General features: G+C 46.4%; 57 protein-coding genes and 2 pseudogenes. 8 read left to right on the forward strand and 51 right to left on the reverse strand.

Translation table 11 applies throughout. The features are described 5' to 3' along the window. Window positions 1-87: 87 nt before the first annotated feature. The 13 genes and pseudogenes from DXA57_RS00005 to DXA57_RS00065 all read right to left on the reverse strand — a co-directional run bounded on the left by DXA57_RS00005 (window position 88) and on the right by DXA57_RS00065 (window position 7,443). Window positions 88-411 carry a hypothetical protein gene (locus tag DXA57_RS00005; RefSeq protein WP_004613237.1) on the reverse strand — a complete coding sequence of 108 codons (324 nt, stop codon included), beginning with the start codon at window positions 409-411 and terminating at the stop codon, window positions 88-90. 56 nt (window positions 412-467) lie between these two features. Then, window positions 468-716, reverse strand: a complete 249-nt coding sequence (locus tag DXA57_RS00010; RefSeq protein WP_003697696.1) for a hypothetical protein — start codon at window positions 714-716, stop codon at window positions 468-470. A 142-nt stretch (window positions 717-858) separates the two neighbouring features. Beyond that, complete coding sequence (locus DXA57_RS00015) at window positions 859-1,203, reverse strand: TnpV protein (RefSeq protein WP_117763897.1); 345 nt, start codon at window positions 1,201-1,203, stop codon at window positions 859-861. Next, a pseudogene (locus tag DXA57_RS00020) lies at window positions 1,200-1,424 on the reverse strand (DNA recombinase); the annotation flags it as partial. The pseudogene DXA57_RS00020 and the gene DXA57_RS00015, both read right to left, overlap by 4 nt. Beyond that, window positions 1,376-1,612, reverse strand: a complete 237-nt coding sequence (locus DXA57_RS00025) for a hypothetical protein (protein WP_117763898.1) — start codon at window positions 1,610-1,612, stop codon at window positions 1,376-1,378. The pseudogene DXA57_RS00020 and the gene DXA57_RS00025, both read right to left, overlap by 49 nt. An 84-nt stretch (window positions 1,613-1,696) precedes the next feature. After that, a complete protein-coding gene (locus DXA57_RS00030) occupies window positions 1,697-2,362 on the reverse strand; it encodes an HNH endonuclease (RefSeq protein WP_117763899.1) in 666 nt (221 codons plus the stop codon). Then, the gene (locus DXA57_RS00035) at window positions 2,359-3,696 is read right to left on the reverse strand and encodes an AAA family ATPase (protein WP_117763900.1); all 1,338 of its coding nucleotides are present in this window, start codon (window positions 3,694-3,696) and stop codon (window positions 2,359-2,361) included. Before DXA57_RS00035 ends, DXA57_RS00030 begins: the two co-directional genes overlap by 4 nt. Window positions 3,697-3,866: 170 nt before the next feature. Further along, window positions 3,867-4,064: a hypothetical protein gene (locus DXA57_RS00040; RefSeq protein WP_117763901.1), complete on the reverse strand. Its 198-nt coding sequence runs from the start codon at window positions 4,062-4,064 to the stop codon at window positions 3,867-3,869. 116 nt (window positions 4,065-4,180) lie between these two features. Continuing rightward, entirely contained in the window at window positions 4,181-4,411 is a 231-nt protein-coding gene (locus DXA57_RS00045) for a hypothetical protein (protein WP_117763902.1), read from the reverse strand. Further along, the gene (locus DXA57_RS00050) at window positions 4,392-4,952 is read right to left on the reverse strand and encodes a DUF3990 domain-containing protein (protein ID WP_117763903.1); all 561 of its coding nucleotides are present in this window, start codon (window positions 4,950-4,952) and stop codon (window positions 4,392-4,394) included. The genes DXA57_RS00045 and DXA57_RS00050 overlap by 20 nt, the downstream gene beginning before the upstream one ends. A gap of 177 nt (window positions 4,953-5,129) precedes the next feature. Further along, on the reverse strand, window positions 5,130-6,458 hold the full coding sequence (locus DXA57_RS00055) for an IS200/IS605 family element transposase accessory protein TnpB (protein ID WP_117763904.1): 1,329 nt from the start codon (window positions 6,456-6,458) through the stop codon (window positions 5,130-5,132). Between the two features lie 51 nt (window positions 6,459-6,509). Beyond that, window positions 6,510-6,953, reverse strand: a complete 444-nt coding sequence (gene tnpA, locus DXA57_RS00060) for an IS200/IS605 family transposase (protein WP_117763905.1) — start codon at window positions 6,951-6,953, stop codon at window positions 6,510-6,512. Between the two features lie 268 nt (window positions 6,954-7,221). Beyond that, the gene (locus tag DXA57_RS00065) at window positions 7,222-7,443 is read right to left on the reverse strand and encodes a DUF3791 domain-containing protein (protein ID WP_117763906.1); all 222 of its coding nucleotides are present in this window, start codon (window positions 7,441-7,443) and stop codon (window positions 7,222-7,224) included. Window positions 7,444-8,019: 576 nt separating this feature from the next. Here DXA57_RS00065 and DXA57_RS00070 point away from each other — a divergent pair. Further along, window positions 8,020-8,619, forward strand: a pseudogene (locus DXA57_RS00070) (peptidoglycan-binding protein); the annotation flags it as partial. A gap of 58 nt (window positions 8,620-8,677) precedes the next feature. Here the strand turns inward: DXA57_RS00070 and DXA57_RS00075 are convergent. From DXA57_RS00075 to DXA57_RS00120, 10 genes are all read right to left on the reverse strand, one after another. Further along, complete coding sequence (locus tag DXA57_RS00075) at window positions 8,678-9,571, reverse strand: phosphotransferase (RefSeq protein ID WP_117763908.1); 894 nt, start codon at window positions 9,569-9,571, stop codon at window positions 8,678-8,680. A 60-nt stretch (window positions 9,572-9,631) separates the two neighbouring features. Next, window positions 9,632-10,156 carry an HdeD family acid-resistance protein gene (locus tag DXA57_RS00080; protein WP_117763909.1) on the reverse strand — a complete coding sequence of 175 codons (525 nt, stop codon included), beginning with the start codon at window positions 10,154-10,156 and terminating at the stop codon, window positions 9,632-9,634. Between the two features lie 63 nt (window positions 10,157-10,219). After that, window positions 10,220-11,254, reverse strand: coding sequence for a M50 family metallopeptidase (locus DXA57_RS00085; protein ID WP_117763910.1), 1,035 nt, complete (start codon window positions 11,252-11,254; stop codon window positions 10,220-10,222). Window position 11,255: 1 nt separating this feature from the next. Then, on the reverse strand, window positions 11,256-12,398 hold the full coding sequence (locus tag DXA57_RS00090) for a 1-deoxy-D-xylulose-5-phosphate reductoisomerase (protein WP_117763911.1): 1,143 nt from the start codon (window positions 12,396-12,398) through the stop codon (window positions 11,256-11,258). A 17-nt stretch (window positions 12,399-12,415) separates the two neighbouring features. Next, window positions 12,416-13,225, reverse strand: coding sequence for a phosphatidate cytidylyltransferase (locus DXA57_RS00095; RefSeq protein ID WP_117763912.1), 810 nt, complete (start codon window positions 13,223-13,225; stop codon window positions 12,416-12,418). Window position 13,226: 1 nt separating this feature from the next. Beyond that, complete coding sequence (locus tag DXA57_RS00100; RefSeq protein ID WP_117763913.1) at window positions 13,227-13,934, reverse strand: isoprenyl transferase; 708 nt, start codon at window positions 13,932-13,934, stop codon at window positions 13,227-13,229. Between the two features lie 56 nt (window positions 13,935-13,990). Further along, window positions 13,991-14,542, reverse strand: a complete 552-nt coding sequence (frr, locus tag DXA57_RS00105) for a ribosome recycling factor (protein WP_117763914.1) — start codon at window positions 14,540-14,542, stop codon at window positions 13,991-13,993. A gap of 20 nt (window positions 14,543-14,562) precedes the next feature. Next, window positions 14,563-15,258, reverse strand: coding sequence for a UMP kinase (gene pyrH / locus DXA57_RS00110; RefSeq protein WP_117763915.1), 696 nt, complete (start codon window positions 15,256-15,258; stop codon window positions 14,563-14,565). A gap of 64 nt (window positions 15,259-15,322) precedes the next feature. Then, complete coding sequence (locus DXA57_RS00115; RefSeq protein WP_117763916.1) at window positions 15,323-17,527, reverse strand: DNA topoisomerase III; 2,205 nt, start codon at window positions 17,525-17,527, stop codon at window positions 15,323-15,325. 36 nt (window positions 17,528-17,563) lie between these two features. Further along, window positions 17,564-17,962 (reverse strand): metal-sensing transcriptional repressor, encoded by a 399-nt coding sequence (locus DXA57_RS00120; protein ID WP_117764372.1) that lies wholly within the window; start codon window positions 17,960-17,962, stop codon window positions 17,564-17,566. A 298-nt stretch (window positions 17,963-18,260) separates the two neighbouring features. Between DXA57_RS00120 and DXA57_RS00125 the strand changes: the two genes are divergently transcribed. Then, entirely contained in the window at window positions 18,261-18,629 is a 369-nt protein-coding gene (locus DXA57_RS00125) for a metal-dependent transcriptional regulator (RefSeq protein ID WP_117763917.1), read from the forward strand. A gap of 49 nt (window positions 18,630-18,678) precedes the next feature. Here DXA57_RS00125 and DXA57_RS00130 read toward each other — a convergent pair whose 3' ends face one another. From DXA57_RS00130 to DXA57_RS00165, 8 genes are all read right to left on the reverse strand, one after another. Continuing rightward, the gene (locus tag DXA57_RS00130) at window positions 18,679-20,565 is read right to left on the reverse strand and encodes a DUF5696 domain-containing protein (RefSeq protein WP_117763918.1); all 1,887 of its coding nucleotides are present in this window, start codon (window positions 20,563-20,565) and stop codon (window positions 18,679-18,681) included. A gap of 22 nt (window positions 20,566-20,587) precedes the next feature. Continuing rightward, window positions 20,588-21,463: a homocysteine S-methyltransferase family protein gene (locus DXA57_RS00135; protein ID WP_117764373.1), complete on the reverse strand. Its 876-nt coding sequence runs from the start codon at window positions 21,461-21,463 to the stop codon at window positions 20,588-20,590. A gap of 178 nt (window positions 21,464-21,641) precedes the next feature. Further along, window positions 21,642-23,732, reverse strand: coding sequence for an efflux RND transporter permease subunit (locus tag DXA57_RS00140; RefSeq protein ID WP_117764374.1), 2,091 nt, complete (start codon window positions 23,730-23,732; stop codon window positions 21,642-21,644). A gap of 133 nt (window positions 23,733-23,865) precedes the next feature. Next, window positions 23,866-24,849: an AraC family transcriptional regulator gene (locus tag DXA57_RS00145; RefSeq protein ID WP_117764375.1), complete on the reverse strand. Its 984-nt coding sequence runs from the start codon at window positions 24,847-24,849 to the stop codon at window positions 23,866-23,868. A gap of 163 nt (window positions 24,850-25,012) precedes the next feature. Then, window positions 25,013-26,269, reverse strand: a complete 1,257-nt coding sequence (locus DXA57_RS00150) for an L-rhamnose isomerase (RefSeq protein ID WP_117763919.1) — start codon at window positions 26,267-26,269, stop codon at window positions 25,013-25,015. A 120-nt stretch (window positions 26,270-26,389) separates the two neighbouring features. After that, the gene (locus DXA57_RS00155; RefSeq protein ID WP_117763920.1) at window positions 26,390-27,376 is read right to left on the reverse strand and encodes a diaminopimelate dehydrogenase; all 987 of its coding nucleotides are present in this window, start codon (window positions 27,374-27,376) and stop codon (window positions 26,390-26,392) included. 107 nt (window positions 27,377-27,483) lie between these two features. Beyond that, window positions 27,484-28,152 (reverse strand): J domain-containing protein, encoded by a 669-nt coding sequence (locus DXA57_RS00160; protein WP_117763921.1) that lies wholly within the window; start codon window positions 28,150-28,152, stop codon window positions 27,484-27,486. Then, window positions 28,149-29,024, reverse strand: coding sequence for a DUF5685 family protein (locus DXA57_RS00165; RefSeq protein ID WP_117763922.1), 876 nt, complete (start codon window positions 29,022-29,024; stop codon window positions 28,149-28,151). The genes DXA57_RS00160 and DXA57_RS00165 overlap by 4 nt, the downstream gene beginning before the upstream one ends. A 325-nt stretch (window positions 29,025-29,349) precedes the next feature. Here DXA57_RS00165 and DXA57_RS00170 point away from each other — a divergent pair, with 325 nt between their 5' ends. The 3 genes from DXA57_RS00170 (at window position 29,350) to aspS (ending at window position 33,229) form a co-directional block, all read left to right on the forward strand. After that, a complete protein-coding gene (locus tag DXA57_RS00170; RefSeq protein ID WP_117763923.1) occupies window positions 29,350-30,375 on the forward strand; it encodes a M42 family metallopeptidase in 1,026 nt (341 codons plus the stop codon). A 71-nt stretch (window positions 30,376-30,446) separates the two neighbouring features. Beyond that, the gene (locus tag DXA57_RS00175; protein WP_117763924.1) at window positions 30,447-31,367 is read left to right on the forward strand and encodes a mechanosensitive ion channel family protein; all 921 of its coding nucleotides are present in this window, start codon (window positions 30,447-30,449) and stop codon (window positions 31,365-31,367) included. Between the two features lie 89 nt (window positions 31,368-31,456). Then, window positions 31,457-33,229, forward strand: a complete 1,773-nt coding sequence (gene aspS, locus DXA57_RS00180; RefSeq protein ID WP_117763925.1) for an aspartate--tRNA ligase — start codon at window positions 31,457-31,459, stop codon at window positions 33,227-33,229. Between the two features lie 46 nt (window positions 33,230-33,275). Here the strand turns inward: aspS and DXA57_RS00185 are convergent, their stop codons facing one another. The 10 genes from DXA57_RS00185 to DXA57_RS00235 all read right to left on the reverse strand — a co-directional run bounded on the left by DXA57_RS00185 (window position 33,276) and on the right by DXA57_RS00235 (window position 42,783). Then, on the reverse strand, window positions 33,276-34,769 hold the full coding sequence (locus DXA57_RS00185) for a M56 family metallopeptidase (RefSeq protein ID WP_117763926.1): 1,494 nt from the start codon (window positions 34,767-34,769) through the stop codon (window positions 33,276-33,278). Between the two features lie 2 nt (window positions 34,770-34,771). Continuing rightward, a complete protein-coding gene (locus DXA57_RS00190) occupies window positions 34,772-35,164 on the reverse strand; it encodes a BlaI/MecI/CopY family transcriptional regulator (protein ID WP_117763927.1) in 393 nt (130 codons plus the stop codon). Window positions 35,165-35,312: 148 nt separating this feature from the next. Further along, on the reverse strand, window positions 35,313-36,164 hold the full coding sequence (locus DXA57_RS00195) for a hypothetical protein (RefSeq protein ID WP_147345638.1): 852 nt from the start codon (window positions 36,162-36,164) through the stop codon (window positions 35,313-35,315). Between the two features lie 138 nt (window positions 36,165-36,302). After that, window positions 36,303-36,749 (reverse strand): hypothetical protein, encoded by a 447-nt coding sequence (locus DXA57_RS00200; RefSeq protein ID WP_117763929.1) that lies wholly within the window; start codon window positions 36,747-36,749, stop codon window positions 36,303-36,305. Between the two features lie 9 nt (window positions 36,750-36,758). Beyond that, the gene (locus DXA57_RS00205; protein WP_117763930.1) at window positions 36,759-37,508 is read right to left on the reverse strand and encodes an ATP-binding protein; all 750 of its coding nucleotides are present in this window, start codon (window positions 37,506-37,508) and stop codon (window positions 36,759-36,761) included. Between the two features lie 82 nt (window positions 37,509-37,590). Beyond that, window positions 37,591-37,785, reverse strand: a complete 195-nt coding sequence (locus tag DXA57_RS00210) for a hypothetical protein (RefSeq protein ID WP_117763931.1) — start codon at window positions 37,783-37,785, stop codon at window positions 37,591-37,593. Between the two features lie 16 nt (window positions 37,786-37,801). Beyond that, window positions 37,802-39,619, reverse strand: coding sequence for a cobaltochelatase CobT-related protein (locus DXA57_RS00215; protein ID WP_117763932.1), 1,818 nt, complete (start codon window positions 39,617-39,619; stop codon window positions 37,802-37,804). A gap of 6 nt (window positions 39,620-39,625) precedes the next feature. Next, a complete protein-coding gene (locus tag DXA57_RS00220) occupies window positions 39,626-40,558 on the reverse strand; it encodes an AAA family ATPase (RefSeq protein WP_117763933.1) in 933 nt (310 codons plus the stop codon). Window positions 40,559-40,643: 85 nt separating this feature from the next. Continuing rightward, on the reverse strand, window positions 40,644-41,414 hold the full coding sequence (locus tag DXA57_RS00225; RefSeq protein ID WP_117763934.1) for an ATP-binding protein: 771 nt from the start codon (window positions 41,412-41,414) through the stop codon (window positions 40,644-40,646). Between the two features lie 742 nt (window positions 41,415-42,156). Further along, window positions 42,157-42,783: a DUF3786 domain-containing protein gene (locus tag DXA57_RS00235; protein ID WP_117763936.1), complete on the reverse strand. Its 627-nt coding sequence runs from the start codon at window positions 42,781-42,783 to the stop codon at window positions 42,157-42,159. 479 nt (window positions 42,784-43,262) lie between these two features. Here DXA57_RS00235 and DXA57_RS00245 point away from each other — a divergent pair, with 479 nt between their 5' ends. Continuing rightward, entirely contained in the window at window positions 43,263-43,733 is a 471-nt protein-coding gene (locus DXA57_RS00245; protein ID WP_117763937.1) for an Rrf2 family transcriptional regulator, read from the forward strand. A gap of 3 nt (window positions 43,734-43,736) precedes the next feature. On the opposite strand, the gene DXA57_RS00250 is transcribed toward DXA57_RS00245, so the two are convergent. The 10 genes from DXA57_RS00250 to DXA57_RS00295 all read right to left on the reverse strand — a co-directional run bounded on the left by DXA57_RS00250 (window position 43,737) and on the right by DXA57_RS00295 (window position 55,964). Continuing rightward, complete coding sequence (locus tag DXA57_RS00250) at window positions 43,737-44,972, reverse strand: 3-isopropylmalate dehydratase large subunit (RefSeq protein WP_117763938.1); 1,236 nt, start codon at window positions 44,970-44,972, stop codon at window positions 43,737-43,739. A gap of 17 nt (window positions 44,973-44,989) precedes the next feature. Next, window positions 44,990-45,484 (reverse strand): LeuD/DmdB family oxidoreductase small subunit, encoded by a 495-nt coding sequence (locus DXA57_RS00255; protein ID WP_117763939.1) that lies wholly within the window; start codon window positions 45,482-45,484, stop codon window positions 44,990-44,992. A 34-nt stretch (window positions 45,485-45,518) separates the two neighbouring features. Beyond that, window positions 45,519-46,772 (reverse strand): 3-isopropylmalate dehydratase large subunit, encoded by a 1,254-nt coding sequence (locus DXA57_RS00260; protein ID WP_117763940.1) that lies wholly within the window; start codon window positions 46,770-46,772, stop codon window positions 45,519-45,521. Then, complete coding sequence (locus tag DXA57_RS00265; protein ID WP_117764376.1) at window positions 46,772-47,257, reverse strand: LeuD/DmdB family oxidoreductase small subunit; 486 nt, start codon at window positions 47,255-47,257, stop codon at window positions 46,772-46,774. The genes DXA57_RS00260 and DXA57_RS00265 overlap by 1 nt, the downstream gene beginning before the upstream one ends. Window positions 47,258-47,371: 114 nt before the next feature. Continuing rightward, window positions 47,372-48,310, reverse strand: a complete 939-nt coding sequence (gene tsf / locus DXA57_RS00270; protein ID WP_117763941.1) for a translation elongation factor Ts — start codon at window positions 48,308-48,310, stop codon at window positions 47,372-47,374. A 27-nt stretch (window positions 48,311-48,337) separates the two neighbouring features. Then, window positions 48,338-49,081: a 30S ribosomal protein S2 gene (rpsB, locus tag DXA57_RS00275; RefSeq protein ID WP_117763942.1), complete on the reverse strand. Its 744-nt coding sequence runs from the start codon at window positions 49,079-49,081 to the stop codon at window positions 48,338-48,340. 243 nt (window positions 49,082-49,324) lie between these two features. Further along, window positions 49,325-50,590 (reverse strand): ABC transporter permease, encoded by a 1,266-nt coding sequence (locus DXA57_RS00280; RefSeq protein WP_117763943.1) that lies wholly within the window; start codon window positions 50,588-50,590, stop codon window positions 49,325-49,327. Between the two features lie 122 nt (window positions 50,591-50,712). Further along, on the reverse strand, window positions 50,713-53,721 hold the full coding sequence (locus tag DXA57_RS00285) for a biotin/lipoyl-binding protein (protein ID WP_117763944.1): 3,009 nt from the start codon (window positions 53,719-53,721) through the stop codon (window positions 50,713-50,715). After that, window positions 53,718-54,407 (reverse strand): ABC transporter ATP-binding protein, encoded by a 690-nt coding sequence (locus DXA57_RS00290; protein WP_117763945.1) that lies wholly within the window; start codon window positions 54,405-54,407, stop codon window positions 53,718-53,720. Before DXA57_RS00290 ends, DXA57_RS00285 begins: the two co-directional genes overlap by 4 nt. Before the next feature lie 3 nt (window positions 54,408-54,410). Then, window positions 54,411-55,964 carry an efflux RND transporter periplasmic adaptor subunit gene (locus DXA57_RS00295; RefSeq protein WP_117763946.1) on the reverse strand — a complete coding sequence of 518 codons (1,554 nt, stop codon included), beginning with the start codon at window positions 55,962-55,964 and terminating at the stop codon, window positions 54,411-54,413. A 280-nt stretch (window positions 55,965-56,244) separates the two neighbouring features. Here DXA57_RS00295 and DXA57_RS00300 point away from each other — a divergent pair, with 280 nt between their 5' ends. Both DXA57_RS00300 and DXA57_RS00305 read left to right on the forward strand, forming a co-directional pair. Next, complete coding sequence (locus DXA57_RS00300; protein WP_330423162.1) at window positions 56,245-56,523, forward strand: DUF1294 domain-containing protein; 279 nt, start codon at window positions 56,245-56,247, stop codon at window positions 56,521-56,523. 21 nt (window positions 56,524-56,544) lie between these two features. Continuing rightward, complete coding sequence (locus DXA57_RS00305) at window positions 56,545-57,612, forward strand: hypothetical protein (protein WP_117763947.1); 1,068 nt, start codon at window positions 56,545-56,547, stop codon at window positions 57,610-57,612. Window positions 57,613-57,671 lie beyond the last annotated feature (59 nt).

Here is a 57,671-nt window from a genome sequence, read left to right on the forward strand (position 1 = left end):
GAAATGTCAAAACTGCTTTTTCGTTTACTCCATCATCGATTCTAACCTAAAGAATTTCTCAGTTTCAAAAACTGGAATTTGACTTGCCTATTTTCTTAAAATCTCATGTGGAGCTTCTATTTCATTTGCCAAGGTATGCTCTGTTAATTCTGACATCAATTTCAATTTTTTATTAATCAATGGTCGCATACAATTAGGAACATGTTCCTGATGCGCTCTGTGGATTGCTACACATTCCTTACAGTTTCCGTGATAACGACAGGCTTTCAGGCAAGGACAGTGATCTTTGTCTTTATACTCCTTACGAAATTCCGCTGCAAATTCTTCTTGCAGTCTCAGTCCCTCGACACGGTTTCCCTTATGAAATTCTACCATTGCATCCAGTTCTTTCTGGTTCCCTTCAATCTTCATGTTATTATAGCGCCTCCATTTCAACTATTCCTCATTTTCTGATAAATTAGAAGTTGTTATTGTAAATCATTTTTTGATATTTCAATCGATGGATAGTGCTCTAAACTTGTTAAGTCAACATCTAATGGAGTAACGTATTCCATATAAAATTTTTCAGGATTTTTATCTTGCAATTTTTTAAGTTTATTCTTAATTTTTTCCTCCTCTGTAGAAACAAAAACCACTGATACTACTCCTACTTTTTCACTTGGATTCATTCTGCTATCTTCAACATTTCCACATAAAATCATTCTAACTGTATTCATAATAATCCTCCTCCACATATAACTCCCGATTTGTTGCTCAATTTTCGTATTCAAATTATACCATAAAACTTGTGAACAATTCTACCGTCATTTTGGAATATATGAGAAAAGTCCGAACAGTTTTCTGCCCGGACTTTCTCGCTCAATCATAAATCAATTCCGCTTTCACAATCTCCTCTGTCTGTGCCTTGCAAGCGTTCATCTGCCGCACCCATTCCATTTGGTTTTCAGCTTTCAGGTGCTCGGTCACGCCGTTTTGCTTTGCCAGCTCTGGCACGATCAGTTCCATGCGGTTTCGTGCCGCTTCGTCAATCTCGGCGCAATGCTCAAAGAGCTTGTCAGATAGTACCAGCTCATTGAACAGTATCGGGCGGTGCATTTCCAAATACGCCTTGCGAAGTCTGCCGTAGTGTCCGAGGGGCTTTGTCTTGCGGATAACGATGTTCGGGATAAGATAATCGCCGTTCTGTGTATAAGTGATATTCATGCTGTTTGTACTCCTTTCATCGGCTCTCTCTGCGGTAAGCTGCTGACCGGGACGAACACTCTCTTTGCAATATCCTCCGCACGAATGGCGGCTTTCTTGGCTTCGATTTTTGCCTTTTTCCGCTTCTTGATTTTGTCCTCGTATCGCTTCTGCGCTCCGCTGGCTTTCCGCTTCAAGTAGTTCTGATGAAGCCTGTCCTTGCGTTCCTCACGTTTGCGGATGCCGTAGCTTCTTCCTCCGACACATGAAATTCCTGCATAACGTTATTAACTGTACTTTTCTCATCAAGGTTAAGTCTTTTACAAGTTCTGACAATTTCTTGAATACCTTTCTGAATACCCTCCTGAACGCCTTCTTGCCTTCCTTTCTGAAAGCCTTCATTTACTAATTCTTCCAATGCATTGCACATATACATCTGACCTCCTTTTTCCCCGGGTTTCAAAGTATGGTCAATCATTTTCTACGATTACTTCAGCAAATCAATATGTACTGTTTATTCAAAATCCTTACAATATTCTTCTTTTGTTCCCTTAAAAGAGGATATCAGCATTTGCCGGACTTCTTTATCATCTTTGAAGACCTCCACCCAGACCGAGAAAAAGCCCGTTGCCAACGCCAGCTGTTCCGTTTGCTTTAAAAAAGCTTTTCGCAGAGAAGAATCCTTTAGTTTTTCCAGAGTCTTTTTATTCTCCAGCGCGCAATTTCTGGCTTCATTTCTTGACCGATACCGCCGATCTTTATCCTTTGGCGTAAGGGGAAAATGATCCAACTGTAAAAGATCAAATAAGCGTTCCGCCTTATCCCGTTCTTCTCTTCCCTTACCTTCCAAATATGCTTCGTTCAATCTCGGCAAATCTTTATCATACAAATATGCATGAAAAGTATCATCCTCATCTGGCCAAAGATACTTTCCTTTTTCCCCTTTCCCTACGCGGGTTCCCTTTCGGGTATTACAATATTTGCAGGAAAGTAACAGATTTTCCCATTCCAGTTCTGCACCGCCCTTGGCCTTGGCTTCTTTATGTTCTACTTCCGGCGCATGATTGATGGTCATTTCACAAAAGGAGCAATAGGCACCTAATCGTGCTTCCAAATCCTTTTCTGCATCTTTATATTGCGTATATTCCTGCGGTGCTTCTCCCTTATCAACAGGTCTCATGATCCTTCTATCTCCGCTCTCTTTTCAAGATATTTCTGCTGCATCCAGGCATTATAAGCAGGATTATCACTGTATTCCGCCGATAAAACATCCAGCTTTTCTTTCAATGCCTGCAATTCTTCCTCTGATGATGCTCCTTTTAATGCTTTAAAATACGCATCTGCTGCCTGATACATTTTTACTTTCTTTTCACTGTACTGTACAATGGGTACATCCATAATATCTTCTGCAATATCTTCAATGCTTTGTCCAGAGTATTCTTCATCGAGAATTGTGTCCAAAGCAATCAGTTCCCCCGGCTCCAATGACTGAATAATGAAGGGAGAATGTGTCGCACAGATAAACTGAACTCTAGGAAACAGCTCTTTCAGGATCCTTACAATCCTTCTCTGCCAGGTCGGATGTAAACTTAAGTCTAACTCATCTATTACAACGATTCCTGGAGTTAATCTCAATGTATCTTTCTCCAGATACGGATTCAAAATACACATTTTGGTCGCTATGTCCGTTACTATTTTAATTACGTTTCGATAACCGTCACTTAAAGCTGAAAAATTTATTACCGTGCCATCTGAATTTTTGACTGCGATTTCACCATATCTTGATGAATACAATACCTGTTGTCCGGGTTCCAATTCCTCTTTCAGACTATATTTCACTGCATCCATAATCACTTCATAGGCAGGTAATGGTTTTCCATCATTCTCTTCAGAAGCAAGATTTCCTAATAATTTTATATACTCGAAAGGAGTCTGATTACCTCTTTTTGGATCCAGGCATCTTTGGTAGGCATCTGTTCTTCCCGGAATCCGATCCATTTCCCCGGTTCTGTTCTCGTTCCATAATCTTGCGGAACTTAAATATAAAACCAGCGGATATATTTGCCCAGCATCTGATCCATCTGCTTCCCTAATAGCTTTTTCCCATCCTTCAACTACTTCACGCATTGGATTTTTTCCGATAAATTTTGTACGACCGCCTGCTTTTTCAAGGCTTCTCACACACTTTTTAAGAGATTTGTCCCATATAAAATGACTGGAAATCTTACAAGGGAACTGTTGCACAGTGGCAGTTACGGCTACATTCTTCACCTGTTTTAATGTTTTTTTCAACACGTCACTATCTGAAATATTATGACCGAATCTGCTCGGTACATATTCTTTAAAGGCAGTTAAATACGCACCTAAAATAACGGTTGCTGCTTCCAATATTGCTGTCTTTCCGGACGCATTTTTTCCTATAATGACATTCATCCGCGGATTGAGCTCATATGTGACATTTTCAAATTTTCTAAAATGAAATAGTTCTATATCTTTTAAGTAAAACTGCTCCATATTTTCCTCCATACTTAAGCAGCCAAAAAATTCTGTTCCTTTTCAGCATCTTCTCTCTTTATATATCATATAGTATACCTGTTTTAGAGGTAAAAGCAACATTTCTTTACTTCACAATATCATAAGAAATAGGATGTAGGTCACTCAAGCAACCTGCATCCCTTCTAGTATTACCAATATTTTTTCACATATGCCGTAGCTTCTTCCTCCGACACAGGAAATTCCTGCATGACATTATTAACTGTACTTTTCTCATCAAGGTTAAGACTCTTACAAGTTCTGACAATTGCCTGGATACCTTCCAGCCTTCCTTTCTGAATACCTGTCTGAACGCCTTCATTTACTAATTCTTTCAATGCATTGCACATATACATCTGACCTCCTTTTTCCTCGGATTTCAAAGTATGGTCGATCAGTTTCTGTGATTCTGTGCGGTATTGATTTTTATAATCCCATTCGTAAATGGGGCATCCTACGCAATCTTTTAGGAAATGCAATAATCATAAAGATTCAAAAGATAGTCTGGGCTTTCTCGCCAAATACCAGTATCATAGTCAAAGAGTGCCTCATATACTTTAGAGCTGGTAAAGCGAAGCAACGCATCTTCATATGAAATACCCTCACGCAAAGAAAGCTCTTCGACAGCATCACGCATAAGACTAACAGCACAACTTTCCTTTTGTGAGTCTGTAAAATTATAGTTTAATGTCTCCATAGCGATCGCTCCTTATAAATTCGAGATGGTCAACGGCATCCTGTGTACGGAAACAGAATTGATCTTTCAAACGATTTGGCAGTAATTTCTCAATAGTAGTTTTGTCAGCTTCCGGAGTTCCGGGAATACCAAAATCAACACCACCAATATAACGCTGTAAGGTACGCGCTGTCTGGTCATCTGCAATTTTACCGCCAATAATGTCAATAGTTCTATATTTTTTCAAAAGCTGTGGAAACAAATCCTTTTTTCGATTTGCTGATACAAAATGGAGCCACTCAACAGTTGCTCCCTGAAAGCAATATGCCAGGATATTTGGATCATAATGGAACTTATAAACAGATATCTGACCATCTGCCGGATTGAAGTCTTCTGAAACGCTACCAAGGCGTATAGCTTTCCTTACAGAAAGCTGAACATAATTGTACGCCTGCTCGTAAGAAGAAGTGAGGTAAAACCCACGGCCAAAATCAAGCCCACCAAAACAGCGATCCAAGTCAATCTCTGGTATACCAATATAGCTACCGTGATATAGAAGCATTCCATCCTGTAGGTGACCCTCACATGACTAAAGTCACGTGCTTCCAGACGCTTTAGGCGTCAGACTAAATATCGGCGGATACGCCTGTAACTTAGGTCTGCGCGGTTATGCGCTTTTTCCATACCGGATACGGCAGGTTCCCACATTGCAGGTAGTCCACTGTATATCTGCCTGCATTTATACTGCCTTTAAGATCTCCATCTGTAGATGAAGTTCTCTCAGATCTGCATAAACACATGAGGTTCTACGCTTTACGGAAGGAACTTTTGCCTCCAGTAAAGACCTTTCCGTTGCCGGAAGGGGTTTTAAAAGTTCACGGATAAAATATCTCGCTCCGATATTATAAGAAGCTGAGAGATCACAGTGATATCTTTTTCCTGTCGAAAAGCTACACAAGCTATGGTTCTTCCCATCACGCAGGACTGCCCCGGACCCGTCATATGCCAGCCGGCTGGTATTCCACGCACAGATCCTGGATACACGCATCCCTTTCCTGTGTGCCTGATGCTCACAGCGTTTCTGGATATCCCGCTTTCTCCACAGATGCAGCTTCTGTTTCTTATTTCCCGCTATCTTTCCCTGCATCTCCAGATACTCGAATACGATAACGTCCGAATGGTGTTCTTCTGCATAAGCGCTGACTGCCCCGGCGATCTTCCTCGCTAATTCTGCGTTCAGGCGGCTGGCATACTCCCATCTCCCTCCTGCCTGTACAGAACTATGCTCCCTCTGGAATCTCCGGATCCGTCCCAGCACACGGTACATCCGGTCTTTTTCACTGGGAAAGTTGATAAACTTCCTCCCCAGGACAGTTCCGTCTGAACGCATGATCGTACAGATCGCATCGGTATTGATCCCCAGATCCACACTGCAGATGATCTGTTCTTCTACTGCTGTTTTCGTAAGTGTTACTTCTTCTGTATAGAAAAAACGCAGAAAATACCGGCGCTGTCTCTTTTCCAGGGTCGGGGCTGACGCTTTCTTCCCCTTCCAGTTTCTCCGAAGATATTCCATATCGGTATGTTTTAAACATACCCGGAACCATTTCCAGTCGTGTCCGTCGTACAGCTTCAGATATGCCTCATCCTTTCCTTCTCCGCCTTCCCGGTACATCACATCCCGGTAAAAGACCGGCATGGCATGGTTTTCGCAGCTGAGTCTCGGCTTTCCGGTCAGCTTTCCGGTTTTCGTCCACTGTTCCAGCCGGGTCTCATACGAAGATATACTTCCAAGTGCATGCTGGATCGCCGCCCTGCGGAGATAAGACGGCATCTTCGGAAAACAAAGGTCAAAATCAAACCGGGCAGTATTTTTCTTCGTCGTGTGTACCATATGCTCTGCAGCATTAAAACGCTTTTTTGTCTCCGGGATCTCCCGCAGTTCTTCCCATACCTGCATGTAGATCTCTGTCAGGTAACTGACTGCCTGACGATAGGTTTTCATTGTCAGACGGAGCGGGATATTCGGTTTTCGTATCTCCGCACCATAACTGGATACTGTCCGCATCTTCTTCCCCCTTTCCCACAAAAACAAACGTTTCTGAACCGGCCCTTCTACTCAGAGTTTTCTCTTTTCTTTTTCCTTCTGGCCTTCGATATAGGCAGATACCTGCTCACGGCTCCGGTCACTGACGGTCACAGCACAATAAGACGGGTTCCACAAGTGTCCTCCCCACAGTTCTTTTTTCAGCTCCGGATGTACAAGGAACATCTGACGTGCAAGATTCCCTTTCATGATCTTGATCATATCTGAAATATAAAACTGCGGCCGGCAATCCACAAGCATATGGATATGATCCGGCATGACTTCCATTGCCAGGATCTGAAATTGATACTCCTCTGCCAGATCCTGCAGCATCTTTTTGCATTCCAGGTCAATCCCGTCTTTTAATACTTTCTTCCTGTATTTCGTACACCAGACCAGATGATACTGCAGAGAATATACATATCCTCTACCATATGAAAGTTGATTTTTATTTATATTAAGTATCTCTTTTTCCATGTCTATATTATACCATATGTGCTTCTTTAAGTAAACATTTGTTCTGGATATTTTGTAACTATTCAGAGCCAGGCAGATTTTCAGCAAAAAGTGTGAGTCATGCTTGCATGAACGAACACTTTTGACTGGAAATCTATTTGACGAGAAGCCACAACGAGAGGAAGCACAGAGGAATCGAGGTGGCTCTGAATAGTTACGATATTTTTATAAAAAATTGCGCGTCTAACTCATCACTGAAGTAACGAGAATGCGACGCGCAGTTATTCAATCATACGGTTACCCCCCGATTCTTCAGCAGTGTCTCCACATCATGAAGTACACAGGAATAACCATTTAAATGAAGAATATCGTAACATTCAGAGATAAACCCAAGAATATCGTACTTTTGGAATAATTTGGCACAGTCACTGGATGACATATTCCATTTTGATTGAGCCATACGGAATACCCAGCACTGCATATCAGCGATATCAAGCTGTCTTTCACTCATAGAACATCCTCTCCTTTTCTTCAAAAAGTCTATGAATATCCACTTTTTTATATTTGCTATCTCACTCCTGTGTTTTCACCATCCGATCTTTGCTATCACTATAGCATATCCCGATAGAAATTTCTACTTCCAGATTTTCTTGTTAATTCAAGATCTTTACAAAAGTGCTGCTCAGTCATCGTTTCCAGAAACTGAACAACACCTGTATTTTAAAAAAGTACTAATTAGCCTCTACGTTAATTCTGTGTAACAGCTTTCCTAACCTGTTCTACAGATAAAAAAGTTGTTTCTGCTATTTTATCCAGATCATGCTCTCCATTCTTCCCATCCGCCAAAAACAGAGTATTTATCTATTGTCTCCATGCACTCTACATTTTTCTCATCTAAATTTAACACCTGCATTTTTTCATCTTCTTTTCTGTATTTTTATTACAAATGTATTGACTACAATTATGCAATAAGATTTTTTAACAAATAGGTCTTATTGATTTCCCCCTTTTCTGGCCTTATATGAGATTTTCCCTACTTTTGTGATGTGCAGCTCATTCAGAATCAGATGTTTGGAATCCCGAATTGCTGTATGTTTCGACGTACCGGAATAAGGGCTATTCCTTCACCATCACCTCCTCCACCGCCTTCGACCACAAGTGGATCCCCAACCGGAATATTTTTGAGAGCATTTCCGAGGTCGTGGATGAAGTGTTTGCAAGCTATCTTTCCCGTCCTAATGTGCGGCAGCCCATCCTGACCCAGTACTGTGACGGGCAGAGAGTCAGCTGCCCCAACTGGCTTTCCCAGTGGGGCTCCAAGTATCTGGGCGATCAGAATTACACGCCAATCGAGATTCTCCGCTATTATTACGGGGAAGATCTTTATATCAACTCTGCCGAGGAGATCTCCGGCATTCCTGTTTCCTGGCCCGGCGAGACCCTGGACATCGGAAGTCGCGGTCAGAAAGTCGAGCAGCTTCAGGAGCAGCTGAATGCCATATCCAACAATTATCCCCTGATCCCGAAGATCCGGGCAGACGGTATCTACGGAGAGGAGACGCAGCGGGCTGTGGAGATCTTTCAGGGTATCTTCGGTCTTCCTGAAACCGGAGAAGTGGATTACCGGACCTGGTATAAAATCCAGGAGATCTATGTCGGTGTAACCAGGATCGCGGAGCTTTACTGATCCCTGTTATATAAAAATGCCGCCCGGTCATCGTTTCCAGTGACCGGGCGGTGTTTTTTTATTGCTTTTCAGCCAGAATCTCTCTGGCAAGCAGTTTCGCATGATCATAATACCATCTGTCATCGTCCTCATCTGCTTCTATAAATTCCACATATTCATTGAGAACGGCCAGTCTGATGTCAAATAAATACTGTTTATAATCGGGTTTTTCGGCTAAATTTTCGTAAACGGTATTCAAAAACAGGCGTTTCTGATCCCCGTTCATAGAAAACGGAAACGTGGCCCGGTCTTCCGTCGCATGGGCAATAAATCTCGCAAGATCCAGAGAATAGGGCATGATGCCGCCAAAACCCCAGTCAATGATGGATACCCGCCCGTTTTTTTGGATCGCATTGAACTCCAGAAAATCACCGTTTGCCAGAGTTCTCGGGCAGGTTTTCTGCCTCTCAAGAAAGAGTCCGTACGCTTCGCCGATCTCCGGTTCGTTCTTTATGCAGGTGAATCTTCGATTGATTCGCTCCAGATAGACCTCAAAGCGTTCCCTGTCCGAATGATTCCAGAAGGAATTCTGAATCTGAACGATGCTCTTCGCAGCCGCTTTTGCCAGCTCATCCGTCATATCTCTCAAATCGCTGCCCTCGATGCTCTCCAGCATGATCCAGGTATCCGTCTCCTCGTTCCAACGTCCATAAAACCGGGGAACACAAAAATCTTTTTGCTTCAGGTATTTTTCATAATTTTCCGCCTCACGCCCGCCAGCCTTCTTGAGGATTCTGTCGCCGTCTGCCGTCTCAAGCTTATAAACGTCATATTCTCTGCATTCTGTCTCTTCTTCTCCATACTGCTCACAGATTCTGTACATTTTCTCAAAAGAAATATCCGGCAGGATCCTCTCCGCGATCTCCCGGATTTTCTGATCATTCACTTCTTTTTCATATCTTCCGATCTTCATTTGACTCTCCTTTAAAAACCAAACGGGACGGAGCCACTTCCACAACTCCGTCCCTGCCGGTTACTCAAACAGTTTTTTCAGTTTATAATACCACCAGAGGTCACAGCAGCCATCCACCAGCAAAGTGAAGCCCAGGAAGCGCATCAGCAGCATGGCGCTTCCAAAGGGATTCAGGACCAGGATCAGGCCAAACACAGCGACCACGATACCCATAGGAAGAAAATACTTCCAGCGGTAATCCAGTTTCCGGAGGTTCAGTGCCTGGTTGATCGTCACCAGACCGTCCATAAGGATGATCAGACCGATGATCACCGGCAGAACGGAAAGCAGAACCTCGGATTTAAAGAGTGCAACAAGACCGATGACGGTCAGGATCACGCCAACGATGAGTTCCAGCTGGAATACACCGCCAATCTTCCGGTCTTTCCAGTATCCCAGGATCTTCCAGATCCCGTAGATAAGGGCACACACACCAAGCACATAGCAGACCGCCTGGGAAAAAGCCACCGGATGGATCAGAAGCAGTATCCCGAGCAGCAGATAAACAAAAGCAAACACTCCCTGATTTGTGAAAAAGCTCTTCACAGCAATCGCCTCCTAAGACAAAATGTTCCGATATTCAGGCCACAGACCCGTGCCCTGAACTGGTTAAAATAACTTCCTTACGTCATTAAACATGATCACAACCATCAGCAGCATCAAAGCCAGAAGACCGATCATATGGACCATGCCTTCTTTTTCCGGATCGATGCGCTTCCTGCGGATGGCTTCCAGAAAAAGAAATACCAGCCGGCCGCCATCCAGTGCCGGAAGCGGCAGAAGGTTCATAACACCTAAGTTCGCCGTCAGGAGAATGGAAATGTTCAGCATATTCAGCCATACATAAAATCCTCCGTCCGACTTGCTCTCTTCATAAGTGCTTCCGATCATGTTGACCACACCAACGGGACCGGACATATCATTGAGTCCCAGTCTTCCGCTCACCAGGAGCTTCAGCCCGTCGATCGTTGTGGCGATCCAGTATTTCACCTCATACGCACTGTATTTCAGTACTCCCACCGGATCAAGCTTTGTGCGGACTCCGGATACGGAGATGCCCATCAGCTTTCTTCCGGCTTCTTCGTCCATCCGTAAGGTAATGTCTGCCGTTTTCTTTTCTCCTTCATGCTCCCAGGTCACGGTAATGGTTTCCTCATTGGGATGGTAAAGGGTATAGCCGGTGATCTCCCTGGCTACATGGATCTTCTGACCATTCATTTTCAGGATCCGGTCTCCCACCTGGATCCCTGCTTCAGCAGCCGGTGTTCCCTCTCCCACATAGCTGATTACCGGTGCATCGTAGCCGATGCTGCCGATGATAAAAAGGGACAGGAGAAAAGCCAGGATAAAATTGAAGATCGGTCCCGCCGCAATGACAGAGATTCTGGCCCACACGGATTTACTTCCAAAGGAACCTTCCTCCGTAGTGGCCTCATCCTCTCCCAGCATGGCACAGGAGCCGCCAAAGGGAAGAAGCTTCCAGGAATACCTGGTACCGCCTTTTACCGTACTTAAAATTCTGGGACCCATGCCCAGTGAAAACTCCAGCACTGTCACTCCATTATATTTTGCCAGGAGAAAATGACCCAGCTCATGAATGATAATGATCAGGCTGAAAATAAAAAGTGCAAGAATAATACTCAACCTACCACCTGCTTTCAATTCGTTCGTATGTCGCCTGCTCTGCTGCCAGAATCTCTTCGATGGAAGGATCCGGAATAACCTTATGATGTTCCATTGCGTCTGAAATTATTTCATAGATATCCAGAAAACGGATCTTCCGGTTCAGGAATTTGCTCACTGCCCGCTCGTTTGCCGCATTGAAGACCGTAGGCATGCTGCCGCCGGTTCTTGCCGCCCGGAATGCCAGTGGCAGACCGAGGAAGGTATCCATATCCGGTTTTTCAAAGGTGATCTCCTTCAGTTTCCAGAAATCCAGCCGGTCTCCCGGAAGATAGCGCCGCTCCGGATAATAAAGTGCATACTGGATGGGCAGCTTCATATCCGGCGTACCCAACTGGGCGATCACAGCTCCGTCTTTAAATTCCACCATGGAATGAATGATACTCTTTGGCTGGACGACCACCTGGATGCGGTCCAGATCCACACCAAAAAGCCATTTTGCTTCCATGACCTCCAGCCCTTTGTTTACCAGTGTAGCGGAATCAATGGTGATCTTCTGTCCCATAGACCAGTTGGGATGTTTCAGGGCATCCTCAACCTGTACACCAGCCAGTTCCTCCCTGGTCTTTCCACGGAAAGGCCCGCCGGAAGCTGTGATAAGGATCTTCTCGATCCCGCCCCTGTCTTCCCCGTGAAGTGCCTGGAAAATGGCGCTGTGCTCGCTGTCCACCGGAAGGATCTGAACGCCCTTCTGCTCTGCCAGCGGCATGATGATATGGCCTGCTGTCACCAACGTCTCTTTGTTTGCCAGGGCAATGTCTTTTCCTGCCTTGATAGCTTCAATGGTAGGAAGGATACCGATCATTCCCACAATGGCAGTTACCAGAATATCCGTCTCCGGCAGGGTTGCGATTTCAATGAGACCATCCATTCCCGTCACGATGCGGATATCGGTATCTTTCAGCCGTTCTTTCAGGTCTTTTGCTGCAGCCTCACGGAAGACAGCGATGACAGACGGATGAAACTTTCTGGCCTGCTTTTCCAGAAGCTCCACATTTCCGTTGGCAGAAAGTGCTTCCACCTGTATGTCACCATTATGTTCCACAACTTCCAGTGTCTGGGTTCCGATGGAACCGGTCGAGCCTAAAATTGCTATTTTTTTCATATGTATTCCTCCACTTCTCACAGAAGGGCAACCGCCAGAAAATAGATCACCGGTGCGGTAAAGATCACGCTGTCAAAGCGATCCAGAATCCCACCGTGTCCCGGGATCAGTTTTCCGTAATCCTTAATGTTATGGTTTCTCTTGATACCGGAAGCCGCCAGGTCTCCCACCATGGAGATCAGCGCACCTACCGCACAGATCAGCGCATAAACCGCCGGGCTGTGATCGAACTCCGGGAAGAATTTACCGGCCGCCAGAGCATAGATCAGACCAAGCAGTGCTGCTCCGGCAACGCCTCCTACAGCACCTTCTATGGATTTTTTCGGGCTTAAAACAGGAGCCATCTTATGCTTTCCAATCAGAATCCCCACACAATAAGCACAGGTATCACAGCCCCAGGAGCAGAGGAAGATCAGCCATACAAGGAAGGCTCCTCCTTTCAGATTCCGGGTAAGATAAATATAAGAAAGCAGTACAGACACATAGATCACGCCAAAAAAAGCCGCCATGACCTGATCCGCATGGTATTTCGGATAGCTAAACACATAAACAGCCAGCAGTACGATCAGGATAAAGATCATATCCATCATACTATATGCTTCCAGTCCGAAAAGTAACAGCAGATAATAAGAAGCCACGCCGAGAGCACCGGTCAAGGCCAGAAGAGAAAAACCCTTTTCCTGTACACCTGCAGCCCGGTAAAGCTCAGTCAGGCCGATCAGGGATACCAGGAATAAGGTTCCCCAGAGAAGATAACCGCCGCTGATGATGGTCACAAGAGCGATGATCACCAGAACGATACCGCTTAACAGTCTCGTCTTAAACACGTTATCCCTCCTTTACGCCACCGTAACGCCGGTCACGGCTGTTGAATTTCTCAATGGCCTTCCAGAGTTCGTCTTTGTTGAAAGCAGGCCAGGGAACATCTGTAAAGTAAAATTCTGTGTATGCCAGCTGCCAGAGCAGATAGTTGGAAAGACGCTGCTCTCCGCTGGTGCGGATCAGAAGGTCCGGATCCGGCACTTCCCTGGTATCCAGATAACCGGAGATACAAGCCTCATCAATGGCATCAACGGCCAGCTTTCCGTCTCTGACATCTGCCGCCAGATGACGGACTGCTCTCGTGATCTCATCCCGGCTGCCATAATTGATGGCAATCTGGAAATTCAGTCCCGTATTGTCTTTGGATGACTCCTCCAGTTTCCGTAAGCTCTCCTGAAGATCCGGATCCAGAGCAGTCGGATCTCCCAGGACCCGTACCTTCATGTTGTTTTTCTGCGCAGTCTTGATGCAGGTCTTCGTGTAGCTGCGGAACAGCTTCATCAGACCGTCCACCTCTTCCTTGGACCGTTTCCAGTTTTCCGTAGAAAACAGATAAACCGTCAGATATTTGATGCCCATGTTCCAAGCATCCTCACAGATCACCTCCAGGTTCTTGGCGCCCCTGGAATGACCATAGTTTCTGGGCATGCCTTTGCTTTTCGCCCATCGTCCGTTGCCATCCAGAATGATGGCAACATGCTGCGGTATCACCATATTTATTTCCTCCAGAAACAATTTTAGGCGCTGCCAAAAAGCAGCGCCCAGCTGTTTTATACTGTCATGATCTCCTTGGATTTTACTTCCACTGCCTTGTCGATCTCTTTGATGTATTTATCTGTGAGCTTCTGGATCTCGTCCTCCAGCTCCTTGATCTCGTCCTCAGATACATCACTGCCTTTCAGCTTTTTGAAAGCATCATTGGCATCCCGACGAATGTTGCGGACAGCAACCTTCGCACCCTCGCCTTTTTTCTTTACATCTTTGGCAAGCTCTTTTCTGCGGTCCTCGGTAAGCTCCGGGAATACCAAGCGGATACAGCTGCCGTCATTGGAAGGATTGATGCCGATATCGGAAACCATAATGGCTTTCTCGATCTCTTTGATCAGCTTTTTCTCCCACGGCTGGATCACCAGCATTCGGGCTTCCGGAACGGTGATATTTCCCACCTGCTGCAGCGGGGTCGGTGTTCCGTAGTAGTCAACGGTGATCTTGTCCAGTACATGGGGGTTGGCACGTCCTGCACGGATCGTACCGAAATCCTTTAACAGGCTGTCGTAGGATTTGCTCATCTTTGTCTCATATGCTTTGATTCTTTCATCCATATCTTTTTCCTCCGGTTTTATTATACAGTCACCCTTGTGCCCTTAAAGTTGCCCTTTACGGTTTCCACAATGCTGTTCTCTTCGTTGAGTCCGAATACCAGCATGGGCATCTTGTTCTCCATGCAGAGAATGGAAGCCGCCATATCTACCACACCCAGTTTCTTGTCGATCACTTCCTGGATGGAGACTTCGTCATATTTCTTTGCATCCGGATTCTTCTTCGGATCGCTGTCATAGACAGCATCGATGGACTTCGCAAGAAGGATCACATCTGCCTCGATCTCGATCGCACGCAGTACGGTAGCTGTATCCGTGGAAAAATACGGATGGCCGGTTCCGCCGGCGTAGAAAGTTACCATTCCCTTGGAAAAGCACTCATTTACCACATCTTTGGAAAAAAGCTCCGTAAACGCTCCGCAGGCAAAAGGAGTCAGAACCTTGGTCTTCATACCTACAGAACGGAAAATCTCAGATACATAAATACAGTTCATGACCGTAGCCAGCATACCGATCTGGTCTGCCTTTGTCCGATCGATCTTCTCACTGGAACGGCCTCTCCAGAAGTTGCCTCCTCCGATCACGATACCAACTTCCAGGCCATCATCTACCAGTTCTTTTACCTGATGTGCCACGGCGGTAACAGTAGGCTCGTCAAATCCTGTCTTTTTATCACCGGCCAGTGCCTCGCCGCTTAATTTCAATAATACTCTTTTCATGTAAGCACCTCTGCTTCTTTAGATTCAGAGATAGTATAGCACAACTCCCCGTAAACAGCAATCTTTATTTATCCAGCTTAAGGCCTGAAAGCGCCGCCGCAAAGGCATTGTTCAAGGGCTCTTCCGCCTCTTTTTTCTGCTGGTTCAGGTATCGTGCCACCTCTCGTTTATTGACTCCGGCGCCTTCCTTTTCCCGGCGTTTTTTGAAAGCGGAAAGCTTTTCTTTATAACCGCAGGTGGAACAGATAAAGGTTTCTTCCTCGCCTTTTACGATCATTTCCAGCTTCTTGTGACAATTCGGACAACGGGCATTGGTGGTGCGGGAAAGTGTCTCCCGATAGCCGCATTCCCGGTCCTGGCAAACCAGAAGTTTACTGTTCTTTCCGTTGACTGCCAGAAGAAATTTGCCGCAGCGCGGGCATTTCTTGCCGGTAATGTTCTCGTGGCGGAAGGTACCGTCGGCAGTCTTGATCTCAGAGATCAGCTCCTCGGTATAACCCCGGATACTGGAAAGAAAGGCTTCCTGCTTTAATTCTCCCCGGGCGATCTTTCCAAGCTTCAGCTCCCAGGAAGCTGTCAGCTCCGGCTTTTTCAGGTCCTCCGGCACCAGCTTTAAAAGCTGCCTTGCCTTAGATGTGATGTAGATATCTTTTCCTTTTTTCTCCATGAGAAAGCTCTTGAACAGCTTGTCAATGATGTCGGCTCGGGTGGCAACCGTTCCAAGACCGCCGGTCTCGCCAAGCGTCCGGATATAAGCCTTGTCTCTGGACTCCATGTATTTGACCGGATTTTCCATGGCAGAGAGAAGGGTCGCCTCGTTAAAACGTGCCGGCGGTTTCGTCTTTCCGACCGTAAGTTCCAGCTTTTCGATCTTCAGCTTCTCTCCTTTTTTCAGTTCCGGAAGCTGCTGCTCTTTCGGCAGCTCCTCTGTGTTTTCCTCATCCTCTTCCGAAAAGGTCTCTGTCTCATAGGCTTCTTTCCAACCCTGGTTTTTTACGATCTTGCCACGGGCAGTAAAAACACTTTCTCCTGCTTCTGCCTTCATGGTCGTCTCATCATAGGCAAACGGCGGCATCAGCACAGCCAGGAACCGACGCACCACCAGATCGTAGATCTTCCGTTCTTCATTCGTCATATGGGAAAGATCCACAAACTGTTCGGTCGGGATGATGGCATGATGATCACTGACTTTTTTATCATCCACAAAAGAACCGTTTGTCCGTATGGGCTTCATGGCCAGACTTCCGGCCAGTTTCCGGTAAGGACCGACCGCGCAGGCTTTCAACCGTTCCTTTAAGGTTTCCGCCACATCTTTTCCGATATAGCGGGAGTCGGTACGCGGATAGGTGAGGACTTTATGGTTTTCATAGAGACGCTGCATGATATTTAAGGTTTCTTTTGCAGAATAACCGAAGCGGCGGCTGGCATCCCTCTGAAGCTCCGTCAGGTCATACAGACCGGGAGCATTCTGATTTTTGGAAACCTTCTCCACGGAAGACACCGTCAATGCTTTTCCTTCCAGTTCTTTTTTCTGTTTTTCCGCTTTTTCTCTGTCAAAGGTACGGTAGCTTCCGCTCTTTTTATCCTGCCAGCTCCAACGGATACCTGCCGCCTTCAGAGAAATGCCGAAATATTCTTCCGGTACAAATTCCCGGATCTCCTGCTCGCGGTGTGCGATCATGGCCAGCGTCGGTGTCTGGACACGGCCGCAGGAAAGCTGTGCATTGTATTTACAGGTGAGAGCTCTGGTGGCATTGATGCCAACCAACCAGTCTGCCTCAGCCCTGGCTGCTGCCGCCCGGTAAAGATTTTCATATTCCCGGCCGTCCCGAAGATTGGCAAAACCCTCCCGAATCGCTTTATCCGTCACGGAAGAGATCCACAGACGTTTCACCGGTTTATGGCAGCCTGCCATTTCCAGAATCCAGCGGGCCACCAGCTCTCCTTCTCTTCCGGCATCCGTGGCAATGACCACACGATCGATATCTTTGCGGAAAAGAAGCGTCTTCACTGCCCGAAACTGCTTACCCGTCTGCGGGATCACGATCAGTTTCATTTTGTCCGGCATCATGGGAAGTGTCTCCATCTCCCATTTCATATATTTTTTATCGTATGCTTCCGGATCTGCAAGCGTCACCAGATGCCCCAGTGCCCAGGTGACTACATAATCCTTTCCTTCCATTCCACCGTCCAGTTTCTTCTCACAGTGAAGGACCCGGGCAATATCCCGGGCCACGGAAGGTTTCTCTGCAATGACCAATGCTTTCATAATTACCTCCGAAATATAGTTTCCAGACCGTGCCTGCTATTTCACAAAAGAATCAATGGCTTTATTCAGCTGGCGCAGGCTTTCTTCATCCCCGTTTTCGATCGCTTCCACGATGCAGTGGGCAATGTGTTCTTTCAAAACCAGCTTACCGGTATTGTTTACCGCCGATTTTACCGCAGCAAGCTGGATCAGCACTTCACTGCAGTCTCTGTCCGTTTCCACCATGGTCTTAATGGACTGTAAATGACCGATGGCTCTGGAAAGCCGATTGATCACTGCCTTTTTCTCTGCCTCAGAATGGACGTGATGATGCTCTCCATGTGAATGGCTATGGTCATGTTCGTGGCTATGATCATGCGGTTCTGTATGTTCTGTTTCTCCATGACTATGGGCGATCCCCAGGGCATGAAACTTTTCATGTTCTGTCATATTCATATTTTTCCTTTCAGGTGAAGCCTTTCCCTTCTGCTGCACCAGTTAAAGCGGACATTCCTAATTCTATAACACAGATAGTATAAATCACGCCGCATCTTTTGGCAAGCTACATTCTACGCTCCTTATTACCGAAAAGTTTTCTCTTTTTTCTACTTTCTCTTCCTTACCAAACAGATTTTCTCACTTTTTTATTTGTTTTTTCCCGCATTTCATGGTATCCTTATAGAAAGATGTTGGAAGCAAACGGGGGGGAATCTGTTCCTGCACCATGCTTCCCTAAATAGGAGAGTGTGAAACATTGAAAATTCAAGAATCTGCTGAAAACTACCTGGAATCAATTCTGATCCTGCAGAAACGGAAAGGTCACGTACGTTCCATTGATATCGTAAATTATCTGGATTTTTCAAAGCCAAGCGTCAGCGTGGCTATGAAAAACCTTCGTGAAAACGGCTTTATCCATATGGAAGACGGCTTTATCACTCTGACAGAAAAAGGTCTGGAAATTGCCCAGACCATGTACGAGCGTCATACCGTTCTTTCCCACTGGCTCATCAGTCTCGGTGTGGACGAGAAAATCGCCGTGGAAGACGCCTGCCGTATGGAGCATACCATGAGCCCGGAAAGCTTTACCGCTATCAAGACTTTTATCACTCAGAATCAAAACTGATCCACGTAAAAAAGCAGCCCTGATCTTACATCAGGGCTGCTTTTTTCAATCACTTTATTTCTATCTCATAGGTACCTTTACGAAGATCCACGGTCACTCTGGTGCCGTCCGCGAAGGTCGTTCTCTGTACCTGATAATCTCCATTCACAAACGCATGGCTTACCATCTCTTCTTTTGCCACTTTTTCATGGAGGCTGCTGACGATCTTACAACGTTTTACCGTCTCTTCCGGGCTTAACCGGACATAGCCGTCAAATGCACCGTCGATGTTTGGATAAGCACCGTCACGGACAAGATAGGGTGCTCCGCCGTTCAGAAGGGCATAAAGCATGTAATCATCGGTATCATTGAGTTTCTCCATCATCCAGGGCTCAATGACACAGTCATGATAAACCAGATTGAAAAGCGGTACGCTGACTCCGATCTGCTCCGTACCGGGTGTCTGGAGCATAAAGGAATACGGGGCGTAATGGCAGAACACCAGGCTCTTCATTGCCCAGTCAGAAGCTTCCTCGGAACTCGGAAGGATCCCTCTGGAGATCAGAAAATCAAAGCACTTTTTCCGGTTCTCATAACACTCCTTCCGGCTCATGCGGTGTCTCGGATTGGCACACTCATCTCCTTCGTTACAGGTGAACACATCCAGGTAAGCGCCATCCAGATGGATGTCATGCTTCTCAAGCTCTGTAAAGTTTCTTCTTACGTAGTAGGGTGCCTGAGTCGCACAAAGGTAAGACTGCGGACCGCCAGCCCAGCGGGCATGCTCCGGAATAGAGCCGTCTGTCAGCCGCACGGCATAATCTTCATCAAAAGAAGGAGCGTCCTTATAGTAATCACGATACTGGTCATGGATACCGAAAAGATAGCCCAAACGCTGCATGGTATCAGAAAGCTCTTTCATCTTCTCCCAGCCACCGGCTTTTTCACAGGCCGGCAGATAATCCGGATGCTTGTTGTCATAGCCCGGCTCTGCCCAGCCGTCCAGATGAAAATAAAGCTTTTCCACACCGAGGTCATGAAAGACCTCCATTTCCTTTTCCCGTACAGCAAAGGGAGTCAGGGAATTATTTTTTTCCGGGGCTTCCGGATCAAAGAATTCTGATTTCGGATTTACGCTGGTCTTGATCCCTTTATGTACAAAGGAGGCTCCAACCAGACGATCCACAGAAGGAATCCGGGCAGCTTTCTCTTTCAGTGTGGCTGCCAGATCGTTTTCAAACATATACTTCCGGTAGATCTTACACATGGTATTGTAATCACAGTCTTTCCGGAAACTGTATCTCATGATCCGCCGGTAATCCATCGTTCCGAGACTTGGCTCCCAGCTCACGGAAACATGGGTAAAGGGACCTCCTGCCGGATGTTCCAGCCCGGTAAAACCATTCCAGGGAGTCAGTGCGATGGCAATATAGCCTTTTCCTTCCCGAATCTGGGAAAACCAGGACATATAACCGCCGGCTGTGCAGAACTGCCCCTGAAAATGCAGGGGACGGCTTTCTGTCTTCCAGGTGTTGGGGATCAGAAAGCCCTGCCGTTCGTTGACCAGCGTATACCAGTCTTCTCTCGCTTCCTCAAATGCCATGGGACCCGGCCAGAATAATTTTGTGATCTCTCCGTTTTCTCTGACAGGGATCCATTCAAAGAAAACATCCCCTGTACTCTCTTCTGTCCAGACATAAGTTTCAAAGCTCAGTTCCTTCTTTTCTCCACCGATGGAAAATCCGGAATAACAGCTCCGGATCCCTTCTCCAATGCCGTTTTTCACTGCTTCATGATGCACGGAAGCTGCATCGGAAAAGAAGATTTTCTCTTCTCCGGCAAGGAAATACGGACGGTATCCTTCCTCCCAGCTCCAGCTTTCTCCCTCAGCTTTCACAGTGAAACAAAGGGAAGATTCATCCAGAAGAAGGACTTCCTTGGTGTTTTCAATCTTCATTTTTTCTTATCTCCTTTTTCTTTTATCTTCTGATCCGTTCATATACGGCCCGGATGTATTCCGGGGTAGTGCCGCAGCAGCCGCCTACGATGCCTGCCCCGGCCTGGATCAGTTCTTCGATGCACCGGGCGAAACGTGCGGCATCCATGTCATAAACAGCCTCTCCTGTTTCCGTGATCAGAGGCATTCCCGCATTGGGCTTTGCGATGATGGGAACTTCTGCCACCCGCTTCATAGAAGCCACAACAGCCAGCAGCTGATCCGGTCCCACGGAACAGTTCACGCCCACAGCGGCGGCTCCCATTCCCTGAAGGGTCTCTACTGCCTCCACGGCATTTCCGTCATAATAAGCGCTTCCGTCCGCCTCTACGGAAAGGGTACAGATCACCGGAAGATCACAGACCGACTGGATGGCATCCAGTGCTACCGTAGTCTCATCCACTCCCAGCATGGTCTCCACAGCAAAAAGATCCACCCCTGCTTCTGCCAGAGCCTTTGCCTGCTCACGGTAAATCTCATAAAGAGCGTCAAAACTCATCTCACCTCTTGGCTCCAGCATTTTTCCGGTCGTGGTCATATCACCTGCTATATAGGCTTTTCCGCCCACTGCCTCTTTGCTCAGGGCAACTAGGCGTCTGTTCAGCTCCAGGACTTCATTTTCTCTGCCGAAGTTCTTCAGGCTGTAAGGATTACAACAAAAAGTCGGTGCATAAACAATCTGGCTTCCCGCCTCCACATAGGCACGCTGAAGCTCCAGAAAAGGCTCCGGATGCTCCAGGATCCAGAGCTCCGTACTGGTTCCTTTTGGCATTCCGGCTTTGGTCATATTGGAGCCGGTCGCTCCGTCCAGAAGCACGACTCCTTTATCTGTCAGGGTTTTCAATTCTTCTCTTGTCATGTCTTTCGTTCCTTTCTGTCTATTCTTTTCAGCGAAGACCCTTTCACTTCCGCCTGTGAGATCAGGAAAACCGCTTTCATCTGCCATTATAAACCAATTCCATCAAAAAAAGCAATCCCGGACAAAAAAATACCGCAGCGTACTTCCTTCTGTCAGAAGCATCTGCGGTATCCGTTTTTTAATTGGCAGCTTTCTTTTTCTTTCCGAGGAAACCGATCGATGTCTTAACGATCAGTTTGTCAAACAGCATAAACATCGCCGGAAGAATAAAGATCACAACGATCATACTGATCAGCGCACCTCTGGAAAGCAGTGTACAGATCGAACCGATCATATCCACTCTGGAATAAACAGAGATACCAAAAGTGCAGGCGAAAAAGCTGCAGCCGCTGGTCACAATGGACAGCATGCTGGTCTTATGCGCAATGGCCACGGCTTCCTTCTTGCTTAAGCCTCTCTGCCGTTCCTTCTGATAACGGCTTGTCATCAGGATCGCATAGTCTACGGTAGCTCCCAGCTGGATGGTACCGACAACAATGCTTGCCACAAAGGGAAGGCTGATTCCCTGATAGAAGGGAATGGACATGTTCAGCACGATCGCAAATTCGATGACCGCTACCAGGATCACCGGAAGGGAGATCGATTTGAAAATGATCAGGATAATGGCAAAAATTGCTGCAATAGAAGCAATGTTTACATTCTGAAGATCGATATCCGTTACATCCTGCAGATCCTTCATCAACGGTGCCTCACCGATGACCATGCCGTTGCTGTCATATTTTTTCACAATATCACTGATCTTTGCGATCTGGGCATTTACCTCATCCGTGGCAGATTCGTATTTGGAGCTCACAAAAGCCAGTTCATACTGATCTCCCTGAAGCATGCTCTTTAAATTGTCCGGGATCATGGAATCCGGTACAGACGCACCCAGAAGGGTATTGATCCCGATGGTCCATTTGACACCGTCCACCTTCTTCACTTCTTCCAGCATCCTGGTCTTTTCTGTGGCGTCCATGTCTTTATCCATCATAATGATGTGCATAACGCTCATATCAAAGGTTTCATTCAGCTTCTCGTTTGCAACATTAGAATCCAGATCCGAGGGAAGAGATTTTGCAATGTTGTAATAAATACCGGTGTGGTTGTTTCCGTAAATACCAGGCAGAAGCAGTACACAGAAGATCACCAGCCACAGTTTGTAATGCCTTGTGATAAAAGCAGATACCCGGTCTACCTTCTCCGTCTTAAAGAGAGATTTATGTCTGGTCTTTTCGATCGGTCTGTCAAAGATCAGGATCATGGCCGGAAGCAGGGTGACACAGCAGAAAACTCCGATGATAACACCCTTTGACATAACGATACCAAGGTTTTTACCAAGAGCAAACGTCATCATACAAAGCGCTGCAAAACCGGCCACTGTCGTAACCGAGCTTCCTGTGATGGACTTGAAAGTGTTTGCGATGGCATGACCCATAGCCCGGTTCCTGTCATCCGGGAAACGCTTCTTATTCTCCTCATAGCTGTCCAGAAGGAAGATCGAATAGTCCATGGTAACGCCCAGCTGCAGGACTGCCACCAGCGCCTCTGTAACATAGGAAATCTCTCCCAGAAAGACATTGCTTCCCATATTATAAAGAATGGAGATTCCGATACAAAGCAGGAAGATGAAGGGAACCACAAGAGAGGTTCCGGTGATCTCCAGAACGATCAGTGCCAGGACTGCTGCAATGGCTACATAGATCGGCAGCTCCTGCATACACAGATTCTTGATGTCGGTGACAATTCCTGTCATACCACTGATAAAACACTGCTGATCGGCAATCTTACGCATTTCGGTCAATGCCTCCATGGCATCGTCGGAAGATGTGGTATTGTCAAACAGTACCAGCATCATCGTGGCATTTCCGTTAAAAAAGCTCTTTTTTAAATTTTCAGGGATCATATCCACCGGAAGGGTGATGTCTGCTACATCATCGTACCAGAGAACATCTTTGACATGTTCCACTTCGCTGAATTTCTCTTCCAGCTTCTGGACATCCTTCATCTCCATGTCTTCCACAACGACCATGGAGAAGGCACCCATTCCAAATTCGTCCACCAGAATATCCTGTCCGCTTACCGTTTCCAGTGTATCCGGCAGATAGCTCAACAGATCATAATTGATCCTGGTCTTTATAATTCCAAGTATTGAGGGAATAATAAGCAGAAAACCCAGGATGCAGATCAGTATCTTATGTTTGGCTATCCATTTTCCCATTTTCACCAACATAGTTCTATTCCTCCTCGTTAATGACCATCAGTCATTTTGCACATTTGCTACTCTACTACATAAATGACCAATAGTCAATAATTATTCGGAAATTTATACTTTTTTAACGGATTCCAGGAAAAGCCCGGATTTACAGTCTTATCTGTCCTGTGGTCTGATTCTTTTTCCGGAATTCTTTCGGTGTCAGCTGATATCTTTCCCGAAAGACCCGGTGAAAATAGCTGTTGTTTTCATATCCCACTGCCGCAATGATGTCATTTACCGGAAGGGACGTATCACAGAGAAGCTGAACCGCCTTGTTCAGCCGTTTTCTTTGCAGCAGTTCTTTAAAATTGGCCCCGGTACCTCTTTTGATCATCCGGCTTAATGTATGCATGGGAAGATGCAGACGTTCGCAGAGCTCGGAAAGAGAGGCTGTCCGATAATTCTGTTCTATGTATTCCAGTACCGTCATGACCATCATATTTTCATAACGATCCGGCACTCTCGTCTCTGCATACTGGACCGACTCACTGAGATAAAGGAACAAAAGTCCCATGGTGATCTGATTGATCCGGTTCTGTCCCTGTTTTCCGGAAACGAGGGAATCGATCATGTTTTCCAGAAGATTCTGGATCTGCAGGACCTCTGAAACCCGGAAATGAAGAAATTCTCCCCGTTCTTCATCTTTTCTCAGAAGGTTCACAAGAAAGTCCGTCAGTACATTGCTGCTGCCGATCATCTCATAGGCCACATCAAAAAATTCCGGCAGAATGATAAAATTGATGGCGATATCCTCCTGCCCGGCCGGCAGGATCTCATGATGGGTAAACTGATTCAGAAAAAGAAGTTCTCCTTTTTTCACCACTACCTCTTTTCCCCCGATGATATTGGTGATGCTTCCCTCACAGGTATAAAGTACTTCTACATAATTGTGACGGTGTTCCGGAAAATGGGCAAAACGGGTATGGGTCCTCACATTGATGAGTTCCCCTCTCTCCAGCATCTTTCTGCTGTCTACAGTAAAATCTTTTCCCGATGTATAGAGCGTCCGGTCCACATTTTCCTCTCCGGACAGAAGTTTTTTCTCCTCCGGCGTGATCACCCGAAGCTTTTCCATTAATTCTTCTCGCATAATTTCTGCTCCATCCTCTTTTGTATCTTCTTTTTTCATCATACCATATCGCAATGCCAGGGTCAAAAGGTCTGCGTACCGAAAAAAAGCCCTGCATCCTTTTTTCGGACACAGGGCTCGGATCTTCTGGTAAAGCGGACATTCGCAATCAACACAGGGGATCTCAGTTTCTCTTGGAAAGAACATCCTCTTCATAACGTTTTACTTCCTGGAACCAGTTTTCTCTCTCGGGAACGCCATTGACTTCACAGAAATAGTTCCACACATCACCAAAGGGATAAATCTTCAACTCTTCCTGCATGGTCATAAGCTCAGAGAAATTGCTCTCGTTCTGGAGCTCTTTTAAGCGGGCATTGGGCGTTAAAAGTGCATACAGAAGCGCTTTCTGCAGATTTCTCATACCGTTGACCCAGGCAGAAATCCGGTTAATGCTGGCATCAAAGAAATCCAGAGCCAGAAGCACACGGTCAATGGCATCGTTTCTTACGATTTCTTTTGCGATCTCACGGGTCTCATCATCAAAAAGTACTACATGGTCACTGTCCCAGCGTACCGGACGGGTCACATGGAGAGCGATCTTGTCATTGAAAAGCAGCATAGAGGAGATCTTGTCAGATACCACCTCGGTCGGATGATAATGACCATTATCCATCAGACTGATGATGCCGTTCTTTGCCGCATAGTTTACGGTGAATTCACTGGAACCTACGGTGTAGGACTCAAGACCGATACCGAACACCTTGGACTCCAGACATACATAAACCTTACTCTTGTCATAAGGAATGGACAGGATCTGGTCCAGAGAATCTTTAAATCTTGCTCTGGGTCCCAGGCGGTCTGCCGGAATATCCTTGTATCCATCCGGGATCCAGATATTCATAGCACAGGGAACGCCGGTCTCTTCTGCAAAATACTGGGAGATACGGATGCAGGCCTGGCCATGACGGATCCAGAACTGGCGGGTCTCTTCGTCAGGGCTGGAAAGAGTCAGATTGTCTTTTACCTTCGGATGTGCAAAATAAGTGGGGTTGAAATCAAGCCCCAGTCCTCTTTTTTTTGCAAACTCAACCCATTTTGCAAAATGCCTGGGCTCCAGCTGGTCTCTGTCCACAAACTCACCCGGCTCAAAAATCGCATAGCTTGCATGAAGGTTCAGTTTGTGTTTACCGGGAACGAGCTTTAAAACCTCATCGATATCATCCATCAGTTCCTGGGGAGTTCTTGCTTTTCCGGGATAATTTCCGGTGGTCTGAATGCCGCCGGTCAGAGGACCGTCATGATCAAAACCGGTCACATCGTCTCCCTGCCAGCAATGAAGGGAAATGGGAATGTTTTTCAGTGTTTCGATTGCTTTATCTGTATCCACACCGATGGCTGCGTAAAGCTCCTTCGCGGATTCATATCTTTCTTTTGTCGTCATAATAAAATTCCTCCTTGTTTCACAGATTTTCCGATTGCTTAAGATACTGTTATTGTACACTATTTTTCCGCACAAAAAAAGAACCCCTTTTGTCTAAAAAAGGGTCCTTTTTTGCAGTCCTTATAAAAGATGGGAACGAAGTTCTTCTCCGCTCAGAGGGGAAAGATAAGAAGGAGCCACATCAAAAACGGTTCGGCAGCCGGTCTGGCCTTCTGCCGCCATGCGGTGAGCCGCTCTTGCGTAAGCAACCAGGACACTGGATGTAAACTCCGGATTGGAGCCAAGCTTCAGGGAATATTCGATCAGCTGATCGGTGCTTTCGTCTCTTCCGGTCTTTCCGCTGCGGATCACAAAACCGCCATGAGGCATGGCTGTATGGTCACGGTCAAATACTTCCTCACTGATGAAGTGAACGGTGGTGTCATAATCAGAAAAGTAATTTGGCATAGTCTTGATCTCTTCCTCGATCTTCTGAAGATCTGCACCTTCCTCCGCTACGACAAAGCATTCTCTGGTATGTTTCTGTCTGGTGGTAAGCTCCGGATTCCGGCAGGCACGGACATCTTCCACTGCCTCCGGCACCGGAATCGTATACTGGATCCCGCGTTTTACCCCGGCTACCCGACGGATGGCATCCGAATGTCCCTGACTGACACCCTTACCCCAGAAAGTATAGGTTTTGCCGTTTGGAAGGATGGACTCTGCATAAAGACGGTTCAGAGAAAACAGTCCCGGATCCCAGCCTACAGAAATGATCCCTACGGTGTGTCCTTCTTTGCAGGCCTGATTAACTGCTGCAAAATGCTCCGGGATCCTTGCATGGGTGTCAAAGCTGTCGATCACGTTGAAGTTCTTTGCCAGCTCCGGTGTCTGTACCGGAAGATCCGTGGCACTTCCTCCACAAAGGATCAGTACATCGATCTCCGCTTTATGAGAAGCTGCTTCTGCAATCGGGTAAACCTTTACGCCCTCTGTCTGAAGCTTTACACTTTCCGGATCTCTTCTTGTGAATACAGCCACAAGCTCCATATCCGGATTCTGAGCAGCCGCAAATTCCACACCACGGCCAAGATTTCCATAACCTGCAATACCAATTCTTGTCTTCATTTCTTTCACTCCTCGTAGTTTTTATATGGAGATGCCGGACGGTCTTGCCCGGACACCGTTCCAGACTGCCATCATAACCCCCCGCAGTCCAAAAATCAATTCTTTTATCAGCAACAGCAGATGCCGCCTCCGCAGAGGGCATTCAGCATCAGATTTGCACAGCAAAGCTTGGTACACATGTCCCCTCCATACAGAGGATTTCCATAGGAAGACTGCCGTTCCTGATACCAGCTGCCCCCGTTCTGCAGAACATTCAGGAAATTCCGGTACTCCGGATTGGACGGCTCCAGATTTACCGCCTGGCGGGCTGCCTCCATAGCTGCCACGTTATTTCCCAGTCCTGCATTGGCCTGGGCGCTGTAATAATACCATCTGGCACTCCGTTCTTTCATTCCGTTCAGCACATTCCAGGCCTGCTGGTAGTAACCGTTCCGAAGATAATTGGCTGCCGCCTGAAGATGGACATCCTCCTCGCTCTGGCTCTCCTGTGCCTGACCATAACCGCCGAAGAAATCATCAAAGCCTCCGCCGTAATAACCACCGCGGCTGCTTCCGGGGCCGTAGGAAGAACCTCCGGAAAAGCCATCGGTCCGCTCTTTCATGATCTGCTGATAGGCCTGTTGGATCTCTTTGAATTTTTCCTCTGCCTGATCCTTATTTGGATTGTTGATATTGGCATCCGGATGATATTTCCGGCTTAATCTCTTATATGCTTTTTTGATTTCTTCTTCTGTTGCATCTCTGGACACACCCAGCACCTGATATGGATCTTTCATAGACTCCTCCGCTTCCGGATCATTTTCTTCTTATTGGTATCAGACTCTTCTTTCATCCGTTTTTTTCTGGCTTTCTCGTACCGGGACCAGATACCGGAATACAGAATATTCCTCAGAATAGATATATATTCAATGATGGGCAGTTTTTCAAACTCTCTGGAGCATTCCGCCGCCATCATGGTCAGGATCCCCCTGCAGGTCTCTTCGAAATCTTGTTCTCCGCTCAGATCCGCAAAAGGATTATAACGCCCCTCTGAGAGATCCTCCTCCAGGTCTTCATAGGCATCACAGAGATAAATGAATTTTCCCAGGAAAAATCCCATTTTCCGAAGATTTTCTTCCCATTCATCCTCTCTCCAGGCCAGGATTTCCGCCATGATCTCACCGAAAAGTCCTGCCATATAGTCGATATCTTTACAGTTTTCGTTCTCTCCTTCTGAAAGCCTGTCCAGAAGTTCTTTCACTTTTTCCGCTTTTCCGGAATAGGAAGCCTCCAGCCCGCCGAACTTTCTCTTCAGAAGCTCCGCAAAAAAACGCCGGTCTGCTTTCCGCTCATCCATCCAGTCATCCATACATTTATAGTAGGTGAGAAGAATGCTCATGTCCGCTGCATAATCTGAAAAAACATCAACGCAGACCGGCTGCTTTTTCAAGGGATGGATTACACAATGGCTGGTTCCTCTCTTCACTTTTGGTTCATAAAGCCCTGTGAGCAGCATCACGACAAAGGTCAGATCATAATTCAGTGTCATCTGTCCGGAGAAACCATACCGTTCCTTCAGTTTTCTGCAGAGGCCACAGTAAAACGACTGATAAGTTTCAAATTCCCGTACCTTCAGATCTCCTTTGTTTATCATCACATATCCGAACATGTCTCTCCTCCTTTCTTTCACAACTGATGCCTGCGGATTGCTCCGCTGCAAAGCAGCTCCCGCAAGGTCTCCGCTCCGCTTCGGTCGGTGCTAAACGTGTGCCACTGGCACACAGCACCTACATCATCATATCTTTACAATTTACTATCCCTAACTGAAAAAGTCAATGTTTCTTCCCCACTTTTTTTCTGAATTTTCTGTGAACTTCTCTTGCGGGAAAGTGGTAAATATGCTATGTTTAAGCCATGATGCAGGAGCGAAAGTTTCCCGGTTCCTGGGAAAAAGCCTTATCATATCATGAGTGAATCAAGGAGGATCTATAAACATGAACAACTATCTGGACTACATTCTGGAACAGGCAAAAAATCTGCTCGCTATCGACAGCCCTTCCGGCTATACAGCAGAGGTGACTTCCTATCTTCTGGAAGAATACAAAAAGCTGGGCTATCACGCAGAGCTTACCAATAAAGGCGGCGTTCTGGCCGACCTTGGCGGAGAAGGTACCCCCATTCTCCTCACTGCCCATGTGGACACGCTTGGCGGTATGGTCGCTGAGGTCAAGGGAGACGGCCGTCTCCGCGTCACCAATATCGGCGGTATGAATGCCAACAATGCCGAGGCTGAAAACGTCCGTATCCACACCTATAATGGTGCCTGCTATGACGGTACCCTGCAGCTGATCGATGCTTCTCTCCATGTCAATGGAAAATACAACGACACCTCCCGTTCCTGGGATACAGTGGAAGTGGTCATTGATGAGCCTGTTTCTTCCAAAGAAGAGGTAGAAAAGCTTGGTATTATGACCGGAAACTTTGTCTGCTTTGATCCGCGGACCGTTATCACCTCTTCCGGCTATATCAAGAGCCGTTTCCTCGATGACAAGCTGAGCACTGCCATTCTTCTGGGTTATGCCAAATATCTGAAGGACGAGCATATCACACTTCCGAGAAAAGTCTACCAGCACATCACAGTCTTTGAAGAAGTCGGTCACGGCGGCTGCGGTTCCGTTCCGGAAGGTACGGAGGAAATCCTTTCCGTCGATATGGGCTGTGTCGGAAATGGTCTTGCCTGCACAGAACGTGAGGTTTCCATCTGTGTGAAAGACAGCGCAGGTCCCTACCATTATCAGACTGTTTCCGCTCTTATCAAAGCTGCGAAGGAAAATAACATCGGCTTTGCCGCTGATGTCTATCCCTTCTACGGTTCCGATGCGGATGCCGCTTTAAAAGCCGGCCATGACCTCCGCCATGGTCTCATCGGTCCCGGCGTTTATGCCTCCCACGGCTATGAGAGAAGCCATAAAGACGGTGTAGAAAACACCCTGAAGCTTCTGGCTGCTTACATCGGCTGATCTTTCCACAGAAGATGTCGGCTGAATTTTTCCAGGCAGGTCTCCGGACCTGCCGATGAAAGGAATCTTCCATGAATTACAATCTCCTCACTTCTTCCGATCTGAACGCGGCGCAAATCACCTCGGAAGTCACGGAGCAGGTAGTGACAAAAACCAACCGCTGGATCTCCTTCTGGAATGAACATGTTCCCGATCTGATCTCCTTCGGTGTGGAGATCGGTTTTTCGCTGTTGATCTTCTTTGTCGGCCGTTTTCTGATCCGCTGGATCCGGCGTATCGTCCGCCGCTCCATTGAACGTTCCAGTGCAGATACCGGCGTAGAGCAGTTTATCGATTCTCTGCTGAAATTTCTCCTCTACACCCTGCTCCTGTTTATCATCATTCAGAACCTGGGCGTTCCCTCCACTTCCATCGCTGCAGTCATTGCCTCTGCCGGCGTAGCGGTCAGCCTGGCTCTTCAGGAGAGTCTGTCAAATCTGGCCGGCGGCATCCAGATCCTGCTTTTAAAGCCCTTCGTTGTCGGTGACTACATCCGGGAAGACAATAAAGGAAATGAAGGAACTGTAGAAGAAATCCATATCTTCTACACCCGGCTTTCCACCATTGACAAGAAAGTCATTATTCTTCCAAACGGTCTTCTGGCCAACAACAGTCTTACCAATGTGACCTCCAATGACATCCGGCTTCTGGAACTGAAGGTAGGGATCTCCTATTCTGCAGATCTTAAAAAAGCGAAAGCCATTCTGGAGCAGCTTCTCTGCAAGGAGCCGCGGATCCTCACACAGGAGGAGCATGTGGTCTTTGTGGATGACCTCGCTGACAGCGCCGTGATCCTGGGTCTTCGGGCTCAGGTAAAAACAGAAAACTACTGGCCCACCCGCTGGAAGCTTCTGGAGGATATCAAGCTCACCTTCGATGCGAAAGGGATCGAGATCCCCTATCCTCAGCTGGATGTACACATGAAGGAAGGCAGCGGAGCCTCCCGCCCCTGACGCATCTTCATGAATCCCTTGCAAAGAACCATAAAATACAGTATAATGTAATGTCGAGAAAAAGTTATAAAAAAGGATGGTAAAACACCATGACACAATCCAGAACCCATACCTGCAACGAGCTGCGCCTTTCTGATGCCGGAAAGACAGTCACTCTGGTCGGCTGGTATGAAAACTTAAGAAGAGTCAGCAAGAATCTGGGCTTCCTGATCCTTCGTGATTTTTACGGAACCACCCAGATCGTGATCGAGACTGAGGAAATGATGGAGCAGATCTCCGGTGTCAACACCGAATCTACCATCTCCGTTACCGGTACTGTCCGTGAACGTTCCAGCAAAAATACAAATCTTCCCACCGGTGAGATCGAGGTCGTTCCCGAGAAGATCGAGATCCTCGGCAAATGTATCTACAATGAGCTTCCTTTTGAGATCAACCGTTCCAAGGAAGCTGATGAAAATACCCGTCTGAAATACCGCTACCTGGATCTTCGTAATCCGGCTGTGAAATCCAAGATCGTTCTCCGCTGCAACGTGGTTGCCGAGCTTCGCCGCAGCATGATGGAGCATGGTTTCCTGGAGATCACAACTCCGATCCTGACCTGCTCCTCTCCGGAAGGTGCGAGAGACTATCTCGTTCCCTCCAGAAACCACCCTGGCAAATTTTATGCACTTCCGCAGGCTCCCCAGCAGTTCAAACAGTTGCTCATGACCTCCGGTTTCGACCGCTATTTCCAGATCGCACCCTGCTTCCGTGATGAGGATGCGCGTGCAGACCGTTCTCCGGGTGAGTTCTATCAGCTGGATATGGAGATGGCTTTCGCCAGCCAGGAAGACGTTTTCGCCGTTCTGGAGGATGTTCTCCCGCCGGTATTTGAGAAATTCGGAACCTATAAGACCGCTTCCAAAGCTCCGTTCTGCCGGATTTCCTATAAAGAGGCCATGGAAAAATACGGAACCGATAAACCGGATCTCCGGATCGACCTTCTCGTGCAGGATGCCACCGAATGTATGGCAGACTGTGGTTTTGGCCCCTTCGAGGGAAATGTAGTAAAAGCAGTCGTTGCTGACGGCTTCAAGGGAACCCGTAAAGTCATCGACAAGCTCTGCGCTGACGTGGAAGTACAGTCCGGAAACAAAGCTTACTGGTTCAAGGTAGACGAAAACGGCTCCCTGACCGGCGGTATCTCCAAGTTCCTTCAGGAACGTGCCGAGACAGTCAAAGAGGCACTGGGTCTGAAACCCGGCGATTTTGTCGGCGTATGTGCAGGCAAGAAACAGGCAGCTCAGAAGACAGCCGGCGTTCTCCGCCGCTATATCGGCGCTCTGGCAGAGGGCCATATGAAGACCGACTGCTACGAGTTCTGCTGGATCGTAGACTTCCCGATGTATGAGATCGGTGAGGAATCCGGCGAACTGGAATTCTGCCACAACCCGTTCTCCATGCCGCAGGGTGGTATGGACGCGCTGAACAATCAGGATCCCCTCTCCATCAACGCTTACCAGTATGATCTGGTCTGCAACGGTGTAGAGCTCTCCTCCGGTGCCGTTCGTAACCACGATCCTGAGATCATGGTAAAAGCCTTCCAGATCGTTGGACTTGGCGAGGATGATGTGAAAGCAAAATTCCCGGCTATGTACAATGCTTTCTGCTACGGAGCCCCGCCTCATGCAGGAATCGCTCCTGGTGTAGACCGTATGGTCATGCTCCTGGCAGGCGAAGACAGCATCCGTGAGATCATCCCGTTCCCGATGAACAAGACCGCACAGGATGTCATGATGGGTGCTCCTTCCGAGGTAGATCCCAGACAGCTCAAAGATGTTCACATCAAACTGGATATCGAAGAAAAGAAAACAGAAGAATAAAAATTACGCCCCGGTTGGATCGTTTATTGATCCGCCGGGGCGTTTTTTATGGGGTCCAGAGAGTGCCATCCGAACCGGTGAAGCTGCCGTCTTCGTTGGCAGTGTAAAGGCCTCCGGCCTGGTTTTGCCAGGTGCCATCCGGCCCCTGATAAAGGACCTGCCGGTTCAGCTGGCCCGAATCATAAACCGTCACAGAGGCTACGGCCTGATCTGCGGGGTTCGGAGGTCCTTCCTCCGTCCAGGAACTTCCATCCCGGTCGCTGACCCACTGGCCGTTTCCGTGATAGGTATAGGTTCTTCCGCTGCCGTCCTTCCAGGTGCCGTCGCCGCTTTCATAGATGTAGTTGGCACCGTTGCCTTCGGTGCGGTAGAGGGTGAGTGGCTCGGAGGTATTTGCAGTCGGAGTTGATGTGAGTGGACGGTTTTCGCTCGTTTCAGCAGTTTCCATCCCCGGGCTTTCCTGTCGGGTTTCCGTCTCCGCCTGAGTAAGGTTCTGTTGGAGATTGTTTTCCGCCGCCACGCTGCTACCGGTCAGAAGCTGGGCAAAGATCATCGCTACACAGAGAAGAACCGCCGGAAAGCGACATTTTTTCATTGCAGAAAGATTTCTCATACAACGTATCCGCTCTTTAAATACCAGAATGCCATCATTGAGTCCCGCCGCCAGATAGGGAACCCGGCTCTGCTTTGCGGCTGTCTTTAAAAGCAGGCGGCTGTAGCTCAGCTGCTCCCGACTGGAAAGTCCGCCTACCACCCGGGCATCACAGAGATTTTCCACGATTCGCTCCGCATCCCTTCTCATTTTATAGAGAAAAGGATTAAACCAATAAATGGAAACAACTACCTGCATAAGAAGCTTATACCAGAGATCCTTCCGCTGGTAATGGGTCAGCTCGTGGGTGAGAATAAAGCAAAGCTCCTGCTTTTCGTACCGTTCATTCGTAAGGTAAACTGCCGGATGAAAAAGGCCTGCAAGTACCGGCGTGGTGAGCCTGTCATTTTTCAGAAGCTTCGGAGGTTTCTTGAGTTCTGCTTCCCTGCTGAGCCGCTGATAGTCTTTCAGGATATCCTCATCGTCCACCGGCAGGCTCCAGCGGTAAAGCCTGTGGAGCGCCAGATAATAGCGGACCAGGCCCACAAGCCCGAGAAACAGAGCCCCGGCAAGCCAGATCTCGCCAAAAAGACACAGCAACTGGTCAAAGGTGAAGCCGAAAGGAGTTTCCTTTAGCTGGATTTCATGGCCGTGGAAGTTCTGCTGCACGGTCTGTTGCGAAACTTCTGCCTCTTTCTGTGCCGCTAAAAGATTTGAGTCTGTTGTTTTCACCGGCTCTTCAACTATAAAATTCACGGTCAGCTGCGGAAGCCTTCCGGAAGGAAGCTTCACTGGCACCAGCAGAAAAACAGCCACAGCAAACCAGACCCAGTATTTCCAGCCGGAAGCATATCTCCCTCTGCTAAGTCTGGAAAAAAGCTCCGTCAGAAGCAGGATTACCGCCGCAATGAGATTCATCTTTAAAATATGAAGTACAAATTCAGGCATCTTTACTCCTCCTGGTCTTCCTCCATCTCTTTTAAGAAATCACTTAATTCCTGAATATCTTCTTTTTTCATCTTTTCCCCCTGGTAAAGGGCATTTACAAAGCGCTTCAGAGAATTGCCGTAAAGCTTCTCCAATACGCTTCTGCTCTCCTGCCGCTGGTATTCCTCCTGTGTCACTAGCGGCGTATAGAGGTTCATCTTTCCTTCTTTTTTCGCAGAGACAAAGCCCTTTTTCTCCAGTCTCGTGAGCAGGGAAAGGATCGTCGTGGGGGCCAGTTTCTTTTTCTCATTTACCACCCGCTCGATCTCCAGGCGGCCCATGGGCGGCTCATGGTTCCAGAGCACCAGCATGATATCCAGCTCCGAATCCGGCAGCCGGCTGCTTGTTTTTTTCATATAATAAACTCCCTTTTTTGTTTCTGAACTTTCGCTGACAGAGCATTCTCCCCTTGAAAATCTCCGAAACAATTTTTCTTTTATGCTCTATCTTACACCCATTCGTTTTTTCTGTAAAGAAAACTGGTCTCATCAAAAATCCCTTTATCTATGAATACCACAAATTTCCATCTGACCCGGTGAAGCTTCCGTCGCCATTGTCGGTGTAGATGCCACCAGCTTCATTGACCCAGCTCCCACTGCTGGAATCCTGATAGAGCGTCTGGCTGTTCAGACCATCCTCATCCGTAACCGTTACAGAAGTGCCGCTTTTGTCCGCCGCCGAAGCAGGAGCAGTCTCGCTCCAGGAGTTCCCATCCTCCCCACTCCAGGTTCCATTTCCATTGTAGACATAGTTTCTGCCGCTGCCATCATACCAGTTTCCATTGGTGGCCTTATAGATGTAAGTGGCTGCGCTTCCATCTGCCGAATAGAGCGTAACGCTCTCATCTGTCAACGTAAGCCCCAGATTTTCCGCAGATGTATATTCCGGTGAACTTTCGGAAGCTGCAGTGGTTTCCGCCTCCGCACTCACAGATGAGTTATTTTCCGGCTGCTGCGCCTGAACGGTTTGTGAAGTTTGATTATCTGCAGCCGAAGCATTTTGTTCCTGAACCTTCTTCGCCGGAGTATTCTGGTTTTGAATGTTCTCTGGATTTATCTGCGTTTCCGTTCCTTCTTTCTTCTGAGCAGTACTCTGACTCTCTGTCTTCGTTCCTGACTGTTCTTTTTTCTGATCCTCCGTCTGATTTTCCGTTTTCTTTTCAGAAGTCTTTTCTTTCTCCTTCTTTTTCACCACCACCGCCGTCTTCCCGGTGTCTTCTGTCATACGCACAACCTCCGGCATCCTTCTTCTCAAAAGAATCCCCACGCCCACAACCAGCAGCAGAACACAAATCACCGCCGCTGCCGTCATAATCATCTTCATTCTTCTCTCTTCCTGTTGTCTACGTCTTCTCATGATCTTTTGCGCTCCTTTTCTTCTACATTTGTAGTTGACGCGTATATTCTACATCTGTAGTAAATACTTGTCAAGCGCAAAAACGATACGCTCTCCTTCTCCAGAATACAACATCTGCCTGGCGTTTCTATATATTTTTCATTTTGAAAAAGTATGATAGGTGATTATAATCTTTGCATCATACTCATACGAATAATCTTTGCATATAGGAGACTCTTTGCCTCCATTTATAATAAATATTTCTTCTACAGATCCATCTTTTATCATCCAACCAGTCACCAAATCTTTAATTTTTCTTTCAGAAATATTTGAAAATCCCATTCTTTGCAACTGTTTTTCAACCATAATATAATTTTGTTTTCTAAAATAATCCATTGCATAAGGAAAATTTATCTCTTGTTTTACATGATATGTAATAACTACTTTCGCATTTTCAGGAAATATATCTCCTTTTTCAAAATTTTCACTTTTATTAATTACCACTGTTTCAACCTCAAAAGCATACTTATCACTGTTTTGTCCAACATCTTTAATTGGTATAGATTTTATATTTCTATAGTTGCATTTCCAGATTATGTTTTTCATAGTAATCCTTTAAATAGAAAGCAGAAATTCTGTTAAGCTTTCAATAGCATCTGGTTTTTCTGATAGTTCTTTCCCCATCAGTCCCTCTCCCATAATACCAGGATCTGCACTAAGAGATACAGCGACTCGACTTGAATTCCATACAGCTTCATACATCATTTTCTGATTCTCTTTTGTTACTTTATTGAGAACGTAATAAAATGGTTTTCGAATACTTTCCGATAATTCCCCGATTTTTTGGGAAAGCTGTAGGGATTCATAGGATGGATCTATGATTATCAATATCAAATCTACACCGTTATCAATTCCACGTCCAAAATGTTCAATACCAGCCTCCATATCCATTAGCGCAAATTGGTCTTCTGTAAGCCTAAGATTTTGGATAAATTGAGTCATGACAGTTCCCATAGCACAAGAACACCCTTCATTTGCCAGATGAATTTTTCCACTGCTCATCAGTTTTACACCGTCCTTCAGACTATAATAATCTTCCGGTATATCATCTATAGTCCAGGTTTTCTCAAAAAACTGATGCGTAAATTTTGATAACATCATATCATTTAAAACATTTTGCTTACCACCGAAATAGTCTGTAAAATCTCTGGGAAGCTTCACACCTAACTGTCGGTGTAGACCATAGTTAGATTCATCGGAATCAATTACCAAAATTTCTTTTCCTCGTCTGGCTAAAGCCTTAGCCAAAAGACTGGTTACTGTACTTTTTCCACATCCACCTTTTCCGCAAACTGCTATTTTCATCTCTATATTTACTCCTTTTCTTTTTTTCTAGTAACTGTTCAGGACGTTCAAAACAACAGGCCACAGGTCTACGCACTGCTTCTTACTCCACTTCCTCCAGTTCTGTTCCTTCTGGAAGAATATATCCGCAGTTATCACATACTCCGTCCTCTGCAAGTATCCCGTCTTTCACAAAGACTTCAATGCCTCCTGGTTCATGACAGCGTGGACAATCTAATTCCAGTATCTTTTTCTGATTTCTTGCATCCTGGCAATTGGCAAATTCAATTTTACCCATAGTGATTCCTCCATTTTCATTCCATATCAATTTGTCTTCGCAAAAAAGTTCCTACCATACGGGAAAAATTGCTGATATTACGAATATAGGCAAAGTCTTTTCCGTAGATTCTCTTTTCCACGGAGAGTTCTTCTTCATTCCCTACAAAAACACCAATTACGAAAATCCCCTGATTTCTGGCCCGACGCACCTCATATGCAGTATCTTTCACAGCTCCTTCTCCGTCATAAATCTTGGGCTGGCGGGTTCCTGGTCGTTGTATGCTCATATCACAGGGTTTTCCATCACTTAATACGATTAAAATCTTATTTTTTTCCGGTCGCTCCATGAGAGAAGAACAAACTGTTTTCAGTGCAAGCCCATCTCTGTTATTAGCATATGCCCGGAATTGAAAGATTCTTTCATTTGTTTCCCTTGGGTCTTCATAATCCCGAAATCTCTGAAGTACTGTATATCCCCAGAAAGCACAGTATCCTGTCACCCGATGAGGAATTCCTGCCTGGCTTAATGCTTCACTGATAATATATCCCTGTGCCGCTACCTGAGCCTGTCTGCCAGCTTGGGAACCACTGGAATCAATCAGGACGTCTATTACAAACTCAGAATCTTCTGATCTCTTTTTTCTATTAAATAACTTGTCATCGTCTGTTCTTCCAATTTTCCATAACCTCTCAGGAACAAGCTGCCCTGCATCAGATCTGCTGACAAAATCATCCTTTCGGATTATAAATGCCCGTTTCAGTGACTCTGCCAACACAGAAATATTTCTTTTGATGATCCAGTGATTATTTCCATAATAGGCTTTATTTTTTTCAAACTGCAGCTGAGAAAAACGATATTGATTATTTTTTATCACAGGGTTCTGTAAAATTCCATCTGTAAGATACAGGATACAGTTTTTGTGGATTCCTGTACAAAATTTCCGGTTGACTCTGGCCTGCTCCGATTCACTTAGATACGATTTTCCGTAATTCAGTTCCACATATTCCCGTATCCGTCGCACTGCCTGTGGATTTATATTCTCTGGATTTTCCGGAACTTCTTCATTTTCCGGAGAGAAATAAAATCTTTTTTTCTTTTTATTTCTGATATCCAGACTCATCATCTTTTTTTTGAGATTAGAAAGATATTTTTGAATGATGTCTTCCATCTGTTCATCCGTCATGCATTCCTGCCACGCGTCATCGGCCAATGCCATATCCGGTAAATTCAGAATCTTCTCCAGATTTCCATTCCTTTTTTCAAAAGAGGGATCCAGAACATGATTATAAATCTCATCTATCACGTTTATGACATCTTCCGTATTTTCCGCATCCTTCAGAGAAAGAATCTTGTACAATGCAATCTTTGCCTGTGGATCCATTTCCTCATCGTCTGTGTTCTCCAGAACATACCTTATATACAAAAGCCTAATCCTGTGAATCAGGTCTGTTCCAGCTTTGTCTGATGCCTGCTCTTCCTCAGCCTTTTCCAATTCTTTGAACGCCTGTTCTCTGATTTCCTTTGTTCCCAAACGTTCTCGAATGATAAAACGATTCACTGCAGCATCCATGCATAATCCGGCAAGAGTCAAAAGCATATCTTCTCCGGCAGAAAAATGTAATTTTTTCATCAAATACATGCCAAGTTTCTTCTGATCAAAATATCGTGCAAAGGCACCCTGCTTCACTGCCTCGTATAGAACCGTTTGTTTTGAATAAACATATTTTTCTGTGTCCGGTTCAAATTCTATATCATAATCACCACTGACTGTCCAAAAAAGATTTCTGATACGATTGCTGATCTCCAGACGATGTTCTTCCAGTTGTTCCGCCGGCCATCTGACATCCTCCATACAAGTTTACCCCCATATGTCTTTTCCGGTCCAGGAAGATGGGATTCTGGTAGAAACCACATCTTCTACGATCTCTTTTTCAAATACATCAAAACTTTTATTTATGATCCCCATCTGGATTGCATCAATTGGAGAAAGTCCGCTTCTTGTTGCTTTTACAGCAGAAACCAATCCTCTCAGGTCAAGAGATTTTGTTGAGATTTCTCCATGATAAGCTTTGATCTGCAAATCCAGAAACAGTCCTGCAAAAGCTTTCAGTGCACTTTTTTCCCCATCTGGAAAATGTTGTCTTAATACAAAAAGGATACTATCCTCATCCATTTCAGGCATATCAATTACCATAAACCGTGAAACCAATGCTTCATTTAGCTCTCTGGTACCTGCGTAACCATAATTCATCGTGCCGATAAATCGTGTTGCCGGATGAAGTAAAACCCTGTTATATCCTGGAATATCGATTCTGCGCCGATGATCCAATGTGGCATGCAGTACAGAAACCGCATCATTTTTTGCCATATTGATTTCGTCCAGGATTCCAAATCCTCCAAATTCCGCGCATTGGTAGATGGGGCCTTTCCGAAGGCGAACCTCATTATTTATAAAGGTATCCGTTCCAATCAGATCGGCACTGTCTGTATTTACATGAAAAGAAATGTCATATTCCGGTCTTCCGAATATCCATGCCAGTGTCTCACATAGTACATTTTTTCCTGTAGCTTTCGCACCGGAAAGTAACAGGTTATCTCCCTGAAGAAGCGCTGCTATTGACATTTCCAGAATCTTTTTCCCATAAAATAAGATATCCGGTTTTTCTACCCGTTCCTTTACCTGATCCTCTACCTCATAACGCATGTGAAAATCTCTCAATTCTCCAATCAGTTCCTGCGCTATCTTCTGATCTTCTAAATATTTTTCTATTTCTGTCCAATGATTTCTCATGAAGATTTTCCTTTCTTTGCAATTGGTTATATCAAATCAGATAATATTTCTGTTTACTCAATCTTCATATTTTCAATCCTCCAACTCACAATCCTAACTTCTTTACAATTTCTCCCAGTGCACTTCTTACAGGAGAATCTTTCGGAAGCCGTATGATCGGCTTTCCATCACAGTCATACTGATATACCTGGTCATCATGTGGTACAACCCCTAACAGTTCCAGTCCCTGATTTCGGATTTCTTCCAAAGTTCCGGCATCCAGTTTTCCATCTGGAACACGATTCACGATTAATCCGGTTTTCTGTGGTTTAAAGTTTAACTCCTTCATCAGCTTTGCAATACGTCCGGCTGCCTGAACACCTCTTCTGGAACAGTCACTTACAAGAATCGCAACTTCCATCATTGGCAGGATTCCTCTGCTGATATGTTCCATACCTGCTTCGTTATCAACCACAATATATGAATAATGGCTTTGCAGTTTCTGAATCTGGGTCTGCACAAGACCATTTACAAAACAATAGCAGCCCTGTCCCTGGGTTCGCCCCATTACCATCAAATCATAATCGTCTTCTTCTGCAATTGCATCGAAAAGACGCATTTCCAGATAAGCCTGTTTTGTCATTCCTACCGGAATCTGATATCGTGGATCAACTCCTGCACGTTCAATCTCTTCTCTCAGTTCTCCGAGTGTAATCTCCGGTTCAACGCCGAGCACTTCATTCAAATTCGCATTTGCATCTGCATCTACAGCTAAAACCGGATGTTTTCTATTCTCACATAAATATTGAATCAACAATCCACAAAGAGTTGTTTTCCCTACACCGCCTTTTCCTGATACAGCAATTACATGTCCCATGTTTTTCCTCCTAAAATTCTGAACAATCTGTTGACTTTTTCTTTCAATTTCATTATAGTTGTCACTATATAAATTACAATAATCAATCTATGAAATCTGTTCTGTTCCTCAACACATCCCAAAAACTGTTGAGAAATGATACATCGTAAAGCATACATTCAATGGAGGCTATTATGTCGGAAAAAACAAGAAAGCAGGACTGCCGTACCAGATATACCAGGCAAGCTATAAAGGAAACTTTTTTAGAATTATTAAAGAAGAAAAATTTCACAAAAATCACGGTCACTGAAATCTGTAAAATTTCTGAAATAAACAGAGGTACTTTTTATCTGCATTATTACGATATCCATGACGTGTTGGAAGATATTTTAAATGATATGGTACAGGATATGAAAACAACGGTAGAACATTTATTTTGCCCAAACCAGAAAAGCTGTTCCTATCCCTTCTGCCAAAAAATTCAAATGGAAACAAAATATAGATCTCTGTTTCTGGATGACACGATTGCTCCCATTCTTCTGGAAAAAATAGCAGCAAATACAAAAGAAGGCTATGTGACCTGGCTTATGTCACACAGCCTCCTGACCTTTGAGCAGGCAGAATCGGTTTTTTATTTTCAAATGAATGGCTGCCTTTCCATCAACAGACTGATGCTCCGCAATCACTGTAATGACTGGAAACAGATTCAGACAACAATTGACAAATTTATCAAAGCTGGACTGGAAAGTTTTCTGATTCATGATCAAAGGGACGAAAATGCTTCCGATAATTTTTGCAGCAAGATTTCTCCGACTGTTACTGCATCTTCTACACTCAAATAATGATCGGCATGATCTTGAAGAAATAGTTTTCCAGATGCAGGAAATTCTTCATCCGCAAACCATATCTTTAAAGTTACCGGATATCTTGGCAGAACTGGAAAAACAGCACACAGATCTGCCTTTGTCTCTGTGAATTCTGCACCCAGGCTTTTACATGCTTTTTTAATTTTTTCAGGATCTTTGCCCTGCAAAAGCTTTTCCAGTTTCTGCTCTGCAGTCCGGTCAAACTTGGTTCCCCGGATCAATCCGTCTTTCAGATTACCAAAAGTAATGAGCTTCTGTGAGCCTTCTGTGCCATCGGCCATATCCAGATAATGCAGCAATGTCAGATAATGCCATTCATCTATGTCTGTGTTAATATGGAATTCAGGAAGTTGAATTTCAATCATTTCATAAAAACTCAGTACTTCAAGCACATTTCGCCGGCTATGAAAAACAGCCCCACTTTTTGCAGCAAGATCCTCTCCGGAACGATTTTGTAACCGTTTTACTGCTGCCAGCAGCATTTCCTGAAATGCACGATTTTCTGTTTGATTTTTGTATTCCATAAATTCTCCTTTGTAAATATTTTATCGCATCATATAATAATCAATGTTTATACAAGGATTTTGGTGGTTTCATAAATCTGGCATGTTGGACATGACCATCCCTTATTTGTTAAATCTGCATGCGTCTAAATGTCGGTATGCTCTTAATCAATTTGCTTCATATTCTTCTTTAGACTGTGATACTTTCCTGTTTTCACGATAATAAAGCTGATATATTTTTTGATTCTGGTGTATAAATTTCCTTTTAACTTGCCTACGATCAACATATTAAGTTTTATTCCTGTATTGACTTTTCCTTTAAATTTCATTATAGTTGTAATTATATTATTTACAATCATCAAAATAAAAAATATGTACAAGTTCTCAACACATTGAAAAGAACTGTTGAGAACTTGAGATGTTTTTAACAAGCCAGAAATATTTTGTCTCAAAAATGTGAAAGCAAAATCATTATATCATACTACAAGGAGTTTCTTATCATGAAATATTCAACGAAATTAAGTGATACTGTTCATGTGATGGTTCTGATTGCTATCAACCAGGAAAAATCTCTCTCCAGTGCCTCAATTGCAGAAAGTGTCCATACAAATCCCGGCTTTGTGCGCCAGCTTATGTTAAAACTAAAAAAAGCCGGACTTATGACCAGTGTAGCCGGACATGCCCGTCCTTCTCTTTCAAAACCAGCAGACCAGATTACATTGCTGGATATTTATAAAGCAGTGGAAGGTGAGAAACCGCTGCTTCATTTAGATACTCATACCAACCCCGATTGCGGCGTTGGCATTAATATTCAGTTGTCTTTGCAGGAATTCTATAATGAAATTCAAAAGGCTGCCGAAGAAAAAATGAATACGATTACTTTACAGGACATCATAAATACCTATTATCAGCGAACATCTATGCAAATTGCCACATTTGTCTATGACAAATGTGGCAATCCTCAGATATGACAGTTATACGATTTTTCCCGCCACTGCACAGGCAGCTGCGGTTTTCGGAGATGCAAGATAAATCTCCACTTTGGAGGTTCCCATACGGCCAAGGAAGTTCCGGTTATTGGTCGCCACGACACGTTCTCCATCTGTAAGGATTCCGCCGGTTCTTCCACAGCAGAGTCCGCAGCCCGGATGGGTGATGATTGCTCCGGCTTCCGCCAGGACATCCATAATACCAAGCTCTATCGCCTGTCTGTAGATCTTCCGGCTGGCCGGAGTCACAATAAGCTTTACATAGTCTGCAACCTTCCTGCCCTTCAGGACCTCGGCAGCTGCCTGAAGATCCTCCAGACGGCCATTGGTACAAGAACCGATAAACACCTGGTCGATGGGAATGCCGGAAAGCTCGCTGACGTTGCGGATCTTGTCCACCTGCGAAGGACACGCCATCACAGGTACAAAGTCCTCTGCCTGGTAAACGACGGTTTTGCAGTAGGAAGCATCCTCATCTCCCACCAGGCTCTTCTGATAATCGTTCAGCGTCACGTTACAATATTCTGCCGTCTTCTCATCCGGTGTGAAAAGCGCACATTTGGCTCCTGCCTCCACAGCCATGTTTGCCATAGTCATACGGCTGGAAACGGACATCTCCTCCACAGTGCTTCCGGTAAACTCCAGTGCCCGGTAAGTAGCCCCGTCTGCTCCCAGATCACCCAGGAGCCGTAAGATCACATCCTTGGACATGACATTTTCCGGCAATTTTCCATTGATGACGACTTTGATCGTTTCCGGCACACGGATCCACATGCTTCCGGTTCCCAGAATACTTGCCATCTCGGTATAACCGATACCGGAGGAAAAAGCACCTACGCAGCCGTAGGTCGTAGTATGGCTGTCCGTGCCGAAAACCACATCTCCCGGCTTTACATAACCGGCTTCCGTCATCAGCTGGTGGCAGATCCCATCGCTTCTGTGTACATGAGTCATGCCGTATTTTTCCGCAAAAGCATCTCCCGTATGGAAGTGTCTCGTATCATCCAGTTGGCTGGCCGGTACGAGATGGTCATAAATCAGAACTGCTTTATCCGGATCCCAGAGCTTCTGAAATCCCATTTCTTCAAATTTTTCAGCGACAAAGGGGATAAAAATGTCATGGATCATGACCCGGTCCACCGAAACGGTAGCGATATCACCCGGCTTTACCTGTTTGCCCGTATTATGATGAATGATCTTTTCAATCACTGTCTCGCCCATATTTTTCTCCTTCCCGGTCAGTCCAGACCATTCAGCTTCCGCATGGCTTTCACCAGTCCGCCGGCTCTTAAAATATCCATGAGATTCTCCGGCAGGGAAGCGATCGGGTACTGTTTTCCATTGTGATCCACATGCTGATTCATGACAACGGTGACTTCATCTCCTTCTTTCACATGATCGTGAAGTTCCGGCTGCTCGATGAGCAGAAGACCATTGTTGATGGAATTGCGGAAAAAGATCCGCGCGAAGGATTTTGCAATGACACACTGAATCCCCAGTGCTTTGATGATCTCCGGAGCCTGCTCCCTGGAGGAACCGCAGCCAAAGTTCTTTCCGGCAACGATAATATCGCCTTTCCGGATCTCTCCGGCCAGTTCCGGTCGAAGGGGACTGAAGCCGTACTGTTTCATATCGTCAATGGTCTTGAGCGCCAGGTACTCGGTGGGGATAATGATATCCGTATCGATATCATCTCCCAGAACCCAGATCCGTCCTGTAAATGATGTCTCCATAATGTATTCTCCTATCTGCTGTTTCCATCTGCTGTTATCTGATCTCACCTGCCAGAGCGATCTTTCCTGCGATGGCAGAGGCTGTTACCGTTGCGGCAGAACCTAAGTAAACCTTGGAACTCGGATGGCCGGCGCGTCCCTTAAAGTTTCTGGTTCCGGTGCTGATCAGCACTTCATTTTCGCCGATGACACCCTGACAGCTTCCCCAGCAGACACTGCAGTTGGGGTTCATGACGATGGCTCCGGCTTCCATGAAGATATCGATCAGACCTTCTTTTAAAGCCTGGCGATAAACGGTAAGACTGGCAGGAACGACCAGAAAACGTACCTTATCTGCAACTTTTCTGCCCTTGATGAGCTCTGCTCCCACCCGGAGATCTTCGATCCGTCCATTGTTACAGGAGCCTAAGAAAGCTTCGTCAATGGGAAGACCTGCGACCTCTTCAACCGGAACCACATTGTCCACGAAATCCGGTTTTGCGGCTACCGGACGGACTTTGGAGAGGTCGAAGGTGTACTCTCTTGCGTAAACGGCGTCAGGATCGCTCTTGTAGACAGCCTTGGGCTCTCTTCCGTGCTCTTTTAAGTATTCCAGAGCCTTCTCATCTGCTTCAAAAATACCGGTCTTTGCTCCGGCCTCCACAGCCATGTTGCAGAGCACCATACGGTCACTGATGCTTAAAGTCTTCGCTCCCTCGCCGGTGAACTCCATGACCTGGTAATTGCAGCCATTGGCGCCGATCTCACCGATGATGGTAAGGATCAGATCTCTGGCATAAACGCCTTCAGGCAGTCTGCCGATGAGATTGAACTTTACAGTTTCCGGAACCAGTACCCAGGAGGTACCCGTTACCATGCCGTAAAGAAAATCCGTACAGCCCACACCCGTACCGAAAGCACCAAGCGCTCCGTAAGAGCAGGTATGGCTGTCTGCACCGAAGATCAGCTCGCCGGGACGGACATAATTTTCCATCATCACCTGATGGCATACTCCCTTCCCCTCCCAGAAATCGATCTGATTCTCTTTTGCAAAATCACGCATTTTTTTCTGAGAAGCAGCGGTCTTCGGATTATCAGATGGAACGTTATGATCCACGATAAATACCAGCTTCTTTGTGTCCTTGATATGCGGATGTTTCAGTTTATTCCGGTACATATCCACCGTCAGATGCGTGGTTCCGTCATTGCTCATAAGACGGTCCAGTTCCACTGTATGGATATCTCCCGGTTTTACAGAATCCACTCCGGCTGCTGCTGCAATGATTTTTTCGGCGATGGTCATTCCCATTATTTTTCCTCCTCCCGGTTCAGAGAAGCGATCAGGCCGCCCTGGTTCAGTATGTTCTGCATGTATTCCGGCAGTTTCGTGCAGGAATACGTTTTCCCGTTGGCTTCAGCTGTTCCTTCTGACATATGAAGGATCATCGTATCGCCGGTCTTTACTTCATCAGGAAGGTCCTTGCAGACGATAGCCGGAAGTCCGATATTGATGGCATTTCGAAAAAAGATCCGTGCAAACGATTTTGCGATAACTGCCTGCACACCCAACGCTTTCAGTACACCGGGAGCCTGCTCTCTTGATGAGCCGCAGCCGAAGTTTTCACCACCAATGACAAAATCTCCCGCTTTGACTTTCTTGGAAAAATCCGGGTCCAGAGATTCAAACGTGTGGCTTTTCATCTCGTCCAGGTTTGGAAGCAGAAGATACTGAGATGCTATGATCTGGTCGGTATCCAGATCGTTATGAAATTTGAAGATTGTTCCTTTTTCCATAAACAGTTTCCCTTTCTTTGAAAAAAACTCCCGGAATCTTATTCCCACTCCAGAACAGAGTGTTCATAAGACTCCCGGAGTCTTTCCTGATTCAACTTTTCAGTTTCTCACAGATTAAGCGTTCATCTGTTTTGCAACTTCAGCTGCGAAATCCTCGTTCTTCTTCTCAAGGCCTTCACCAGTCTCGAAACGAACGAAGCCTTTGATGGTGATGTTAGCGCCTGCAGCTTTTGCTACAGAGTCAACGTATGCTTTCACGGACTGTTTTCCGTCCTCAGCTTTTACATAAACCTGGTCAAGCAGGCAGATCTCTTTCAGCTCTTTGTTTACACGGCCGTTGATCATGCCCTCGATAACCTTCTCCGGTTTAGCAGACTCTTTCGGATCGTTTTTGATCTGAGCAAGAAGGATCTCTTTCTCATGTGCGATATAGTCTGCGGAGATCTCGTCTCTGCTGGTGTAGAGCGGTTTCAGAGCAGCTACCTGCATAGCTACATTCTTAGCCATCTCTTTAACTTCGTCATTTACCACGTCGGTAACAACGTCAACCAGAACACCGATCTTTCCGCCAGCGTGAATGTAGGAAGCAACGAAACCGTTCTCCTCTTTCACCTGCTGGAAACGACGGATCTTCAGGTTCTCGCCGATGACTGCGATCTGAGCTGCCAGCTCCTCAGCTACAGTCTTGCTCTCATCCAGGTGCCATTTCTCAGCCAGGAAAGCGTCGATGTCGGCTGCCTCGGTGGTCAGAGCCTGATCTGCAACAGTCTTTACATAGTTACGGAATTTCTCGTTCTTTGCAACGAAGTCGGTCTCAGAGTTAACCTCTACGGCTACTGCACTCTTGCCGTCCTCAGCTACAACGTCAACTACGATACCCTCAGCTGCGATTCTGTTGGCTTTCTTCTGAGCCTTTGCAAGACCTTTCTCTCTCAGGAACTCAACGGCTTTGTCCATATCGCCGTCGGTCTCAGTCAGAGCCTTTTTGCAGTCCATCATGCCTGCGCCGGTCATTTCTCTCAGTTCTTTTACCATTGCTGCTGTAATAGCCATTTTTACATTCCCTCCGTCGTATGATGATTACTCTTCTACCGGTGCTTCCTCGGTCTCCACGTCGGTTCCCTCGTAAACTTCTTCCTCAGCACCCTGATTTGCCTCGATAACAGCGTCTGCCATCTTGGAAACGATCAGTTTTACGGCACGGATTGCATCGTCGTTACCCGGGATCACATAATCCAGCTCTTCCGGATCACAGTTGGTATCAGCGATACCGATCAGCGGAATACCCAGAGTATGAGCTTCCTGTACGCAGATTTTCTCTTTTTTCGGATCTACTACGAAGATTGCATCCGGGATCTTCTTCATATCTTTGATTCCGCCCAGGTTCTTCTGCAGTTTGTCCATCTCTTTGCGAAGAGCGATAACCTCTTTCTTCGGCAGTACCTCGAAAGTACCGTCCTGCTCCATGGTCTCGATCTCTTTCAGACGATTGATACGGCTCTGGATGGTCTTGAAGTTGGTCAGCATTCCGCCGAGCCATCTCTCATTTACATAGTACATTCCGCAACGCTCAGCCTCTGTCTTTACAGCGTCCTGAGCCTGTTTCTTGGTACCAACGAAAAGAATGTTGCCACCCTCAGCAGCGATATCAAATACTGCCTTGTATGCGGTGTCAACCATTCCTACAGATTTCTGAAGGTCGATGATGTAGATGCCGTTTCTCTCGGTGTAGATGTAGGGAGCCATTTTGGGGTTCCATCTTCTGGTCTGATGACCAAAATGTACGCCGGCTTCGAGTAACTGTTTCATTGAAATAACGCTCATGTCTTTTATCTCCTTTGGTTTTGTTCTTCCGTATGTTTTATTCTTCCTTGGAAACCTTTTCGGGCACCGTCCTCGGAATCCACATACGTGTTTTATTTTAGACTAGGGCAGTATACCACAGATCCTGCCATTCTGCAAGCTTTTTTTACCTGGATCCTGCAGAAAACCCCAGATTCCGTAGATCTCTTCGCAGAATTGAAAAAAGCTCTCCGGCTTTTTCGAATGACCGGAGAGCTTTTTTCATTATTCGTGACGCAAAGCGTCGATGGGGTTCAGATTTGCCGCCTTGATGGAAGGCAGAAGTCCGAAAAGAATACCGATAAGCATGGAGAACAGAACGGAAACCACAATAACCGGCACGCTGATGGCTGTTGGCGTATCCGTCATATTGGATATGACTTTCGCCAGAATGTTTCCAACGATCACGCCGATGATTCCTCCCATGCTGGTAAGAACAGCAGCTTCCGTAAGAAACTGGGCCAGAATCCTTTTTTTCTTGGCTCCGATCGCTTTCTTAAGGCCGATCTCACTGGTACGCTCGGTAACGGTCACGAGCATGATGTTCATAACACCGATACCACCGACCAGAAGAGAGATCCCTGCGATCCAGATGAGCTGCTGATTGGCAGCCGTGTTCATCTTCTGCTCTTCCTCGATCTTCTCGATCATCTTGTCTGCTTTATACTTAATGTCGGAGCTTTTTCCCACACTCAGAAGATCATTTGCAATGCTTTTTACATCTTTTCCCACAGTCTTCATATAATCCGTGTTTTCTGCTTTGATCACAATGTTCTGCGGTTCATCATACTGAAAGGAAATCCCCCAGTCAGCAGAAGGGATATACACCACGCCGCTGCTATCAGAATCGCTCATAAGGCTGTAATACTCATCAACGGAATTGATTACCGGCTGGTACTCATCCTTTTTCTGTGCCACACCGACAACGATATAAGGAGAACCACTCAGTTCAATGGTCTTTCCCAGCGGGCTTTCTTCCTGAAAAAGACTGGTGGCAGCCGTATCATCCAGGATAGCTACCCGGCGGAAATCTGTATAATCCTTCTCTATAAAGCTTCTTCCTGTCCGGATCTCATAGCCGCAGGTATTAAGATAATGGCTGTCAATCCCCATAATGGACGCACCCTGAAGATTTGTATTCTGATACCAGATATCACTGGAATAGCTCCGGCTGTTGTAAAAGGCAATGTCTTCGACACCTTCCACATCCAGCATTTTTTCACGGTCGCTCTCTGAAAAGACCGGAACTCCTGCCGGAATCCCACTGTAGTTATCAAATTCATACTCTGAATCAGAGCGGCAGAGTTTTACATTAACGGTATTGTTTCCTGCTCCCAGAAGATTCTGCTTCAACTGCTCATTGGTTCCCTGAATGGTGGACGCAATGGCAATGATGGATGCGATACCAATGATGATACCCAACATAGTCAGAAGAGAACGCATCTTGTGAGACCAGACTCCCTGAAAGGATAATCTTATATTTTCTAACACTTTTTTCTACCTCCGAAAATCGCCTCTGGCGATGGAATTTTGACTTAACCGTGTAAAGCGGACATTCGCAATCTGCCGCTTAGTGCTCCGCGCACTTGAAGCGGGGGAATGCTTATCTGCGATCAATAAGCTGCTTCCTCGTAGGCACCTTCGTCGTAAGCTCCTTCCTCATAGGATCCTTCCTCAAAGCTGCCCTCGTCGTAGCTGCCCTCGTCATAGTTTTCGCCGTCTATATTGTCCATTCCACTGTCAGAATTCTCCATTCCGGAGGAGTTGTCATCCTCATCGTCTGCATACTCGCTTGCTACCTTGGTCTTCGCTCCCTCTTTGACATTTTTTCCATAGGGAAAAGCAATCGCATCATCGATACTCAGACCCTCTTTGACCTCAATGGTACTGCCGTAAAGAGTCTTTCCTGTGCGGACATACTGTTTTTTCAGCAGACCGTCTTCTCCCTTAATGTATACATAGCTCTGGCCGTTTTCTTTTCGGATATACATTTTATCAATGTAAATACTGTTTGAAGAGGTACTGGCATCTTCTTCGATCTTCAGTTCCGCATATTCATAATCGGAAAGACCATCTGCATTCTCAATGTAAGCCAGGAATGGATAACTGGAGGCATTCGGATTCATATCACTGGACCAGTAATTCTGGGAATTGGTAGGATATTTGGAGATCTCCGTGATTTCCGCAGTAAAAGAAGTATAGGATTCATAGGAATAACCGCTGATCATGCTTCCAACCTTGACTTTTCCAAGATCCGACTCGCTCAAGGTTCCCTGAACATAAAGGCCGGAATCACTGGTGACAAGGATAAAGGCTTTTCCATCCACCTCACCGATGGAAGGATCTCCCACGCTCTTTACTACTCCATGGATACTGCTGGTAATGGTAGATTCGTTGATCTCACGCTGTGCTTTTTCGATTTTCAGTGCATTCTCTCTTTGATTCAGCTTCAGATCTTTGATTTCTTTTTCCTTATCTTCAATCGCCTTCTTCAGTTCAGATGCCGTATAACCGTCACCGCTGTTATCATCCCAGGGCGGCTCATACCAGTCATCGCTTTCTGTCTCCGGTTCTTCTGTTTCATCCGGAAGTTCCGGAACCACCTTCTGCAGCCCGGAGGTCGTAAAGATCCAGCTGAGATCCGGTGCAAAAGCTTTTTCCGTAGGAGTGGTGCCGCGGATGATAATGGATTTGATAAAACCGCCGGACATCTCATCGCCCTCACGGATCTCAAGAACAGCATAACAGCCTTCCCCGTCTCCCTTCATTCCTCCATTCTTTCTGGAGGTTCCGGCCTCATTAAAGCCCAGGATCCGGTTCATAAAGGATGCCCGGATCACTGCTCCGTCTGCGCAGAAGAATACATAAGGAGATTCCTTTGTTCCTTCCCCTTTATAAGGTTTCGTATTGTATGTCAGGACTTTTTTTGCCTTGATCTTATCCAGCGGAGAGGGTTCCGGTTCTTCTGTCTCTGTTGCCGGTTCTGTCACTGGTTCTTCCGTTTCCGTTGTCGGCTCTGTTACCGGCTCCTCCGTCTCTGTCACCGGCTCTTCCGTTTCACTGACCGGTTCTGTTGCCTGCGTCTCTGTCTCACTGCCTGGCTCCGTTGCCTGTGTTTCTGTCACAGGTTCTGTTGCCTGCGTTTCTGTGACGTGTTCCGTCTCCCGCGGTTCTTCTGTCTCCGGGGAACCGTTTTCCGTCGGATCTGTCTCTCTGCCTGTGGTGTCACTCTCGCTCTCCGTACCAGCTGCCTCTGTGGGATTGGTATTTCCGCCGATAATGATATCCGTGATCTCACCGGAACCATTCTGATTTCCGGAAATATTATTTTTCCCTTCATCAGAAATCGTCTCTGTCCAGAAATCTTTTCCATTTTCTGCCGTCAGCCTGCTTCCGTCCCCTTCTGTCTCGTTTACAGGAAGCTGTACGCCTGTCGATGCAAAGCGCCATTTCGTATCTTTATCAAAAGCCTTATCCGTTTCTTTGGTTCCATCGATATCCAGAGTGTTCAGGACCTCGCCGTCAGCCTGATTTTCCTTCCGGATCTCCAGTCTGGCGTAACAGCCCTGGCCATCCTCTGTCATTCCGCCGCCTTCTCTTACGGAACCGTCTTCTACAAAGCCTAGGATCTTATTTAAGAAAGAACCCTGGATCACCGCTCCGTCTGCACAGAGAAACACATAGGGATTTTCTTTTGTCCCGTCTCCCTCTGAGGGTTTGCTCCGATAAGTCAGCATTTTAAGGATCTTATCCTCCGTCTTGACCGCAGGTGCGGGATCATTTCCACCCAGTCCGTTTCCTGATGACGGATCCAGTGTGATCATATCAGAACTTTCTGCTTCCTGATCCTGTACAGCCGCAGCCCCGGCAGATGATGGTTCTGGCACTGTCGTTTCCGGTGCTTTTGTTTCCGGTACCGCTGTCTCTGCTGCCTGTGTTTCCGGTGCTGCCGTCTCTGGCGCCTGTGTTTCCGGTGCTGCTGTTTCCGGTACTGTCGTTTCCGGGCTTGTCTCTGGCGCCTGCGTTTCCGGCGCTGCTGTCTCTGCTGCTGCCGTTTCAGGCGTCTGCGTTTCTTCTCCACCCTCTGCCGCTGCGGTCAGATTCATCGGATTCAGGATTGCTTTCGCCTGATCATCGGTCATGCTGTCAGAATCCGAATCGCTTCCGCTGTCATCATTTTCCCAGTTGGAAAGATCTGATGAGCCAGAGGAAGAGCTGTCTGCCACCGGTGTGATACTCTTCAGCTTCTTCAGATCCTTTTCTGCTCCCTTGATCTCCAGTTCTATGGACTTTCCTTCCAGCTGATAAGATTCCAGATTCAGCTCCAGAAGCGTCGTATCATAAGATAGAAGCTTATCTCCCACTTTCACCTTGTCGCCTTCTTTTACATAAACCTGGTCAACAAGATTATTAGATTCCAGATGGACTTCCTGATTTGCTTTTGAGGTAATGGTTCCGCTGGAACTGGTCTCACTTCCCCAATATCCCTGGTTTAAATTCGCCACAGAGGTAACCTCCACCGGATCACCTCCGTTTTTCACCAGATGGTAAATGCCATAACCGCCGCCACCTACTGCTGCCAGTGAAAAAATTGTGATTAGTATGATCGTACGCTTTTTCACAGCGTCACCTCCTGAGGCTTGTATTCCGATATCTCACCATCGAAAATGTCAACTCTTCGTTTCGCAAATCCGGCTACGTGACTGTCATGGGTGATCATGATCACGGTCACTCCTTCCTGATTCAAGGTAGTAAAAAGATCCATAACCTGGGCACTGGACTTGGAATCCAGAGCTCCGGTCGGTTCATCGGCCAGAAGGATCTTCGGCTGGTTTACCATAGCCCTTGCAATAGCAACTCTCTGCTTCTGACCACCGGACAGCTGGTTCGGCACGAAATCCAGACGGTCGGACAGTCCTACTTTATCCAGAGCTGCCGCCGCCCGTTTTAACCGTTCCTTCTTGCTCACACCGGCATAAATGAGAGGCAGGGCCACATTTTCCACTGCTGTCTGTCTGGGAAGCAGCTGGAAGTTCTGGAAAACGAACCCCAGTTTATTCAGCCGTACATCCGCCAGTGCATTTTCACTCAGATTCAGGATATCCAGGCCATCCAGTCTGAAATCGCCCTTCGTAGGCTTGTCCAGACAGCCAATGATATTCATCAGTGTCGATTTTCCAGAACCGGAAGGTCCCATGATCGCCAGATACTCTCCGTTTTCCACATTCAGATTGACGTCCTTAAGCACAGGAACCACCATGTTGCCCGGATAATAGTCTTTATAAATATGATGCATTTCCAAAATCAAGGCTTATTCCTCCCCTGCGCCAGCGGTCTCTTCTTCTCCGTTTGTGAAATCTGCGTCTCCGGAACCATCCTCATCCAGATACTCTCCGTCATCCGTATAGGCACCATCCTCATAATAGGCATCGTCCCCTTCCAGATCATCACTGCCGGCCTCCAGACCGGCCTCATCATAGGAGCCATCATCTTCCAGATATTCTTCTCCTGTTTCAGACGTATCACCATCATAGGAATTCTCATCTTCTTCGCTGTAATCACTATAGGTTCCGTCTCCACCGTTGATATAGGTCTCCCCGTCTCCGATACCGCTGGCACTGGCTGCCCCGGTTCCGATGGTGGCATTCTCAACATTGCGTTCTGCTTTCATGCCAGCCTCGATGTCAGAAGACGGAAATGCAATATAATCTTCTCTGGTGAGTCCGTCTGTGATCTCATAAAGATCCAGTTCCTCATCGTATTCTCCGAGAGTGACCTTGCGCTCCTCCATCCGGTCTTTGGAATCCGCTGCCCAGACGTAAGCGGTTCCATCACCATTCTGCACAAGATAATAGCTGTTCAGCCAGACGCCATCCTGATGCTTGTACTGCCCGTTATCGATCTCTACATAGACATGCTGACCCAGGATCAGATCACTGGAATCATCCAGTTCCACATAGAAATTATAATTGCTGCTGGTGTTGTCACCGGAACTGCCTCCATAAGAATAATTATCATTGTTGTTCTGTGCAGTCTTCTCCGTATCCAGGCTTCCCATGGTGCCGTTCCAGGTTTCTTTATCATTCACTCTGGAATGAACAATGACAGGAAGACCTTCCTGAACGGAATTGCGGTTCTGCTCATTGGCAGTCGCTTTTACACGGTAATTTCCGGTGGAAAGAACAGTCATAAAGGCGTTGCTGTCATCGTTGCCGTATCCAGAAGAACTGCTGCCTGCATCCTCATTGATGCTCTTGATAATTCCATCCATCTCCGACTGTACGGTAGCGTTTGCAATCGTATTTTTCAGCTGCTCGATGGTCACGTTCTGTTTCTTCAGATCATACTGGCTTTTCTTCAGCGAGTTTTCCTTGGTCTGGATCAGGTTCGTATATTCCAGACGCTGATCCTCGTCCTTTACCTTGGCCAGTTCCTTATTCATCGTATCGATCTGTTTCTGCGTCGTCTCGATATCAGAAGTCAGACGATCCAGCTCGATCTGGGCATCCACCAGGTTCTCTTCTGCTTCAGAAGTATCATACGTAAAAAGATCCTGTCCGGCTTTTACCTGATCTCCCTCTACCACATAGATCTCTTTGATCTTTTTATCGCTGGAGGCCTCGATCTTCCAGGTCTTCTGTGGTTCAATGACACCACTGAAGCGCTGATTCACACCACTCACTTCCGGATTTAATATTTTCTCAACAGAATCCACATAGACACTGCCTTCCGTTGTATTCGTTTTTTTCAAAAAAGACAGTTCCAACGTTCCGTCCTGTACCTTTTTCCAGACAACGACACCGGAACCTCCTGCGGCAATGACAGCCACAAGAACCACTCCGGCAACCACTTTCTTTTTTTTCATGGTCTCCTCCTAACAATTGATGCACTCATCAGGCGCCTTTCATCCTTCCTGCTCCTGTTTACTGTGCCATTATAGCACGTTCATTTAGGCGTGCCTACTTAATTTTCCCTTAACCTTCCGTATTTTATCTGAATTTTGTGTTGATTCTGTGAAGCTTTGTCTTATTTCTCTCCCAATGAAGCCAAAACCTGGGTCTTTCCCGTATGGATATTTGACACAACGCCCCTTTTCCGATAAAATGAGGATGCTATATATTACCCTTGCTAAAGAAAGGATTTTTATGATGCGATTATTCATCGGATGGTGCATTCTTTTCAGCTTCATCGGTTTCTGTTCCATGGGGATCGACAAGAGAAAGGCCCGGCTTGGGAAATGGCGGATCCCTGAGAGAACCCTTTTTCTCATTGCCATTCTCGGCGGTTCTCCCGGTTCTATTGCCGGTATGTACCTGTTCCACCACAAAACACGGCATCCCTCTTTCCGTTATGGCTTGCCGCTGATCTTTTTCCTGGAGTTTGGTGCGGTCTGCATGCTCTGCCGCCTGAGATTTCCAGCCTGACCGACGCATAAGGAGGCGCTTATGAAAAAAATACGGAATATCCTTTTTCTCTTTCTGGCTCTGCTGCTTACGGGCTGCGGTGCCAAGACACCGGAGAAGCTGGTCCGTTCCGAACTGGAGCAGATCAAAAAGCTGGACGAAAAGACCATCCGGAATTTTGTTTCCTACCAGGACATTGTCCAGAATAAAATGCGGGACACCGATGTCGGAGAAGAAACCACTGAAGCCGTCCGGCTTTTCTTTCAGAATTTTGACTACTCTGTTCTTTCCACAGAATCTGCCGATGACAAGGCAGAAGTCATCGTAGAGATCCGGAACCTGGATTCCCGTTCCCTTGCCCATGATCTTTGCCTGTCCCTGACCCGGATCGCTGCGGATCCACGGGCATCCCAGACGGATACCATGAATTCCTACTTTACAGTGCTTCGTGATATCCTGAAAAGCAACACCTATGAGACAGCCCGCACAGAAGCACATTTTAACCTGATCCGTCAGTCCGGAAACTGGGTCATCCAGACCACCGATTCTCTGAAGGATGAAATCGTCGGCGGTCTTATCAGTGCCCTGCAGGATCCCTATCTCCTGACACCAGAAGAGGTAGCAACTGCCACACTGGATGTTTTCACCGACTTTTCGCCGGAAGACTGGATCTCTTACCTCGACATGCATGACGTCTTTGCCATCGGAAGCGAACAGTCTGATCAGGTAGATCAAAGCCTGGCAGCCCGGATTGCCTCCTGCTTTCAGTATAAGGTCACACAGCTCCGTGTCGATCATGAGGACGCCACAGCCAGTGCAGACATTACCAGTCTCGATATGACCTCTGTACTGAAAGCTTATCGTAAAAAGCTCCTGGCTTACGCAGAAACCACAGAATCGCTCCGGGCTTCGGATTCTGAGATCGCAGATAAATCTGCCGGATTTTTAAAAGAAGCACTGGATGAAAACGAAGACACCATCCTCCGCTCTGTTCCCCTTACCTTTCATAACAACGGGTCTGCCTGGGAAATGAGCATCGGTGAAGAATTCAGCGAAGTGCTCCTTGGCGGCTCGGAAGATGCTTTAAATGCTTTTCATGACAATGAATGACAAATCACCTTTAAAAACCGCTGCCCGGTTAAGAGATACTCTTTCCTGGCAGCGGTTTT

The sequence above is a fragment of the Blautia sp. OF03-15BH genome (assembly GCF_003463065.1).
Classification (GTDB): Bacteria; Bacillota; Clostridia; order Lachnospirales; family Lachnospiraceae; genus Limivivens.

What these genes read in the sequence shown, in the direction of transcription:
- DXA57_RS00115 (WP_117763916.1), bottom strand. Translation starts at nt 17,527, where the DNA reads ATGAAAGCATTGGTCATTGCAGAGAAACCTTCCGTGGCCCGGGATATT.
- DXA57_RS00260 (WP_117763940.1), bottom strand. Translation starts at nt 46,772, where the DNA reads ATGGGAATGACCATCGCCGAAAAAATCATTGCAGCAGCAGCCGGAGTG.
- DXA57_RS00135 (WP_117764373.1), bottom strand. Translation starts at nt 21,463, where the DNA reads ATGACAAGAGAAGAATTGAAAACCCTGACAGATAAAGGAGTCGTGCTT.
- DXA57_RS00205 (WP_117763930.1), bottom strand. Translation starts at nt 37,508, where the DNA reads ATGAAAATAGCAGTTTGCGGAAAAGGTGGATGTGGAAAAAGTACAGTA.
- DXA57_RS00065 (WP_117763906.1), bottom strand. Translation starts at nt 7,443, where the DNA reads ATGAGTGAAAGACAGCTTGATATCGCTGATATGCAGTGCTGGGTATTC.
- DXA57_RS00160 (WP_117763921.1), bottom strand. Translation starts at nt 28,152, where the DNA reads ATGAAAGATCCATATCAGGTGCTGGGTGTGTCCAGAGATGCAACAGAA.
- DXA57_RS00170 (WP_117763923.1), top strand. Translation starts at nt 29,350, where the DNA reads ATGAACAACTATCTGGACTACATTCTGGAACAGGCAAAAAATCTGCTC.
- DXA57_RS00010 (WP_003697696.1), bottom strand. Translation starts at nt 716, where the DNA reads ATGAATACAGTTAGAATGATTTTATGTGGAAATGTTGAAGATAGCAGA.
- DXA57_RS00265 (WP_117764376.1), bottom strand. Translation starts at nt 47,257, where the DNA reads ATGGAAAAAGGAACAATCTTCAAATTTCATAACGATCTGGATACCGAC.
- DXA57_RS00155 (WP_117763920.1), bottom strand. Translation starts at nt 27,376, where the DNA reads ATGAAGACAAGAATTGGTATTGCAGGTTATGGAAATCTTGGCCGTGGT.
- DXA57_RS00090 (WP_117763911.1), bottom strand. Translation starts at nt 12,398, where the DNA reads ATGAAAAAAATAGCAATTTTAGGCTCGACCGGTTCCATCGGAACCCAG.
- DXA57_RS00235 (WP_117763936.1), bottom strand. Translation starts at nt 42,783, where the DNA reads ATGGAATACAAAAATCAAACAGAAAATCGTGCATTTCAGGAAATGCTG.
- tsf (WP_117763941.1), bottom strand. Translation starts at nt 48,310, where the DNA reads ATGGCTATTACAGCAGCAATGGTAAAAGAACTGAGAGAAATGACCGGC.
- DXA57_RS00195 (WP_147345638.1), bottom strand. Translation starts at nt 36,164, where the DNA reads ATGAGAAGACGTAGACAACAGGAAGAGAGAAGAATGAAGATGATTATG.
- DXA57_RS00150 (WP_117763919.1), bottom strand. Translation starts at nt 26,269, where the DNA reads ATGACGACAAAAGAAAGATATGAATCCGCGAAGGAGCTTTACGCAGCC.
- DXA57_RS00300 (WP_330423162.1), top strand. Translation starts at nt 56,245, where the DNA reads ATGATGCGATTATTCATCGGATGGTGCATTCTTTTCAGCTTCATCGGT.
- DXA57_RS00165 (WP_117763922.1), bottom strand. Translation starts at nt 29,024, where the DNA reads ATGTTCGGATATGTGATGATAAACAAAGGAGATCTGAAGGTACGGGAA.
- DXA57_RS00295 (WP_117763946.1), bottom strand. Translation starts at nt 55,964, where the DNA reads ATGAAAAAAAAGAAAGTGGTTGCCGGAGTGGTTCTTGTGGCTGTCATT.
- DXA57_RS00255 (WP_117763939.1), bottom strand. Translation starts at nt 45,484, where the DNA reads ATGGAGACATCATTTACAGGACGGATCTGGGTTCTGGGAGATGATATC.
- rpsB (WP_117763942.1), bottom strand. Translation starts at nt 49,081, where the DNA reads ATGAGCGTTATTTCAATGAAACAGTTACTCGAAGCCGGCGTACATTTT.
- DXA57_RS00190 (WP_117763927.1), bottom strand. Translation starts at nt 35,164, where the DNA reads ATGAAAAAAACAAGCAGCCGGCTGCCGGATTCGGAGCTGGATATCATG.
- DXA57_RS00220 (WP_117763933.1), bottom strand. Translation starts at nt 40,558, where the DNA reads ATGAGAAATCATTGGACAGAAATAGAAAAATATTTAGAAGATCAGAAG.
- DXA57_RS00035 (WP_117763900.1), bottom strand. Translation starts at nt 3,696, where the DNA reads ATGGAGCAGTTTTACTTAAAAGATATAGAACTATTTCATTTTAGAAAA.
- aspS (WP_117763925.1), top strand. Translation starts at nt 31,457, where the DNA reads ATGACACAATCCAGAACCCATACCTGCAACGAGCTGCGCCTTTCTGAT.
- DXA57_RS00055 (WP_117763904.1), bottom strand. Translation starts at nt 6,458, where the DNA reads ATGCGGACAGTATCCAGTTATGGTGCGGAGATACGAAAACCGAATATC.
- DXA57_RS00040 (WP_117763901.1), bottom strand. Translation starts at nt 4,064, where the DNA reads ATGTGCAATGCATTGAAAGAATTAGTAAATGAAGGCGTTCAGACAGGT.
- pyrH (WP_117763915.1), bottom strand. Translation starts at nt 15,258, where the DNA reads ATGAAAAGAGTATTATTGAAATTAAGCGGCGAGGCACTGGCCGGTGAT.
- DXA57_RS00025 (WP_117763898.1), bottom strand. Translation starts at nt 1,612, where the DNA reads ATGTGCAATGCATTGGAAGAATTAGTAAATGAAGGCTTTCAGAAAGGA.
- DXA57_RS00185 (WP_117763926.1), bottom strand. Translation starts at nt 34,769, where the DNA reads ATGCCTGAATTTGTACTTCATATTTTAAAGATGAATCTCATTGCGGCG.
- DXA57_RS00050 (WP_117763903.1), bottom strand. Translation starts at nt 4,952, where the DNA reads ATGCTTCTATATCACGGTAGCTATATTGGTATACCAGAGATTGACTTG.
- DXA57_RS00100 (WP_117763913.1), bottom strand. Translation starts at nt 13,934, where the DNA reads ATGGTGATACCGCAGCATGTTGCCATCATTCTGGATGGCAACGGACGA.
- DXA57_RS00225 (WP_117763934.1), bottom strand. Translation starts at nt 41,414, where the DNA reads ATGGGACATGTAATTGCTGTATCAGGAAAAGGCGGTGTAGGGAAAACA.
- DXA57_RS00200 (WP_117763929.1), bottom strand. Translation starts at nt 36,749, where the DNA reads ATGAAAAACATAATCTGGAAATGCAACTATAGAAATATAAAATCTATA.
- DXA57_RS00030 (WP_117763899.1), bottom strand. Translation starts at nt 2,362, where the DNA reads ATGAGACCTGTTGATAAGGGAGAAGCACCGCAGGAATATACGCAATAT.
- DXA57_RS00305 (WP_117763947.1), top strand. Translation starts at nt 56,545, where the DNA reads ATGAAAAAAATACGGAATATCCTTTTTCTCTTTCTGGCTCTGCTGCTT.
- tnpA (WP_117763905.1), bottom strand. Translation starts at nt 6,953, where the DNA reads ATGGAAAAAGAGATACTTAATATAAATAAAAATCAACTTTCATATGGT.
- frr (WP_117763914.1), bottom strand. Translation starts at nt 14,542, where the DNA reads ATGGATGAAAGAATCAAAGCATATGAGACAAAGATGAGCAAATCCTAC.
- DXA57_RS00175 (WP_117763924.1), top strand. Translation starts at nt 30,447, where the DNA reads ATGAATTACAATCTCCTCACTTCTTCCGATCTGAACGCGGCGCAAATC.
- DXA57_RS00145 (WP_117764375.1), bottom strand. Translation starts at nt 24,849, where the DNA reads ATGCGAGAAGAATTAATGGAAAAGCTTCGGGTGATCACGCCGGAGGAG.
- DXA57_RS00120 (WP_117764372.1), bottom strand. Translation starts at nt 17,962, where the DNA reads ATGAATATGACAGAACATGAAAAGTTTCATGCCCTGGGGATCGCCCAT.
- DXA57_RS00075 (WP_117763908.1), bottom strand. Translation starts at nt 9,571, where the DNA reads ATGAAGATCGGAAGATATGAAAAAGAAGTGAATGATCAGAAAATCCGG.
- DXA57_RS00130 (WP_117763918.1), bottom strand. Translation starts at nt 20,565, where the DNA reads ATGAAGATTGAAAACACCAAGGAAGTCCTTCTTCTGGATGAATCTTCC.
- DXA57_RS00015 (WP_117763897.1), bottom strand. Translation starts at nt 1,203, where the DNA reads ATGAATATCACTTATACACAGAACGGCGATTATCTTATCCCGAACATC.
- DXA57_RS00215 (WP_117763932.1), bottom strand. Translation starts at nt 39,619, where the DNA reads ATGGAGGATGTCAGATGGCCGGCGGAACAACTGGAAGAACATCGTCTG.
- DXA57_RS00250 (WP_117763938.1), bottom strand. Translation starts at nt 44,972, where the DNA reads ATGGGCGAGACAGTGATTGAAAAGATCATTCATCATAATACGGGCAAA.
- DXA57_RS00005 (WP_004613237.1), bottom strand. Translation starts at nt 411, where the DNA reads ATGAAGATTGAAGGGAACCAGAAAGAACTGGATGCAATGGTAGAATTT.
- DXA57_RS00045 (WP_117763902.1), bottom strand. Translation starts at nt 4,411, where the DNA reads ATGGAGACATTAAACTATAATTTTACAGACTCACAAAAGGAAAGTTGT.
- DXA57_RS00245 (WP_117763937.1), top strand. Translation starts at nt 43,263, where the DNA reads ATGAAATATTCAACGAAATTAAGTGATACTGTTCATGTGATGGTTCTG.
- DXA57_RS00210 (WP_117763931.1), bottom strand. Translation starts at nt 37,785, where the DNA reads ATGGGTAAAATTGAATTTGCCAATTGCCAGGATGCAAGAAATCAGAAA.